At 73.7% G+C, this 54,533-nt stretch carries 53 protein-coding genes and 1 pseudogene (2 of these 54 cut by a window edge); 29 read left to right on the top strand and 25 right to left on the bottom strand.

Features of this window, described 5'->3' with window-relative positions; translation table 11 throughout:
• The 6 genes from FHS88_RS02915 to FHS88_RS02890 all read left to right on the top strand — a co-directional run.
• Nucleotides 1-1,640: the 3' portion of a DNA polymerase III subunit gamma/tau gene (locus tag FHS88_RS02915; protein ID WP_184481093.1), read on the top strand. 280 nt of this gene lie to the left of the window's left edge; only the last 1,640 of its 1,920 coding nucleotides appear in the window; its start codon lies off the left edge, out of view; the stop codon is at nucleotides 1,638-1,640.
• Nucleotides 1,641-1,657: 17 nt separating this feature from the next.
• Complete coding sequence (locus tag FHS88_RS02910; RefSeq protein ID WP_184481091.1) at nucleotides 1,658-1,981, top strand: YbaB/EbfC family nucleoid-associated protein; 324 nt, start codon at nucleotides 1,658-1,660, stop codon at nucleotides 1,979-1,981.
• Nucleotides 1,982-1,995: 14 nt separating this feature from the next.
• Nucleotides 1,996-2,592: a recombination mediator RecR gene (gene recR / locus FHS88_RS02905; RefSeq protein ID WP_184481089.1), complete on the top strand. Its 597-nt coding sequence runs from the start codon at nucleotides 1,996-1,998 to the stop codon at nucleotides 2,590-2,592.
• Between the two features lie 209 nt (nucleotides 2,593-2,801).
• Entirely contained in the window at nucleotides 2,802-3,602 is an 801-nt protein-coding gene (locus tag FHS88_RS02900) for an alpha/beta fold hydrolase (protein WP_184481088.1), read from the top strand.
• Nucleotides 3,602-5,977 (top strand): hypothetical protein, encoded by a 2,376-nt coding sequence (locus FHS88_RS02895; RefSeq protein ID WP_184481086.1) that lies wholly within the window; start codon nucleotides 3,602-3,604, stop codon nucleotides 5,975-5,977. Before FHS88_RS02900 ends, FHS88_RS02895 begins: the two co-directional genes overlap by 1 nt.
• Nucleotides 5,974-6,870, top strand: a complete 897-nt coding sequence (locus FHS88_RS02890) for a protein-L-isoaspartate O-methyltransferase family protein (RefSeq protein WP_184481084.1) — start codon at nucleotides 5,974-5,976, stop codon at nucleotides 6,868-6,870. The genes FHS88_RS02895 and FHS88_RS02890 overlap by 4 nt, the downstream gene beginning before the upstream one ends.
• 114 nt (nucleotides 6,871-6,984) lie before the next feature.
• Here FHS88_RS02890 and FHS88_RS02885 read toward each other — a convergent pair whose 3' ends face one another.
• Nucleotides 6,985-7,164: a hypothetical protein gene (locus FHS88_RS02885; protein WP_184481082.1), complete on the bottom strand. Its 180-nt coding sequence runs from the start codon at nucleotides 7,162-7,164 to the stop codon at nucleotides 6,985-6,987.
• Nucleotides 7,165-7,327: 163 nt separating this feature from the next.
• Nucleotides 7,328-8,401, bottom strand: coding sequence for a heat-inducible transcriptional repressor HrcA (hrcA, locus tag FHS88_RS02880; RefSeq protein ID WP_184481080.1), 1,074 nt, complete (start codon nucleotides 8,399-8,401; stop codon nucleotides 7,328-7,330).
• A gap of 122 nt (nucleotides 8,402-8,523) precedes the next feature.
• Here hrcA and rph point away from each other — a divergent pair, with 122 nt between their 5' ends.
• The gene (gene rph, locus FHS88_RS02875; protein WP_184481078.1) at nucleotides 8,524-9,240 is read left to right on the top strand and encodes a ribonuclease PH; all 717 of its coding nucleotides are present in this window, start codon (nucleotides 8,524-8,526) and stop codon (nucleotides 9,238-9,240) included.
• Nucleotides 9,241-9,324: 84 nt separating this feature from the next.
• Nucleotides 9,325-9,957, top strand: coding sequence for an RdgB/HAM1 family non-canonical purine NTP pyrophosphatase (gene rdgB, locus FHS88_RS02870; RefSeq protein ID WP_184481076.1), 633 nt, complete (start codon nucleotides 9,325-9,327; stop codon nucleotides 9,955-9,957).
• Nucleotides 9,958-10,065: 108 nt separating this feature from the next.
• On the opposite strand, the gene FHS88_RS02865 is transcribed toward rdgB, so the two are convergent.
• Complete coding sequence (locus tag FHS88_RS02865; protein WP_184481074.1) at nucleotides 10,066-10,962, bottom strand: LOG family protein; 897 nt, start codon at nucleotides 10,960-10,962, stop codon at nucleotides 10,066-10,068.
• A 116-nt stretch (nucleotides 10,963-11,078) separates the two neighbouring features.
• Between FHS88_RS02865 and FHS88_RS02860 the strand changes: the two genes are divergently transcribed.
• From FHS88_RS02860 to FHS88_RS02850, 3 genes are all read left to right on the top strand, one after another.
• Nucleotides 11,079-11,786: a ribonuclease activity regulator RraA gene (locus tag FHS88_RS02860; protein ID WP_184481072.1), complete on the top strand. Its 708-nt coding sequence runs from the start codon at nucleotides 11,079-11,081 to the stop codon at nucleotides 11,784-11,786.
• Between the two features lie 168 nt (nucleotides 11,787-11,954).
• Nucleotides 11,955-12,995, top strand: coding sequence for a uroporphyrinogen decarboxylase family protein (locus FHS88_RS02855; RefSeq protein ID WP_184481070.1), 1,041 nt, complete (start codon nucleotides 11,955-11,957; stop codon nucleotides 12,993-12,995).
• Between the two features lie 107 nt (nucleotides 12,996-13,102).
• Nucleotides 13,103-13,426 (top strand): antibiotic biosynthesis monooxygenase family protein, encoded by a 324-nt coding sequence (locus tag FHS88_RS02850; RefSeq protein ID WP_184481069.1) that lies wholly within the window; start codon nucleotides 13,103-13,105, stop codon nucleotides 13,424-13,426.
• 85 nt (nucleotides 13,427-13,511) lie between these two features.
• Here FHS88_RS02850 and FHS88_RS02845 read toward each other — a convergent pair whose 3' ends face one another.
• Nucleotides 13,512-14,690, bottom strand: a complete 1,179-nt coding sequence (locus tag FHS88_RS02845) for a cupin domain-containing protein (protein ID WP_184481067.1) — start codon at nucleotides 14,688-14,690, stop codon at nucleotides 13,512-13,514.
• A 25-nt stretch (nucleotides 14,691-14,715) separates the two neighbouring features.
• Nucleotides 14,716-15,315 (bottom strand): hypothetical protein, encoded by a 600-nt coding sequence (locus FHS88_RS02840; protein ID WP_184481065.1) that lies wholly within the window; start codon nucleotides 15,313-15,315, stop codon nucleotides 14,716-14,718.
• 196 nt (nucleotides 15,316-15,511) lie between these two features.
• Between FHS88_RS02840 and FHS88_RS02835 the strand changes: the two genes are divergently transcribed.
• Both FHS88_RS02835 and FHS88_RS02830 read left to right on the top strand, forming a co-directional pair.
• Nucleotides 15,512-16,405: a PhzF family phenazine biosynthesis protein gene (locus tag FHS88_RS02835; protein WP_184481064.1), complete on the top strand. Its 894-nt coding sequence runs from the start codon at nucleotides 15,512-15,514 to the stop codon at nucleotides 16,403-16,405.
• 306 nt (nucleotides 16,406-16,711) lie between these two features.
• Nucleotides 16,712-17,344, top strand: coding sequence for a flavin reductase family protein (locus FHS88_RS02830; protein ID WP_184481062.1), 633 nt, complete (start codon nucleotides 16,712-16,714; stop codon nucleotides 17,342-17,344).
• A gap of 22 nt (nucleotides 17,345-17,366) precedes the next feature.
• On the opposite strand, the gene FHS88_RS02825 is transcribed toward FHS88_RS02830, so the two are convergent.
• The 5 genes from FHS88_RS02825 to FHS88_RS02805 form a co-directional block, all read right to left on the bottom strand.
• Nucleotides 17,367-18,614, bottom strand: coding sequence for an MFS transporter (locus FHS88_RS02825; RefSeq protein ID WP_184481060.1), 1,248 nt, complete (start codon nucleotides 18,612-18,614; stop codon nucleotides 17,367-17,369).
• Between the two features lie 21 nt (nucleotides 18,615-18,635).
• On the bottom strand, nucleotides 18,636-20,297 hold the full coding sequence (locus FHS88_RS02820; protein ID WP_184481058.1) for a heparinase II/III family protein: 1,662 nt from the start codon (nucleotides 20,295-20,297) through the stop codon (nucleotides 18,636-18,638).
• Nucleotides 20,294-20,998: a ribulose-phosphate 3-epimerase gene (gene rpe, locus FHS88_RS02815; protein WP_221244294.1), complete on the bottom strand. Its 705-nt coding sequence runs from the start codon at nucleotides 20,996-20,998 to the stop codon at nucleotides 20,294-20,296. Before rpe ends, FHS88_RS02820 begins: the two co-directional genes overlap by 4 nt.
• Nucleotides 20,999-21,034: 36 nt before the next feature.
• A complete protein-coding gene (locus FHS88_RS02810) occupies nucleotides 21,035-21,622 on the bottom strand; it encodes a hypothetical protein (protein ID WP_184481056.1) in 588 nt (195 codons plus the stop codon).
• A 390-nt stretch (nucleotides 21,623-22,012) separates the two neighbouring features.
• On the bottom strand, nucleotides 22,013-22,483 hold the full coding sequence (locus FHS88_RS02805) for an Lrp/AsnC family transcriptional regulator (RefSeq protein WP_184481055.1): 471 nt from the start codon (nucleotides 22,481-22,483) through the stop codon (nucleotides 22,013-22,015).
• A 215-nt stretch (nucleotides 22,484-22,698) separates the two neighbouring features.
• Between FHS88_RS02805 and FHS88_RS02800 the strand changes: the two genes are divergently transcribed.
• The 9 genes and pseudogenes from FHS88_RS02800 to FHS88_RS02760 all read left to right on the top strand — a co-directional run.
• The gene (locus FHS88_RS02800; RefSeq protein WP_184481053.1) at nucleotides 22,699-23,328 is read left to right on the top strand and encodes a DUF2459 domain-containing protein; all 630 of its coding nucleotides are present in this window, start codon (nucleotides 22,699-22,701) and stop codon (nucleotides 23,326-23,328) included.
• A 337-nt stretch (nucleotides 23,329-23,665) separates the two neighbouring features.
• Nucleotides 23,666-23,827: a hypothetical protein gene (locus FHS88_RS02795; protein ID WP_184481052.1), complete on the top strand. Its 162-nt coding sequence runs from the start codon at nucleotides 23,666-23,668 to the stop codon at nucleotides 23,825-23,827.
• Nucleotides 23,828-24,162: 335 nt separating this feature from the next.
• Nucleotides 24,163-24,399, top strand: a complete 237-nt coding sequence (gene hemP / locus FHS88_RS21290; RefSeq protein ID WP_184481050.1) for a hemin uptake protein HemP — start codon at nucleotides 24,163-24,165, stop codon at nucleotides 24,397-24,399.
• Nucleotides 24,400-24,492: 93 nt separating this feature from the next.
• Nucleotides 24,493-26,523, top strand: coding sequence for a TonB-dependent hemoglobin/transferrin/lactoferrin family receptor (locus FHS88_RS02785; protein ID WP_184481048.1), 2,031 nt, complete (start codon nucleotides 24,493-24,495; stop codon nucleotides 26,521-26,523).
• A 3-nt stretch (nucleotides 26,524-26,526) separates the two neighbouring features.
• Nucleotides 26,527-27,531, top strand: coding sequence for a TonB family protein (locus tag FHS88_RS02780; RefSeq protein ID WP_184481046.1), 1,005 nt, complete (start codon nucleotides 26,527-26,529; stop codon nucleotides 27,529-27,531).
• An 18-nt stretch (nucleotides 27,532-27,549) separates the two neighbouring features.
• A complete protein-coding gene (locus FHS88_RS02775; protein ID WP_184481044.1) occupies nucleotides 27,550-28,587 on the top strand; it encodes a hemin-degrading factor in 1,038 nt (345 codons plus the stop codon).
• On the top strand, nucleotides 28,587-29,462 hold the full coding sequence (locus FHS88_RS02770; protein WP_184481042.1) for a heme/hemin ABC transporter substrate-binding protein: 876 nt from the start codon (nucleotides 28,587-28,589) through the stop codon (nucleotides 29,460-29,462). Before FHS88_RS02775 ends, FHS88_RS02770 begins: the two co-directional genes overlap by 1 nt.
• Nucleotides 29,459-30,529, top strand: a complete 1,071-nt coding sequence (locus tag FHS88_RS02765) for a FecCD family ABC transporter permease (protein ID WP_184481041.1) — start codon at nucleotides 29,459-29,461, stop codon at nucleotides 30,527-30,529. Before FHS88_RS02770 ends, FHS88_RS02765 begins: the two co-directional genes overlap by 4 nt.
• A 26-nt stretch (nucleotides 30,530-30,555) precedes the next feature.
• Nucleotides 30,556-31,296: pseudogene (locus FHS88_RS02760) on the top strand (heme ABC transporter ATP-binding protein); the annotation flags it as partial.
• A 200-nt stretch (nucleotides 31,297-31,496) separates the two neighbouring features.
• On the opposite strand, the gene FHS88_RS02755 reads toward FHS88_RS02760, so the two are convergent.
• The 5 genes from FHS88_RS02755 to FHS88_RS02735 all read right to left on the bottom strand — a co-directional run bounded on the left by FHS88_RS02755 (nucleotide 31,497) and on the right by FHS88_RS02735 (nucleotide 35,419).
• On the bottom strand, nucleotides 31,497-32,402 hold the full coding sequence (locus tag FHS88_RS02755; protein ID WP_184481037.1) for an EamA family transporter: 906 nt from the start codon (nucleotides 32,400-32,402) through the stop codon (nucleotides 31,497-31,499).
• Entirely contained in the window at nucleotides 32,402-33,553 is a 1,152-nt protein-coding gene (locus FHS88_RS02750) for a mandelate racemase/muconate lactonizing enzyme family protein (protein WP_184481035.1), read from the bottom strand. Before FHS88_RS02750 ends, FHS88_RS02755 begins: the two co-directional genes overlap by 1 nt.
• A gap of 138 nt (nucleotides 33,554-33,691) precedes the next feature.
• Entirely contained in the window at nucleotides 33,692-34,489 is a 798-nt protein-coding gene (locus FHS88_RS02745; protein WP_184481033.1) for a methyltransferase domain-containing protein, read from the bottom strand.
• A gap of 5 nt (nucleotides 34,490-34,494) precedes the next feature.
• Nucleotides 34,495-34,968: an L-2-amino-thiazoline-4-carboxylic acid hydrolase gene (locus tag FHS88_RS02740; protein WP_184481031.1), complete on the bottom strand. Its 474-nt coding sequence runs from the start codon at nucleotides 34,966-34,968 to the stop codon at nucleotides 34,495-34,497.
• A 64-nt stretch (nucleotides 34,969-35,032) separates the two neighbouring features.
• A complete protein-coding gene (locus tag FHS88_RS02735) occupies nucleotides 35,033-35,419 on the bottom strand; it encodes a hypothetical protein (RefSeq protein WP_184481029.1) in 387 nt (128 codons plus the stop codon).
• Nucleotides 35,420-35,585: 166 nt separating this feature from the next.
• Here FHS88_RS02735 and FHS88_RS02730 point away from each other — a divergent pair, with 166 nt between their 5' ends.
• Nucleotides 35,586-36,383 (top strand): DUF805 domain-containing protein, encoded by a 798-nt coding sequence (locus FHS88_RS02730; protein ID WP_184481027.1) that lies wholly within the window; start codon nucleotides 35,586-35,588, stop codon nucleotides 36,381-36,383.
• A gap of 198 nt (nucleotides 36,384-36,581) precedes the next feature.
• Here the strand turns inward: FHS88_RS02730 and FHS88_RS02725 are convergent, their stop codons facing one another.
• The 9 genes from FHS88_RS02725 to FHS88_RS02685 form a co-directional block, all read right to left on the bottom strand.
• Entirely contained in the window at nucleotides 36,582-37,976 is a 1,395-nt protein-coding gene (locus FHS88_RS02725) for an amidase family protein (protein WP_184481026.1), read from the bottom strand.
• A gap of 100 nt (nucleotides 37,977-38,076) precedes the next feature.
• Nucleotides 38,077-39,249, bottom strand: coding sequence for an acyl-CoA dehydrogenase family protein (locus FHS88_RS02720; protein ID WP_184481024.1), 1,173 nt, complete (start codon nucleotides 39,247-39,249; stop codon nucleotides 38,077-38,079).
• A 3-nt stretch (nucleotides 39,250-39,252) separates the two neighbouring features.
• Nucleotides 39,253-40,020, bottom strand: a complete 768-nt coding sequence (locus FHS88_RS02715; RefSeq protein ID WP_184481022.1) for an enoyl-CoA hydratase/isomerase family protein — start codon at nucleotides 40,018-40,020, stop codon at nucleotides 39,253-39,255.
• A complete protein-coding gene (locus FHS88_RS02710) occupies nucleotides 40,017-41,084 on the bottom strand; it encodes an acyl-CoA dehydrogenase family protein (RefSeq protein WP_184481020.1) in 1,068 nt (355 codons plus the stop codon). Before FHS88_RS02710 ends, FHS88_RS02715 begins: the two co-directional genes overlap by 4 nt.
• A gap of 87 nt (nucleotides 41,085-41,171) precedes the next feature.
• Nucleotides 41,172-41,813: a 3-oxoacid CoA-transferase subunit B gene (locus FHS88_RS02705; protein ID WP_184481018.1), complete on the bottom strand. Its 642-nt coding sequence runs from the start codon at nucleotides 41,811-41,813 to the stop codon at nucleotides 41,172-41,174.
• Nucleotides 41,814-41,839: 26 nt separating this feature from the next.
• Nucleotides 41,840-42,520, bottom strand: coding sequence for a 3-oxoacid CoA-transferase subunit A (locus tag FHS88_RS02700; RefSeq protein WP_184481016.1), 681 nt, complete (start codon nucleotides 42,518-42,520; stop codon nucleotides 41,840-41,842).
• Nucleotides 42,521-42,535: 15 nt separating this feature from the next.
• The gene (locus FHS88_RS02695; protein WP_184481014.1) at nucleotides 42,536-43,393 is read right to left on the bottom strand and encodes a MaoC/PaaZ C-terminal domain-containing protein; all 858 of its coding nucleotides are present in this window, start codon (nucleotides 43,391-43,393) and stop codon (nucleotides 42,536-42,538) included.
• Nucleotides 43,390-45,528: an acetate--CoA ligase family protein gene (locus tag FHS88_RS02690; protein ID WP_246419201.1), complete on the bottom strand. Its 2,139-nt coding sequence runs from the start codon at nucleotides 45,526-45,528 to the stop codon at nucleotides 43,390-43,392. The genes FHS88_RS02695 and FHS88_RS02690 overlap by 4 nt, the downstream gene beginning before the upstream one ends.
• A 211-nt stretch (nucleotides 45,529-45,739) precedes the next feature.
• A complete protein-coding gene (locus FHS88_RS02685) occupies nucleotides 45,740-47,056 on the bottom strand; it encodes a lytic transglycosylase domain-containing protein (RefSeq protein WP_184481012.1) in 1,317 nt (438 codons plus the stop codon).
• 301 nt (nucleotides 47,057-47,357) lie between these two features.
• On the opposite strand from FHS88_RS02685, the gene FHS88_RS02680 reads away from it, so the two are divergent.
• Genes FHS88_RS02680 through FHS88_RS02670 form a run of 3 tightly spaced genes read left to right on the top strand, consistent with a single transcriptional unit; the run spans nucleotide 47,358 to nucleotide 49,512 of the window.
• The gene (locus FHS88_RS02680; protein ID WP_184481010.1) at nucleotides 47,358-47,888 is read left to right on the top strand and encodes a glycine zipper 2TM domain-containing protein; all 531 of its coding nucleotides are present in this window, start codon (nucleotides 47,358-47,360) and stop codon (nucleotides 47,886-47,888) included.
• Nucleotides 47,889-47,933: 45 nt separating this feature from the next.
• Nucleotides 47,934-48,767: an ABC transporter permease gene (locus FHS88_RS02675; protein ID WP_184481008.1), complete on the top strand. Its 834-nt coding sequence runs from the start codon at nucleotides 47,934-47,936 to the stop codon at nucleotides 48,765-48,767.
• Nucleotides 48,768-48,771: 4 nt separating this feature from the next.
• On the top strand, nucleotides 48,772-49,512 hold the full coding sequence (locus tag FHS88_RS02670) for an ABC transporter ATP-binding protein (protein ID WP_184481006.1): 741 nt from the start codon (nucleotides 48,772-48,774) through the stop codon (nucleotides 49,510-49,512).
• Between the two features lie 141 nt (nucleotides 49,513-49,653).
• Here FHS88_RS02670 and FHS88_RS02665 read toward each other — a convergent pair whose 3' ends face one another.
• Nucleotides 49,654-50,163, bottom strand: a complete 510-nt coding sequence (locus FHS88_RS02665; RefSeq protein WP_184481004.1) for a septal ring lytic transglycosylase RlpA family protein — start codon at nucleotides 50,161-50,163, stop codon at nucleotides 49,654-49,656.
• A 399-nt stretch (nucleotides 50,164-50,562) separates the two neighbouring features.
• Between FHS88_RS02665 and FHS88_RS02660 the strand changes: the two genes are divergently transcribed.
• From FHS88_RS02660 to tkt, 3 genes are all read left to right on the top strand, one after another.
• Entirely contained in the window at nucleotides 50,563-51,807 is a 1,245-nt protein-coding gene (locus FHS88_RS02660; protein WP_184481002.1) for a Zn-dependent hydrolase, read from the top strand.
• A 35-nt stretch (nucleotides 51,808-51,842) separates the two neighbouring features.
• Nucleotides 51,843-52,919 (top strand): calcium:proton antiporter, encoded by a 1,077-nt coding sequence (locus FHS88_RS02655; protein ID WP_184481000.1) that lies wholly within the window; start codon nucleotides 51,843-51,845, stop codon nucleotides 52,917-52,919.
• 81 nt (nucleotides 52,920-53,000) lie between these two features.
• Nucleotides 53,001-54,533, top strand: the 5' portion of a protein-coding gene (tkt, locus tag FHS88_RS02650) for a transketolase (protein WP_184480999.1). It continues 510 nt past the right edge of the window; the window shows 1,533 of its 2,043 coding nt (coding positions 1-1,533); it begins with the start codon at nucleotides 53,001-53,003; its stop codon lies beyond the right edge, outside the window.

The raw sequence follows: 54,533 nt of genomic DNA, 5'->3' as shown, positions 1-54,533 counted from the left end.
CCTTCCTGCTGACCGGCGTGCGCGGCGTGGGCAAGACCACCACCGCGCGCATCATCGCCCGCGCGCTGAACTGCATCGGCCCCGACGGCACCGGCGGCCCCACCGCCGACCCCTGCGGCGTCTGCCCCGAATGCAAGGCGATCCTGGCCGACCGCCACCCGGACGTGGTGGAGATGGACGCCGCCTCCAACCGTGGCATCGACGATGTCCGGGAACTGAGGGAAGCCCTGCGCTTCCGCCCCGCCCAGGGACGCCAGAAGGTGTTCATCCTGGACGAGGTCCACATGCTGACCGACCAGGCCTTCAACGCGCTGCTGAAGTCGCTGGAGGAACCGCCGCCCTCGGTCACCTTCATCCTGGCGACGACGGAGCTGCGCAAGGTGCCGGTCACCATCCGCAGCCGCTGCCAGGTCTTCTCGCTGCGCCGCGTGCCGGTCGAGATGCTGCGCGCGCATTTCGCCCGCATCGCGAAGAAGGAGGCGGTCGAGGCCGAGCCCGAGGCGCTCGGCATGGTCGCGCGCGCGGCGGACGGCTCGGTGCGCGACGGGCTCTCGCTGCTGGATCAGGCGATCGGGCTCGCGGGCGGGGGCAAGGTCACGGCCGAGGGCGTGCGCGACATGCTCGGCCTCGCCGACCGCTTCATGGTCTTCGACCTGATGGAGGCGGTGATGGGCGGGGATATCGCCGCCGCGCTCGCCATCCTCGACCGCACGCACGAGGTGGGCGCGGATCCGCTGAGCGTGCTGCAGGACCTCGCGGAACTGACGCATCTGCTGACGCGCTTCCGCGCCGCGCCCGCGCTCAAGGACGACCTGTCGCTGCCGGAGGCGGAACGCACGCGCGGCGCGGCGCTGGCGATGCGGCTTTCGGTGCCGGTGCTCGGCCGCGCCTGGCAGATGCTGCTCAAGGGCATCGCCGAGGTGCAGCAGGAAGGCGTGGACCGGCGCGCGGCGGCCGAGATGGTGCTGATCCGCCTCGCGCATGTGGCCGACCTGCCGACGCCGGGCGAGATCGTGAAGCGGCTGACGCAGGACGGCGGCGGCGAGGCCGCGCCGCGCCCCGCGCCCGCCGGCGGCGGTTCCGGGCTGCGCGCCATGGCGGGCGGCGGCGCCGTCGCCTCCGCCGCGCCGGCCGCCGCCCCGGCCGCGCCGCAGCCGCGCGAATGGCGCGAGGTGGTGGCGCTCGCCTCCGGCGTGAAGCCGCTGCTGCACGCGCATCTGCTGCACGACGTCCATCCCGTGCGCGTCTCGCCCGGGCGTGTCGAGATCCGCCCGCGCCCCTCGGCCCCGCGCGACCTCGCCGCGCAACTCAGCGCGCTGCTGGCCGAACGCACCGGCGCGCGCTGGACCGTCACCGTCAGCAACGAGGAGGGCGAGCCGACGCTCGCCGAACAGGGCCGCAGCGCCGAGACCGACCGGCGCGAGGCCGCGCGCGGCCATCCGCTGGTGCAGGCCATCCTCGCCGCCTTTCCGGGCGCGACGATCGAGGCGGTGCGCGATGCCGGCGCCGACGATTACGGCCTGCCGCTCACCCCCGCCGCCGCCACCGCCGAACCCGACGACCCCGAGGCGCGCGACTTCGCCCCGCCCGAGGCGGAATCGGCGTGGGATCACGACGACGAACCCCCTTCCGACGACTGAATGAGGCTGACGACGCAATGAAGAACCTCGGCAACATGCTCAAGCAGGCGCAGCAGATGCAGGCGCGGATGCAGGAGATGCAGGCGAAGCTGGAAGCGACCGAGGTGGAGGGCGCCTCCGGCGGCGGCATGGTCAAGGTGCGCCTGACCGGCAAGGGCGACCTGCGCCGCGTGACCATCGACCCCTCCCTGATGAACGCGGACGAGCGCGAGGTGCTGGAGGACCTGCTCGTCGCCGCCCATGCGGACGCGAAGCAGAAGGTGGAGGCCACCATGGCCGAGGAGATGCAGAAGGCCACCGCCGGCATCTCCCTGCCGCCGGGGATGAAGCTGCCGTTCTGAGCCCCGCCGCGGGGATGATCGCCAACGATCCCATCGAGCACCTGATCGGGCTGCTCTCGCGCCTGCCCGGCCTCGGCCGGCGCAGCGCGCGGCGCGCCGTGCTGAAGATGCTGATGGACCCGGCAGGCCGCATGCTGCCGCTCGCCGAGGCGCTGCAGCACGCCGCGGAAGCGGTGCGGCCCTGCGAGACCTGCGGCAACCTCGACACCGCCTCGCCCTGCGGCATCTGCCGCGACGCCCATCGCGACCGGCGGCTCGTCTGCGTGGTCGAAGGCGTGGCGGATCTCTGGGCTCTGGAACGCGCCCACGCGCATCGCGGCACCTACCATGTGCTCGGCGGGCTGCTCTCGGCCCTCGGCGGCACAGGCCCGGAGGATCTCTCCATCGCGCCGCTGCTGCGCCGGATCGAGGAGGACGGCATCGAGGAAGTGATCCTCGCGCTCCCCGCCACCGTGGACGGCGCCACCACCGCCCACTACCTGACCGACCGCCTGAAACCGACCGGCACCACCGTCACCCGCCTGGCCCAGGGCGTGCCCATCGGCGGCGCGCTCGACGTGCTCGACGACGGCACGCTGGCAGCGGCGTTCAAGGCGCGGCGGCCGCTGTGACGGGGAAGGGCGTGACGCAGGGGGGCGCCGCCCCCCTGCACCCCCCGCCAGAGGCCGAAAGGCCTCTGGACACCGGGGATTGGGTTCCAAGGGCCTTTCGGCCCTTGGCGGGAGGGTGCGGGAGGGCAGAGCCCTCCCGCGTCGCGCCATCCCCCATCCCGCGCCGCCTCGCCCTGATCACCGCCGCCTGCGCCCTCGCCGCGCCCGCCTTGCGTGCCGCCGAGGTCGCGCGCTGGTTCCGGACGAGCGATGGCGTGCGGCTGCGGTATCTGGAGGCCGGGTCGGGCCGGGTGGTGGTGTTCGTGCCGGGCTGGTGCATGCCGGGGCGCATCTTCGCGCCGCAGATCGCGGCCTTGGCGCGGCGCTGGCGGGTGGTGGCGCTCGATCCGCGCGGGCAGGGGCAGAGTGAGGTGCCGCGCGACGGCTACGAGCCGACCCGGCGCGGCCAGGATGTGCGCGACCTGCTGGCCCATCTCGGTGGCGGGCGCGTGGTCCTGGCGGGGTGGTCGCTCGGCGTGCTGGATGTCCTGTCCTATGCGGACATGGCCGGGGATGGGCGGATCGCGGGGCTGGTGCTGATCGACAATTCGGTGGGCGAGGGCACGCCGCCGCCGCCGCGCCCCTCGCGCTTCTTCCAGAACCTGCGGCAGCGGCGCGATGCGACGGTGCGCGGCTTCGTCGCGGCGATGTACCGCACGCCGCAGGACGCGGCCTATCTCGACGGCATCGCGCGGGAGGCGCAGCGGATGCCGGTGGAGGCCTCGATCCGCCTGCTCTCCTATCCGCGGCCGCGGGAGTTCTGGCGGGACAGCCTCTATGCCGTGCGGCGCCCGCTCTACTACGCCGTGACGCCTCGGCTGCGCGGCCAGGCGGAGGCGGTGGCGCAGCGCCATCCGCAGCCGATGGTCGAGGTCTTCGAAGGCGCGGGCCATGCCCTGTTCGTGGACGAGGCCGCGCGCTTCAATGCGTCCGTGGAGGAGTTCCTCTCGCGCCGCGCGGCCTGGGCCTGATGCATTCGCTGGTCCCGCTGTTCCTCATCGCCGGCGCGGCGGTCGGCGTGGAGATCGCGCTGACGCGCTTCTTCGCCGTCGCCTCGTGGTCCGAGTATGGCTACTGGGTCATTTCCATCGCCATGACGGGCTTCGCCGTATCTGGCGTGGTGATGGTGATCGGGCGCGCGGTCTTCCTGCGCCATGCGCGCTGGCTGCTGCCGCTGCTGCCGGTGGTGATGCTGGCGGCGGGCGGCCTGGGCTGGATCGGCGTCACGCTGAACGGGTTCAATCCGCTGGAACTGCAGAACCCCGCCACCGCCGGGGCGCAGTTGTGGAACATCGCGCTCTACTACGCCGCGCTGTTCCCCTTCTTCTTCCTCGCCGGCCTCGCGGTGTCGCTCAACTTCGTCGTGCATGCGGGCGAGGTGGGGCGGGTCTATGGCTATGACCTGCTCGGCGCAGGCACGGGGGCGGTGCTCGCGCTCGGGCTGATGTTCGTGCTGCATCCCTTCGCGCTGGTGCCCGCACTTCTGCCGCTGCTCGCGGTGGCGGCGATGATCTCGGGCGGGACGGCCTGGCGCCTCGCCGCGCTCCTGGTGCTGGCGGCGACCGAGGCGGCGGTGCTCGCGCTCGCCGCGCCGCGGGTGAACGAGTTCAAGCCCATCTACGCGCCGCTCAACGTGCCCGAGAGCCGCGTGGTGGCCGAGGTGCTCTCCCCGCGCGGCGTCTATCTGCTGCTCGACAACTTCACCGAGCGCCTCGACACCGACGTCTCGAACAATGCCGGCACCATGGGCCTGCCGGCGCCGCCGCGCAGCTTCGGGCTCTATCGCGACGGGGCGCGCATCGCCGCCCTGCCGATGGGGCAGCCGGAGGCGGCGCATGCGCGCGCCGCGCTCGATGCCGCGCCCTATGTGCTGATCGACGCGCCGCGCGTGCTCGCGCTCGGCTCGGCGGGCGGGTTCCGGGCGGCGGAGGCGCTCGCGCTCGGCGCGGCGCGGGTCACGGTCATCGAGCCCGAGCCGGTGATCCGCCGCGCGCTCACGCACGGGCTCGGCCCCTCGCCGGCGCCGGCGCCGGATCCGCGGGTCCGCATCGCCGCGGCGCATCCGCTGACCGCGACGGGGCGCTACGACCTCGTGGACATCGCGGGGGATTTCCTCGGCGCCGACGAGCAGAACCGCACCGCCTACACGGCCGAGGCGCTGGCGGGCTTCCTCGCCCGGCTCGAGCCCGGCGGGATGGTCTCGGTGCCGATCGGCATCCGCGAACTGCCGGTCTATGCGGTGCGCGTGCTCGCCACGGCGCGCGAGGCGCTGCGCCTGGCCGGCGCGGCCGAGCCCGAGCGCCATGTCGCGGTGATCCGCAGCGCCTGGAACCTGCGCGTGCTGATCGCGCGCGAGCCCTTCGACGCGGCGCGCGTGGAGCGGCTTGCCGCCTTCGCGGATGAACGCTCCTTCGACCTCTCCTACGCGCCGGGCCTCGCGGCGGAAGGGCGCGAGGTGTGGAACGACCTGCCGCCCGTCTCGCTGGAGAGCGACACCGTGGACCAGGGCGGAGAGGCGCAGGACGCGGTGGCGCGGGAGGCGGCGCTGGTGCTGGCCGGCACGCCGCCCGCGGACGCCTTCGACCGCTCCCCGGTGACGGCGGACCGGCCCTGGCTCTCGCCGCTGGTGCGGCTGCCCTCGCTCGGCGCGGCACTCGCGCGCATCGAGATCCTGCCGCAGCAGGAGATCGGGCTGCTCGTGAATGTGGCGGTGCTGGCGCAGGCGATCCTGCTCGCGCTCGTGGTCTCGCTGCTGCCGCTGGCCGCGCGCGGCGCGCTCAGGGTGCCGGTGCCGGTGCTGGGCCGGGCGCTGGTCTATTTCCCCGCCCTCGGCCTCGGCTTCCTGCTGATCGAGATCGCCTTCATCGAGCATGCGGCGCTGCTGCTCGGCGACCGCACCTCGGGCTTCGCGCTGGTGCTGACGACGATGCTCGTCTTCTCGGGGCTGGGCGCGATGTGGGCGGGGCGGGTGCGCGCGCCGGGGCGCGCCCTGGGCCTGGCGGTGCTGGTGGCGCTGGGCTGCTCGGCGCTCGCGCTGCTCGGCGTGCGCGGGGCGGTGCTGGCGGCGCTCGACTGGCCCTGGGCGCTGCGCGCGGCGCTGCTGGTGCTGGCGCTGGCGCCGATCTCGCTCGCGCTGGGTTTCCCGTTCCCGCTCGGCCTCGACCGCTTCCAGCAGGAGGGGGCGGGGCTGCTGCCCTGGGCCTGGGCGCTGAACGGGGCCTTCTCCGTCGTCGCCACGCCGCTCGCCAATCTTCTCGGCCACGGCGCGGGATTGTCCTGGCTTCTGGCGGCGGGAATGTGTTGTTACGCTGCAGCGCTCATCGCCTGGCCGGGAAAACGACCATGATGCTCGACCGCCGCCCCCTCCTGCTCGGTGCGCTGGCCGCGCTGGCCGCGCCGCCCGCGCTGCGCGCGCAGGGCGCGGGCGCCTGGAATCGCGAGGCCTACCTTGCCGCGATGCAGGCCTCGGGCCGCGCCACGACCATCACCGAACAGGCCTTCGCCGCCATCCAGGCACGCAAGGCGACGGCGGTGCGGCGGATCGAGGCCTATCTGAACCAACGCTTCGGCCAGGCCGACCCTGCGGTGGTCCGCGGCTTCGAGGCGCTGCCGCGCGAATACTTCCACTGGAACTACGAAGGCCGGTCGAACGGCGCGGCGAACGCCTACGAAGCCGATCCGAAGCCCTGGGGCATCGGCTACGGCTCGGCGCTGTCGGACTATCTCGGGCAGGCCTACATGACCCAGGCCTGCCAGGCGAAGCCGGAGCATGTCGCACTCGAGATCGGCACCGGCTCGGGCTTCCAGGCGGCGTGGCTGTCGCGCATCGTGGCGAGGCAGTATTCGGTCGAGATCATCAACCCGCTCGGCACCGCCGTGCAGCGCATCTTCGCGCCGCTCGGGCTGAACAATGTCGAGACCCGCGTCGGCGACGGCTTCTTCGGCTGGCCCGAGGTGCAGGGCGGCTTCGACGTCATCATCGTGACCTGCGCCGCCCAATACGTGCCGCCGGCGCTGATCCAGCAGCTCAAGCCCGGCGGGCGGATGGTCATCCCCATCGGCCAGCCCTTCCGGCGCGGCCAGTTCCTCTACATCTACACCAAGGACGCGGACGGCCGGGTGCGCAGCCGCAAGGATGTCGGCGTCTATTTCATCCCGATGACGGGGGCGATGATGCAGCAGCCGCGCCCGCGCGACGCGGCCTCGCCCGAGCCCGCCCCCGCGCGCGAGGGCGGCTGAGGCGCCGCTCGCACCCCATGGGCCGCTGCCGCTTGCCCAGGCGCGCGGCTCAGGCCCGTGGTTCGAGCAGGCATCCTCACCCGACCGGGTGAGCCTGCCTGATCGGGCCCTGCCCTACGGCAGGCCGTGCAGCACCGCCGCGGCGATGATCCAGGCCGGCAGCGAGAGGCCGATGCCGGCGAGAATCCCGCCCGCGGCGTCGAGCGGCCGCCCGTCATCGGCCTGCAGGTGCCGGATGTCCCATAACGATGGTGCCTGGCCGGCCACGACCGGCCGGTCGTCCTGTCGGTTCATGCCTCGTCGCCCCCCCCGGCGCGATCCGAAACACCCCGATGCTGGATTCACGCATCCGTGTCTGCCAAGCGTCTGATGCAGGCGAGGGCATGCGGGCGCGCGATCCGCGCCGGCTTGTGGCATTTCGGAGACAGCGCGGCGCGCGGGGATGCGCGGCCCGGTCCTAGCCCAGCAGCCGCCCGATCACCCGCGCCGTGTAGTCCACGACCGGGATCACCTTGCCGTAGTTGATGCGCGTCGGGCCGATCACGCCGATGGCGCCGACGATGCGTTCCTGGCCGTTGCGGAAGGGGGCGACCACCATGGACAGGCCGGCGCTGTCGAACAGGCCGCTCTCGGCCCCGATGAAGATCTGCACCCCCTCGCCCCGCTGGGCGAGGTCGAGCAGGCGCAGCATCGTCTCCTGCTGCTCCAGCCGCTCGAACAGGCGCTTGATCTCCTGCACCCGGGCGGCCTGGTCGATGGTCTCGAGCAGCCTGGCCTGGCCGCGCACGATCAGCGAGCCGCCCTGCCCGCCGGTCCAGGTGCCGAGGCCCGCCTCGATCACCTGCTGCGTCAGCGCATCGAGTGCGGTGCGGTTGGCCGCGATCTCGGCGGCGATCACGCCGCGCGCCTCGTCGATCGTGCGCCCCGCCAGCCGGGCGTTGAGGTAGTTCGAGGCCTGCTGCAGCGCCGAGGGCGGCAGCCCGGGCGGCACCTCGATGACGCGGTTCTCCACCTGGCCGTCGTCATGGACCAGCACCACCAGCGCCCGGCCGGGGCCGAGGGCGACGAACTCGATATGGCGCAGCGCCCCGTCGGAGGTCGGGGCCACCACCAGCCCCGCCGCGCCGGCGAGGCCCGAGAGCATCTGCCCCGCCTCGCCCAGCGTCTCCTGCAACGACCGGCCGGAGGCGGCGCAGCGCGCGGCGATGGCGTCGCGCTCCTCCTCGCCCAGGGCGCCGAACTCGAGCAGCCCGTCCACGAACAGGCGCAGGCCGCGCTCGGTCGGCAGCCGCCCGGCCGAGGTGTGCGGCGCGTAGAGCAGCCCGGCGTCCTCGAGATCCGCCATGGCATTGCGGATGGTCGCGGGGGAGAGCCCGAGCGGCAGGCGGCGCGAGAGGGTGCGCGAGCCGACCGGCTCCCCCGTCTCGACATAGGTCTCCACCAGCTCGCGGAGGATCAGCGCGCTGCGGTTGTCGAGGCCCGCCAGGGTCGCCCCGGCCGGGCCGGGAGGGAGCTTGGGCGTGGGTCCCATCTCTCGGCGGATTGCGGGTTGTCCCAAAGGCTAGGTAGCCGCCCCGCGCGCGTCAACGCCGGGGCTGGACGGGGCGGCGCCGCGCGGCCATTTTCCGCGGCCTTCGCCAAGGAACAGAGCCCATGCGCCCATCCGGCCGCGCCGCCGACGCCCTTCGCCCTGTCAGCCTCGAACCCGGCTTCGCGCGCCATGCCGAGGGCTCCTGCCTGATCCGCATGGGCCAGACGGAGGTGCTCTGCACCGCCAGCGTGGAGGGCAAGGTGCCGCCCTTCCTGCGCGGCCAGGGCCAGGGCTGGGTGACCGCCGAATACGGCATGCTGCCCCGCGCCACCCACACCCGCGGCGAGCGCGAGGCCGCCCGCGGCAAGCAGTCCGGCCGCACGCAGGAGATCCAGCGCCTGATCGGCCGCTCCCTGCGCGCGGTGACCGACATGAAGGCGATGGGCGAGATGTCGGTGCTGATCGACTGCGACGTGCTCACCGCCGATGGCGGCACGCGCTGCGCCTCCATCACCGGGGCCTGGGTGGCGCTGCACCTCGCCTTCGAGCATTGCCGGCGGATGAACATCCTCTCCCGCAACCCGCTGCGCGACCAGGTGGCGGCGGTCTCCTGCGGCGTGTGGGAAGGCACGCCGGTGCTCGACCTCGACTACGCCGAGGACAGCAAGGCGGATGCGGACGCGAATTTCGTGCTGACGGGCGCGGGCGGCATCGTCGAGGTGCAGGGCACGGCGGAGGGTGCGCCCTTCACCGACGCCGAACTGCTGGCGCTTCTCGCGCTGGCGCGGAAGGGCACAGCGGAACTCTTCGCGAGGCAGCGCGAGGCGGTGGGGTTGTAGAATGGGGAGAGAAGGGAACTTCTCCCCCCATGCCCCCCTCAACCTTCTTTGGCACCGGGGAATCGTAGCGATGGGCAGGAAGCGATGAACGAGAGGGCCGGCGGGCATCGCCGCCTTGCGCGCGGCGAGCGCATCGTCATCGCCACCCACAATGCGGGCAAGCTGCGGGAGGTCGCGGCCCTGCTCGCCCCGCACGGCATCACCACCGTCAGCGCCGGCGAGCTCGGCCTTCCCGAACCCGAGGAGACGGAGGAGAGCTTCCTCGGCAATGCGCGCATCAAGGCGGTGGCCGCGGCGCGCGCCTCCGGCCTGCCGGCGCTGGCCGATGATTCCGGCTTCTCGGTCGCGGCGCTCGGCGGCGCGCCGGGCGTGCGCACCGCCGACTGGGCGATGCAGCCCGACGGCACGCGGGACTACCGCGACGCCATGCGCAAGGTGATGGACGCCGCGAAGGATTTCGAGGACCGCACCGCCTGGTTCACCTGCGCCCTGGTGCTCGCCTGGCCCGACGGGCATGTGGAAGCCTTCAAGGGCCGCGCCCTCGGCCACTGGGTCTGGCCGCCGCGCGGGGACCGCGGCTTCGGCTACGACCCGATGTTCGTCCCCGATGGCGGCACGGAAACCTTCGGCGAGATGGATCCGGCGCGGAAGCACCGCATCAGCCACCGCGCGCGCGCCTTCGCGCTGCTGGCGGCGGCCTGCCTGCCCGAGGGCTGAACGCGGATCCGGGACCGCGAGCATCCGCGGGGCATCCTTCTCCGCCCGCACTCCCGGACGGCGCGCCAAGGACCGCCGCGCGAAGGGATCGCCCCCGCCCGGCCGCCCTCAGGACTTGCCCGGCGGCTTCATCTGCTCGTCCCGGGGGCGGCGGCGCGCGCGCAGCGGCACCCGCGGCTGCTCGGGCACCGGCGGCGCCGGCGCGGCCTCGAGGCCCCGCCGCACGAGGCTCGCCCAGGCTTCCTCCGGGCTGTCCACGATCTCGAACAGGCCGAGATCGGCCTCGTCGATCATCCCCTCCTCCACCAGCAGGCGGAAATCCACCGCCTTCTCCCAGAAGCGCCGGCCGAACAGCACGATCGGCCGCGGCGTCGCCTTCTGCGTCTGCACGAGCGTCAGCAGCTCGAACAGCTCGTCGAAGGTGCCGAAGCCGCCGGGAAAGACCGCGAGCGCATTGGCGCGCATGGCGAGGTGCATCTTGCGCATCGCGAAGTAGTGGAAGCGGAAGGTCAGCGCCGGCGTGGACCAGGCATTGGGGTTCTGCTCGTGCGGGAGGGTGATGTTGAAGCCGATGGAGGGCGCGCCGGCCTCGGCCGCGCCGCGGTTCGCCGCTTCCATGATGCCCGGGCCGCCGCCGGTGGCGATGACGTTGTCGCGCGGCGCGCCGGTGACGGCGAGCGCGCCGCCGCGCAGCGAGACGATGCGCGCGAAGGCGCGCGCATCCTCGTAGAGGCGCGATCGCTCGGCCGCGATGCGCGCGGCCTCCTTCTCGGCCGGGGTCCGCGCCGCGGCGGCCAGCGCCTCGGCCTGCTCGGGGCTCGGGATGCGGGCGGAGCCGAACACCACCACGGTGGAGCGCACGCCCCAGTCGCGCAGCGCCAGCTCGGCCTTGGCGTATTCCATGCCGAAGCGGAAGGGGCGCATCTCGTCGCGCAGCAGGAACTGCTGGTCCTCGACGGCGAGGAGGTAGGAGCGGGAGTTCTTCTGCGCGCCGTTGTCGGGCATCCGTGCTTTTCCGTGTCCTGGCGTTGTCGTTCCGGTTTCCGGCTTGTCGCCGCATCCGCCGGGCGCGATCCTAGCGCAGGGCACACGGCCTGCCGAACGCAGCGGATGAGGACACGATGAAGGACGCCACGCGGGCGAAGCTCGCCCAGGTTTCGACCGCGACCCTGACCACGGTGCTGTTCAAGCGGGGCTTCCGCAACGTCTTCCTGGCGCTCCGGCCGCTCGATCCCGGCGCGCCGACGATGGTCGGGCCGGCCTACACGCTGCGCACCATCCCGGCGCGCGAGGATCTCGACGTGCTGGACGTGTTCAAGGATCCGTCGCATCCGCAGCGCCGGGGCGTGGAGGAATGCCCGCCCGGCGCCGTCTTCGTCATCGACAGCCGCGGCGATGCGCGCGCGGCGAGCGCGGGGGGCATCCTGATCTCGCGGCTGAAGGCGCGCGGCGTGGCGGGCGCGGTCACCGATGGCGGCTTCCGCGACAGCCCGGAGATCGCGCGCATGGGCTGGCCGGCCTATCACGCGCGGCCCTCGGCGCCGACCAACCTCATCCACCATCATTGCGTGGACCTCGACGTGCCCATCGCCTGCGCGGGCGTGGGCGTGCATCCGGGCGACATCATGGTGGGCGACGGCGAGGGCGTGGTCTGCATCCCCGCCCACATCGCCGACGAGGTGGCCGAGGAAGCCTTCGAGCAGACCGTGTTCGAGGATTTCGTGCAGGAGCGCGTCGCCGCCGGGCACACGATCCGCGGCCTCTATCCCATGACCGACCCGTCCAACCGCCCGCTCTTCGAGGCGTGGCGGAAGGAGCGCGGGCGCTAGAGCGGATCCCGATCATGCCAGGGGGCGAGAAGTCAGACCCTTCGCGCGCTGGCATGACGCCTCCGCCGGGCAGCGCCATGCCCCCGGCTTGGCCGTCAAGGCCGCTGGCATGTCCCGTTGCCACGCCGCCGCTTCAATCCGCGGGATCTGACGCCTAGGCTCTCCCCCATGACGCAGCCCCTGCCCATCCTTCCCACCACCGTCGTCGGCAGCTATCCGCAGCCCGCCTGGCTCGTGGACCACGATGCGCTGCGCGGCCGCTCCGTGCCGCGCGTGCGCGCGCCGGAGATCTGGCGCGTGGCCGAGCCGCACCTGCAGCAGGCGCAGGACGACGCGACGCTGCTCGCCATGCGCGACATGGAGCGCGCCGGCATCGACATCATCACCGATGGCGAGATCCGCCGCGAGAGCTACTCCAACCACTTCGCCAATGCGCTCGAGGGCATCGACCGCGACCGCCCGGCGGAGGTCGTCGGCCGCACCGGCAAGCCCACCATCGTGCCGCGCGTCACCGGCCGCATCCGCCGCACGCGGCCGGTGGAGCTGCGCGACCTCGCCTTCGCGCGCGCCAATACCGACCGGCCGCTGAAGATCACGCTGCCTGGCCCCTTCACCATGACGCGGCAGGCGAAGAACGAGGCCTATGGCGACGATGCCGAGCTCGCGATGGATTTCGCCGCGGCGCTGAACGCCGAGATCCGCGACCTCAAGGCCGCCGGCGCCGACGTGATCCAGCTCGACGAGCCCTGGATGCAGGCCTTCCCCGAGGAGGCGCGCCGCTACGCCATCCCCGCCATCAACCGCGCGCTCGAGGGCATCGCGGGCACCACGGTGGTGCATCTCTGCTTCGGCTATGCGGCGATGGTGGACGAGAAGCCGAGCGGCTACTCCTTCCTGCCCGAACTCGCCGCCACCGCCGCGACGCAGATCTCGATCGAGGCGGCGCAGCCGCGGCTCGACCTCGCCATCCTGCGCGAGCTGCCGGGCAAGACCGTGATGCTCGGCGTGCTCGACCTCGCCTCGCCCGAGGTCGAGACGCCGCAGGATGTCGCCGCGCGCATCCGCGCCGGCCTCGAGGTGCTGCCGCCCGCGCGCATCGTGCCCGCGCCCGATTGCGGCATGAAATACCTGCCGCGGGATCGCGCCTTCGCGAAGCTGCGCGCGCTCGCCGAGGGCGCGGCGATCGTGCGGCGCGAACTCGGCGGCTGACCGCCAGATTCCCTGCGGACACAGGATCGACCTTCGTCCGCAGGGCATCTGGATCTGGTTCCGCGCGCGGCCGCCCCACCAGCCCCGCGCGCCTGAAGGAGAGGCCGATGTTCGTCGCCACCAACCGCTTCCGCGTCATCCCCGCCGAGGCCGAACGCTTCGAGCAGGCCTGGCTGACCCGCGAGAGCCACCTGCACGAGGTGGAAGGCTTCCTCGCCTTCCATCTGCTCAAGGGGCCGCAGGCGGAGGACCACATCCTCTATGCCTCGACCAGCTTCTGGGCCTCGCGCGAGGCCTTCGAGGCCTGGACGCGCTCCGAGCAGTTCCGCCGCGCCCATGCCGGCGCGGGCGCGGTGTCGAAGCCCACCACGCTCGGCCCGCCGCAGTTCGAAGGCTTCGCGGTGCTGCAGACCATCACCGCGCCCGCCTGAGCGCGGCGCGCGAGGGGGCCGGGCACCAGATCGGGTTTCGCGCCCGGCGCGCCCCACGCACGCGATCGGTGGGCGGAAGGCGCGCTCAGGCGCGCTCGAGCAGCCCCGCGGCGGCGAGGCGGCGGCAGAATGCCAGCGCGCCCTCGCCGAGTTCGGCCGCCGTCGCGCCCTCCTCCAGCGCCACCAGCCAGGCGAGCTCGGCCTCCGTCACCTTCTCGACGCCGCCATACCAGCGCAGCGACGCGCCGCCGCCGGGAAGGGGCACGAGGCTGTGGTGCATCGTCTCCGACAGCCGCAGCCTGTCCTCGGGGCCGGGCGGGGGCGTGTGCAGCGAGCGGGCGGGCAGCGCCATGCGATCGCGCGCCAGGCGGTCCAGCGCGGCCACCGCCATCCGGTCCGCGAGGCCCGGCCTGCCGAGCGCGGCGAGCGCGGCGGAAAGGCGCGCCTGCACCGCCTCCATTCCCCGCGGCTCGGCGAGGCGCCAGGTCGGCATGGCGGCGCGCAGCGCCGGCTCCTCGGCCTCCAGCTCGGCGATGGCGTTGCGCAGCATCTCGCCGAGCCCGGGTTCGAGGAAGCCCACGGTGATGTGCAGCGAGGGCTCCTCGCCCGCCTGCACCATCGCCTCGTGCAGCACGCCGCGCGGGAGGTAGAGCGCATCGCCCGGCGCCATCACCAGCTCATGCGGCTCGCCCTCCGGCGCGAAGGCATTGGACCAGGGCGTGTGCCGCGTCGGCGCGGGATAGGGGATGGCGTCCCAGACGCGCCAGGACTTGCGGCCCGAGACCTGCAGCACCAGCACGTCGTGGGTGTCGAAATGCACGCGGAAGCCCTGCGCGCCCGGCGGCGTGAGGTAGATGTTGGCCTGCACCGCGTGCAGGAAGGCCTTCTCCAGCCCGCGGCAGAAGCGCGCGAGCGGCGGATGCAGCTCGTGGAACTGCGAGATGACGAGGCTCGCGCCCGCATCGTGGCAGGCGAACAGCGCGGGCAGGTCCACCCTGTCGCCGCCTTCCTCGATGTAGTCCTCGACCGGCACGGCGGCACTGCCCTTGCGCCCGCCATCGGCCATGGAGACGCGCGGCGTGCGCGCGGCATCGCTGCGCAGGAAGGCGTCGATGTCGGCGACCGAGAGCAGCCCGGCATAGCGGCCGGGGTCGTTGCCCGGCATCAGCCGCCACGCGCTGCCCTCGCGCATCGCGAGGCCGTCCTCCAGCGGGAGCGTCCCGAAGGCGAGCGCCCAGGCTTCTTCCACGAGTGTCGTGCTCATCCGCTCCTGTCCGCCTAGGGGGCGCTCAGCGCCAGCCGCGGCCGCGCCCCGGCGCGTCGTAGGGGTCGCTGTCGGTCACGTTGCGCGGGCGGTATCCGCCGCGGCCGCGCCCGGCGCCATCGGTCGGGTCGGAATCGCTGATGCCGGTATAGGGCGCGCCGCGCTGCCGCCACCCCGTGCCGTAGCCGGAGGGGTCATGCGGATCGCCATCGTTGATCCCGGTATAGGGCCGTCCCTGCCGGACCGGTGGGCGATAGCCGCCACGGCCCTGGTTGGCGCCGTCCGACGGATCGGAATCGGTGATGCCGGTATAGGGTCGCCCGCGATAGCCGCCGCGGCCGTAGCCCGGCCCGTCGCTCGGGTCCGCATCGGTGATGCCGGTGCGCGGCCGGCCGCGATAGCCGCCGCGGCCATAGCCCGGCCCGTCGCTCGGGTCGGCGTCAGTGATGCCGGTCCGGTACTGAACGGGCGTCGGCTCGATGGCCTGCGCCGCGGGCGCGGCCGTGGCCACCGCCGCCGCGCCCGCCGAGAGGCGCAGCATCACGAGGCGCCGGCCCAGCCTCGGCCCGGCCGCGGCATCCGCATCGCCAGCGCAACCCTTGCGGTCGGCCGTCTCCTCCGTCATGGGTCGCGCCCTCCTTCGGTTCGCCCGGCGGCACGATTGTCACGCCGCGAGCCGCCGCGCCGCAAGGGGGACGATGCGCGCGGCATGAGATGCTTCACACCCGCCCCGCCCCCTTCACGCGCGGCGGGGCGGGGGGCAGGATCGCGCCGGCGCCGTCGGGCGGGCCTCGCCCGCCGCGGCGGCCGGGGGCCCTGCCATGCGCGCATTCCGCTTCGTCACCGTGGACGTGTTCACCGACCGCCGCTTCGGCGGCAACCAGCTCGCCGTCTTTCCCGATGCGCGCGGGCTGAGCGTGGCCGAGATGCAGGCGCTGGCCGCCGAGTTCAACCTCAGCGAGACCACCTTCGTCCTGCCGCCCGAAAGCCCGCACCACAGCGCGCGCGTGCGCATCTTCAACCGCGTCGCCGAGATGGCCTTCGCCGGGCACCCGAATGTCGGCACCGCCTTTGTGCTGGCCCGCGAGGACGAGGCGCGCCCGCGCGCCTACCTGTTCGAGGAACCCGCCGGCATCGTCGAGGTCGCGCTGCTGCGCGACGCCGAGGACCGCGTGACCGGCGCCGAGGTCGCCGCCCCGCAGCCGCTTGCCATCGGCGCGACGCTGCCGCCCGAGGTCGCCGCCGCCTGCGCCGGCATCCCGGCCACGGAGGTGCTGACCGCGCGCCATCTTCCGACGCTCGCCGCCGACGGCGGCAACCACCGCCTGCTGACGGAGGTGAGCGCGGCGGGCCTCGCCGCCGCCGCACCCGACCTCGCCGCCTTCCGCCGCGCCGTCGCGGCCCATCCGCAGGAGACCTGCGGCAGCCTCTCGCTCTACCTCTATTGCCGCGACGGCACGGGCCTGCGCGCGCGGATGTTCTCGCCGCTGAGCGGCACCTGGGAGGATGCGGCGACGGGCTCCGCCGCGACGCCGCTCGCCGGCTTCCTGCTGCATCTCGATGGCGGCAGCGAGGGCGCCTGGCGGATCGCCCAGGGCGTGGAGATGGGCCGGCCGAGCCTGCTGCACGCCACCGCACGGCGCACGCCCGAGGGCATCCGCGCCCGCGTGGGCGGCGCCTGCGTGCCGGTGCTGCGCGGCGAGGCGCTGCTGTGACGGCCGGCGAGGCGGCCTGATGACGCGCGGGCGAAGGATGTGACCTCGCGCCCGATGGCATCGCGCGCGCGGCTGGCGGCGCGGCGGGCCACCGGGAAACTGCCGGTCAGGACCGGCATCGCGCGCGGGGCTGGCGGGGGCCGCGCGCGAGATCGCAGGCGCGTGCCCGGCGGACAGCACATCGCACGCCGGCCGCCAGGCATCGGCCCGCGGCCGCCCGGCGAGGCGCACGCCCTCGGCACCCGCCCTTGGCCCGCGCCGCCGCCGGTGGCCTGATGGCGCGCACGTACCGGAGAGGTCCCGAGGATGTTCTACGAACCGCGCAACGGCCACGGCCTGCCGCACGACCCCTTCAAGGCGATCGTCGCGCCGCGGCCGATCGGCTGGATCTCGACGGTGGATGCGCAGGGGCGGCCGAACCTCGCGCCCTATTCCTTCTTCAACGCCGCGCTCTCGCGCCCGCCGATGCTGATGTTCACGACCGAGACGATGAAGCACAGCGCGGCGAACGCCATCGCGACCGGCGAGTTCGTCTTCAACCTCTGTTCGCGCGACCTGTTCGAGGCGATGAACCTCACCTCCGGCCTGCTGCCCGAAGGCGTGAACGAGTTCGAGGTGGCGGGGCTCGAGATGGCGCCCTGCCGGATGGTGAAGGCGCCGCGCGTCGCCGCCTCCCCCGCCTCGCTGGAATGCCGCCTCGTGCATTCCCTGCGCTTCGAGGACATCGAGGGACGGGCGCTCGAAGGCTGGCTCGTCGTGGGCCAGGTGGTCGGCGTGCACATCAACGATGCCTTCCTCAAGGATGGCCGCTTCGACACGGTGGCCGCGGCCCCGGTCGCGCGCTGCGGCTACCGCGACTACACCGCCGTCACCGCGTTGTTCGAGGCGCTGCGCCCCTCCGATGGCGGCGAGTGGGCGCTCGGCCAGCGGGACCGCTGAATGCGGCCGGGCAGGCGGGCCTCTAGCCCCGCACTGGCCTCACCGTCGCCAGGATTGCGGCACCCAGGGCGAGGAACACCAGCACCGTCGCCATCCCCGCGCGCTGGCTTCCGGTCGCCGTCGTCACCGCCGCCAGCACCGCCGGGCCCATGAAGCCGGTGATGCGCCCCGACAGGGCGAAGAGCCCGAAATGCGCCGCGCCCTGCCCCTCCGGCGCCATGCGCGCCATCAGCGTGCGCGAGGCCGCCTGCGCCGGCCCCATGAAGATGCCGAGCGTCATCGCCAGGCCCCAGAACACCGCCTTGCTGTCGGTCGTGAGCAGCGCCGCGCCGACCAGGATCATCGCCACCAGCGCGACCATCGCCGTCCGCTTCGAGCCCATGCGGTCCTCGACCATCCCGAAGGCCGCCGCGCCGATGCCCGCGGTGACGTTCAGCGCGATGCCGAACAGCAGGATCTCCTCGAAGCCCATGCCGTGCACGCCCGCGGCATAGATGGCGCCGAAGGCGAAGAGGGTGTTCAGCCCGTCCGTGTAGAACAGCCGTGCGATCAGGAAGCGCATCATGTCCCGCCGCCGCGGCAGGCCGCGCAGCAGGGAGAGCGTCTCGGCGATGCAGGTGGTGACGGCGAGGCCGAGCGGCAGCCGCTCGCCCGGCCTGTCGGGGACGAAGACCAGCACCGGCCAGCCGAACAGCAGCGTCCAGAACGCGACGAGAAGGGCCACCGCGCGCACATGCTCGCTCGCCGCGCGGTCGAGGCCGAAGGGGGAGGGATCCGGCTGCACCAGCAGCACCAGCGCGATGGCGAGGCAGACGAGCCCGCCCGCATAACCGAGCCCCCAGGCGAGACCCGAGACGCGCCCCATGTGCTCCTGCGTCGTCACCTCGGGCAGCATGGCGTTGTAGAACACCGTGCCCAGTTCGAAGGCCACGGTCGCGAGGCCGACGCAGACCAGCAGCCACAGCGTCCAGGACGGGTCGGGCTCGGCATACCAGCCGAGGCCGGTGAAGAGCGCGGTGGCGAGGATGCAGAGCAGCAGCAGCAGGCGCCGCTGCCCGCCATGGTCCGCCACCGCGCCGAGCAGCGGCGAGAGCACGGCGATCGCCAGCGCCGCGACGGTCTGCATCCAGCCCCATTGCGCCTGGCCGGTCGCCGGATCGGGCGCGACGCCCTGGCTGAAATAGGCGGCGATGACGAAGGTGGAGACGACCGTGGGAAAGGCGCTGTTCGCCCAGTCGAAACTGGCCCAGGCGATCGCCTTGCGGTTCATGCGCGCGGGCGCGGGCGCCCGCTACTCCCCGCTCGCCGCGCCACCGGGCGCGGGCATGGAGACGCGGGTGACGGCCCACAGCACCGCGGTCGCGCCCTCCTCGGCCTGCAGCACCACCTGGGTCGAGCGCCGCGGCTCCGCGCCGACATAGACGCTCTCCTCGAGGCTGAGCCGCGCGCCCTTGGCGCGGATCCGCCAGCCGATGCCCGAGGGCAGGCGCAGCAGCGCCGCGCTCTCGTCCTGCACCAGCGAGGCGGAGACCGAAGGGTGCAGATGGAAGCGCACCGCGAAGGCCGGCACCGGCGCATCGGCCGGCAGTTCGACCGCATCCTCCCCGCGCAGGTCGTCGCCCGATTCCGCGAGGTAGAGCCGGCGGCGATGCACCGCGCCGAAGCCGCGGCGCCAGCCGTCGTGGCTCGCCTCGACCCATTGCGCGCCGCCGGCTTCGTGGCGCGCCACCTCCACCTGCTCCGGCCGCCGCCCGAGCCCTTCCTGGCGCAGCTCGGCCGAGTTGGTGTCCGAGAGCACCAGCGTCGAATGCGCCGCGGTGGCGCGCAGCGCGTCGCGCCACGCCTCCTCGGCGGCCGGGGCGGCGCCGCAGTTCACGATCATGCGGTCGCGCCCGACCGACATCTCGAAGGCCAGCGTCCCGGCATGGGCGAAGCGGTCCGCCCCCGCCGGCAGCCCGCCCTCCCCGCCGGCGCCGGGGCGCGCGGCGGGCGGGGCGCCGGTATCGGCGATGATCAGCGTCCGCCCGGCCTGCATGCGCTGGAAGCCGGTCTCGGGCAGGTCGAGCGGCGCCCGCCCGCGCGCCTGGCCCTGGGTCAGCACCAGGTCGATCAGCGCGGAGGCCTCCTCCCGCGTGCCGTTGAACAGCGCGAGGCCGCCATCGCCGTGGCGGAACAGCCTGAGCGCCGGGGCGGCGCGGTCGAGCACGGCGGCCAGATGCGGCGGCGGCTCCACGCCCGCGCCGTGCAGCAGGTTGCGGATCTCGATCAGGTCCTGCAGCGCCAGAAGCTGCATGGCGGGGGAGCGTTCCACATGCCCGCCATCGGGGTGGAACTGGCGCTCGATCTCGGCGGGCAGGAAACGGGCGGCGCGCTGGAGATAGGCGTCCTCCTCCAGCGCGATCGCCGCCGCCATGGCGCCCTTGAGCGCGGCCAGCGCGCCGCGGTGCTCGGCCTCGGCCGGCAGGGCGGCGGAGAGGTCGCGCGCATCCTGGGCCATGCGCGTCATCACCGCGCGGCGGAAGGAATCCTCGGCGGTGGCGGCGAAGAAATCCCAGTGGCCGAGCCAGGCGGAGAGCCGAGCGCCCATCACCTCCGGCGCGTCCGCCGTCGCCTCCTCGGCGCCGCGGGCGAGCCAGTCGTCGGTCAGCGCGCGGGCGTGCAGCCGCGCGGCATCGGTGCCGAGGGCGCGCAGGTCGCGCATCCAGGCGAAGCCGTGCGCCGCGGCGCGCCAAGCGGGGCTGCCCGAGGCGCGGTCCCAGCCTTCCGCCCCCGGCAGGCCGGGGCGCAGCGGGCGGGCGGTGCCGAGCGTCTCGAACTCCCCGCGCAGCAGGCGCGCGCCGCGCGCGGCATCGCCCGGCCAGAGGTCGCGGAAGGCGCGGGAGGGCGCCTCCGGCACGCGCACCGGCTTGAGCCGCGCGAGCCTCTGCCGGGCGCCGCGCAGGATGCCGATCATGCCGCCGCCCTGCGCGGGCCGCGCAGCGCGGCGATGGCTGCGGCATAGTCCTTGCGGCCGAACACCGCGGTGCCGGCGACCAGCACATCGGCCCCGGCCTCGATGCAGCGCGGCGCGGTCGCCTCCGTCACGCCGCCATCCACCTGCAGGTGGATCGGCCGGCCGGCGGCCTCGATCATCCGCCGCAGCGTCGCGATCTTCGGCAGCTGGCTCTCGATGAAGGACTGCCCGCCGAAGCCGGGGTTCACCGACATCACCAGGATCAGGTCCACGAGGTCGAGGACATGCGCCACGGCCTCGACCGGCGTCGCGGGGTTCAGCACCACGCCCGCCTTCTTGCCCAGCGCGCGGATGGTCTGGAGCGAACGGTGCAGATGCGGCCCCGCCTCGGGGTGCAGCGAGATGAGGTCCGCCCCGGCCTCGGCGAAGGCCGCGAGGTAGGGGTCGGCCGGGGCGATCATCAGGTGCACGTCGAAGGGGATGCGCGCGCGGCCGCGCAGCGCCTTCACCAGCCCCGGGCCGAAGGAGATGTTGGGCACGAAGTGCCCGTCCATGATGTCGAGATGCAGCCAGTCGGCGCCGGCCGCGGCGATGGCTTCGACCTCCTCGCCGAGGCGGGCGAAGTCGGCGGCGAGCAGCGAGGGGGCGATCAGCGGCGCGGGCACGAAGCCCTTGTAGCCCTTCGCCTTCCGGGCCGACAACAGGGCGGGCGCGGGCGCCGGGCCGGCCGGGGCGCCTCAGGCCGCGCGGCGGACGAGCCGCCGCGCCGCGCCGAGCCCGATCAGGCCCATGCCGAACAGCGCGAGGGCGGCGGGGGTCGGCACCGGCAGGACGCGGGATTCGATCAGCAGGCAGTCGTTGCAGGACAGCGTGACCATGCCCTGCCCGACCCCGCCCGCCATCTGCGCCAGCGAGAGGGTGGCGCCGATCCGCGACCCGGCCTCGCCGCCGAGGATGAGGAACCCGTCCGCCCCGCCGAGGCCGATGAAGAGGTCGCGCACCGACCCGTCACCCGCGAACTCGACCGAGAAGAAGAGCAGCCCCGAAGCGAGCGACCAGGTCTTGCCCCCGGTGACCATCGAGAAGGCAAGCAGCGCGTCCTCGCCGCTCCGCGCGTTGTCGAGCAGCGCGGTGCCGGTCAGCACCGGGTTGGGATCGGTGCCGAAGGGCGGGGTGGGCGGCGGCACGGTGCCGGGCTCCAGCTCCCACAGCCCGGAGGCGTTGAAGGTGACCTCGACGAGGGCCGCATCCGCCGCCCGCGGCGCGGCGAGCGCCAGCCCCAGGGCCAGAAGCGCCGCGCCCGCGGCGCGCATCCACTTGACCATCCCGTTCGTCTCCGGCGCGAAGTGCCCTGCGCGTGCGTTCCCGCGGGCAAGGCCGCGCACTGGAACCACTTGCGGCGTTGTCGAGCAAACTCCGTTCCATCGCATCGGGCGCAGGGATTTCCTCGCCTTCGGTCCGCGCATTCGGACCGTGTTCGGAATAGTGTAAGATTTCCTGACATCCGCCGCGCGGGGAGGGTGGTCGCGCGCCTGCGCGGCGGCGGCCCGGCAGAGTTGGACCCTTCGCGCGGATACCCGCCCCATGGCCGGGCACCGGCCGGCGCCGGAGGCCACGCCGGCGGGGCGATGCTGCCACCCGTCGCCCGCCGGCATGGGGCGCGGGAAGGGGGCCATTGGTCGGCGGGCGCAACGCGATCCCGCGCCCGGCGGCGGTCAGATCGGCAAGGCCGTGGTGCTCTTGACCCGTTCCATGGCGAAGCGGGAGGTCACCTTGCGCAGGCTCGGCACTTCCGCCGTCAGGCGACGATAGAAGGCGTCGAAGGCCGCCATGTCCGGCACCACCACCCGCAGCAGGTAGTCCACGTCGCCGCCCAGGCGCCAGCACTCCACGATCTGCGGCATCCTCGCCACCGTCCCGGCGAAGGCCTCGATCCAGGCGGCGGAATGGTCGCCCGTCTCGATCGCCACGAAGACCGAGACGCCGAGCCCCACACGCTCCGGGTCCAGGAGCGCCACGCGGCCGATGATCACCCCCTCCTGCTCCATGCGCCGGATGCGCTTCCAGCAGGGGGTGGGGGTGAGGCCGACCTCCTTCGCGATCTCGGCGAGCGACACCGAGGCATCGCGCTGGATCATGCGCAGGATCGCGCGGTCGGTGGCGTCAGGCTCGTAGTCACGGCTCATGGGCGATGTCCTGGCTGGATTCGGCCTGCCGATAGCAAGATAATCTTTCACTTGCAATATTTCGGCCCCTCGAGAGAACCATGTTCTCCGAGATGGATTCATCGCCATGCCGCAATGCCCCATTCGCCTTCCCTTCCCGGCGCCGCCGCCCGCAGCGCGCCATGCCCCCCCTGCGAGACTGGACAGCAGGCCGGGCCGCGTGATGGCCTGCCACCATGCCGCCGCGCCGCGCCGCCCTCGCCCTTCCGATCGCGGCCTGCGGTGGCGCCGCCCCGCCGGCCGGGCCGTCGCCGGCCCTCTCGGCCGAATCCGCGATCATCGCCGCCGAGGCGTGGCACACGGATCTCTGCCTGCCCGCCGCCGCGCTGCGCGAGGGGCCGCTTTCCCCCGCCCTGGCCGAGGCGCCGGGTGCGGCGGGCCTCGCCCTCGGCTTCGGCCTCGAGGCCTGGATGCGGGCCGACCGCCCCGGCTCGGCCGAGGCGCTCGGCGCGCTTGCCGGCGGGCCGGCGGTGGTCTCCTTCCGCATCCTGTGGGCCGCCACGCCCCCCGGCGCGGAGGAGAGTGTGGCGCTGCGCCTGCCTGCCGGGGGCACCGCCGCGATCCTCGGCTTCGTCGCGGGCCAGATCGCCGGCCCGCCGCCTGCGGCATCGCCCTCCGGCCGCTGGCTGCTGGTGCCCTCCCGCCTGCCCTACACGCTGGGCTTCACCTGCAACACCTGGGTGATGCGCGCGCTGGGCGAGGCGGGGCTGCCGGTGCCGGTCTCCGGCATCCGCTTCCGCGGCGAGGCCATGGCCGCCATCCGGGCCGAGGCGGCGCGGCAGGGCACGGCCCAGGCCGCGGGCTGACGCCCGGCGGGGCATGGCCGTTGCGGGGCCCGGCCCGCACCGGCGCCAGCGCCCCGCGCGCGATGTCGGCAGGCGCGGGGCTGCAGCCTTCGCCCGGCGCGAGCAGGCGCCGCCCGGCACGCGCCGCGACCCGCGCCAGCCGGTCGGCAGCCATGCCCGGAAACCGCCTCCGCGTCGCGGGGCGCGCGCCCATATCGTCGGCCCCGCGCCGCCGCGCGCCGCGCGGCGCGGGCCATGCTCGTCGTGTCACCGAGATTTCGCCGTGAAGCCCTTCATTTGCCACGACTTCCGGGTTCAACACCCTGCCTGCCGCGACTCGCCTTCGGAACCCGCCGAGATGTCCATCCGCCGAGACCTGCTCCTGCGCACCACGCTCCTGCGCCTGCCCGATCTCGCCGCGCTGAAGGCCGCAGCCGCCGCGAAGCCGGCCGACCGCCCCGCCCCCCGCCGCCCGGCCGCGCGCAAGCGGCGCCTGCGGCCCGTGGCGGCGAAGGCCTGACGGGCGGGGCGGAGGCCGGTCGTCGTCCGCGGCCCCGGCGCCACACGCGGCCGGTCGGCCCGTTTCTCGCCAGCATCGGCCGGCGCCGGACGGCGCGGTTCGGGACGGCCGCGCCGCGGACAGCACGGCGCGATTCCGCACCCCCAATGGGTCGCCGCGGTCCGGAGGGCGCCGCGCGGGTTGCCGGCCGGCCGCGGCGCGGCAGCGTTCTGCACCCTATTGCGAATGCCTCTCAATTGCGTTATGCCCCGCGCATCCGGCGGGCGGTCCCCGCATCGCCCCCGGCTTCCGGGCCGCCGATCGCGGCCCCGAACGGCAGAAGGAGAGACGCGCCCGTGCAGCAGCGCAGCGGCGGACCATCGGACGGCATCGTGCAGACCGGCGCCGGCGGCCAGGCCCGGCCGTCGGACGGCATGATCGCGCCGGGCAGGCCCGGCGACCCGCCGCGGCCCGACGCCGTGCTGCGCAGCGAGGAGCTGTTCCGCACCACGCGGGAGGTCACGATCCTTCACGCCGGGGCCGCCTATCGCCTTCGCCTGACCGCCAACGACAAGCTCATCCTCACCAAATAGCCCCACCGACGCGCCGCCGCGCCAGCCAGCCACGGATCGCCCGATCCGCATGCGAGCCAGCCACAGGCCCCGTCCCAAAGGACCGGACAGCCCATGGACTCGCGACATCTCCTCGCCACCGCGCTCGCCCTCATCGCCGCCGCGCCGGCCGCCGCGCAGCAGGCCGCAACCCCCTCCCCATCCGCGGCGACGCCGCTCGATGCCGTCACCGCTACCGGGACCCGCACGCCGATGGTCGCGGGCGAGGGCGCGGCCCCTGTTTCCGTCATCCGGCGCGAGGAGATCCGCGAACGCGATGCGCGCTCGGTCGCGGAGATGATGCGCGACGTTCCGGGCGTGGAGATCTCGGGCGCGCCGCGCACCACGGCCGTCGAGCCGCTGATCCGCGGCCTGGGCGGGGAGCGCGTGGTGTTCCGCCTCGACGGCGCGCGCAACAACTTCAACGCCGGGCATCGCGGGCGCGTCTTCGTGGACCCCGAATTGCTGCGCCAAGTGGATGTGCTGCGCGGCCCGGGCTCGACGCTCTACGGCTCGGGCGCGATCGGCGGCGTGATCGCGCTGCGCACCCTCGAACCCGACGACCTGATCCGCCCCCGCCCCGAAGGCGCCGAGCTGCCCTTCGAGTTCGGCGGCTTCCTGCGCGGCGGCTACCAGACGCAGGGCGGGATGTGGCGCGGCGCGGGCGCCGTCGCGGCGCGGGCGGGCGATGTCGCCGTGCTCGGCGCGCTCGGCGGCTTCTCCAACCGCAATCTCACGGACGGGGCGGGCAATACCATCCCCTTCACCGCGGACAACATCCTCAGCGGCCTCGCGCGGATGCAGTGGCGGCCGGGATTCCACCTGCTCGACCTCTCGGCGATCGTCTTCCGCGACAGCCACGTCATCCCGATCGCGGCCAATACCGCCACCACCACCTCGATCACCGACCGCGACACCGAGCAGGAGGTCTACACCCTCCGCTGGTCCTATTCGGACCCCTCGATGCCGCTGCTCAATCCGCAGGTGGTGCTCTACCGCAACCACATCCGCCTCGATGAGCGGCGCCAGACCGGCACGCGCGCGCGCGACACCACCGAGCTGACCACCACCGGCATCGACGTGCAGAACACCAGCCGCTTCGCGCTGTTCGGCTGGGACCGCCACACCCTGACCATCGGCGGCGAGTTCTACCGCGACGAGCAGGAAGGCACGCAGAACGGCCGCCCGCGCGGGCAGTTCCCGAACGCCCACCAGGAGGTCGCGGCCTTGTTCATCCAGGACCAGATCGCCTTCGCCGGATTCACGCTGACCGGCGCGCTGCGCCATGACAGCTTCCGCCAGTCCGCCGACGGCAACACCAACGAGCGCAACGCCGACCGGCTCTCGCCGCGCGTCAGCCTCGCCTACCAGGTGCTGCCCTGGCTCGAACCCTACATCGCCTATTCCGAGGCCTTCCGCTCGCCCTCGCTGACCGAGCTCTACGTCTCCGGCCAGCACTTCCCTGGCAACAGCTTCGTGCCCAACCCCAACCTCCGGCCCGAGACCTCGCGCAACCTCGAGGCGGGGCTGAACATCCGCTTCGGCGACGTGCTCCGCACCGGTGACCGCCTGCGCGCGCGCATCACCGCCTTCGAGAACCGCATCGACGACTTCATCGAGCAGCTCGTCTTCGCCCGCACCACCGAATCGCGGAACGTGCGCGACGCGCGCATCCGCGGCGTCGAGGCCGAGATCCAGTACGACGCCGGCACCTGGTTCGCCGGTCTCTCGGCCACCGCCCTTCGCGGGGACAACCTGACCGACAACCAGCCGCTCGCCTCGGTGCCCGCGCATCGCATGACGCTCTCGGGCGGCTACCGGTTCCTCGATGACGGGGTGACGGTGGGCGCGCGCTGGCAGCTCGTGGCCGCGCAGGACCGCAACCCGACCAACATCCCCGGCCTGGCGCGGGAGACCTCGGGCTACGGCATCCTCGACCTCTACGCCTCCTGGCGGCCGGCCTTCGCGCAGAATCTGCGCTTCGACATCGGCGTGGACAACGTGTTCGACCACGCCTATCGCCGCTCGACCTGGAACGCGAACCCGGCCCCGCCCTTCTACGAGACGGGGCGCAACGTGCGCGGCTCGGTCACCCTCACCTTCTGAGCGATGCCCGCGGCCGCCCCCTGCCTGCGTGAGCCGATGGCGCCCGCCCCGCGCGCGGCCGGCGCCCGGCGCGCGGCCGTGGCGGCCTCGGCGATGCTGCATGCGGCGGTGGCCGGGGCGCTGGTCCTCGACCGGAGCGCGGGCGCCCCGGCCCCGGCCGGGACGGAGGCGGTGGCGGTCACGCTCGCCTTCGCGCCCGCGCCCGGTGCCGCGCCGGAGGAGGCGAGGGCCGAATCCGCCCCGGCCCCGCAAGCGCCCGGGGAGGATTCTGCGCCGGAGACGGCCGCCCCCGACCCCACCCCTGTCGCGGATGAGCGTGCGCAAGCACCCACCGCTTCCCTGCCCGAACCGCCGGTTGCGCCCGCCACGCCCGCGCCGGGGGGCGACGCAGCGGAGAACGCCGAAGCCGACGCCGCGCGCGCATCCGAGTCCGCCGAAGCGGCCACGGCAGCGGCGGAACCCGCCCTGGCGGCGGCGCCGGACGCGCGCGCGGACGCCGCCCTGCCGCTGCCGCCCGCGCCAGCCGCCGAACCGCCACCCCCCGCGCCGCGCGAGGCCGCCGCGAGCCCGCCCGCACCGCAGCACCGCCCCGATCCCGCGCCCCGCCAGACCGCGCGCAGCGCCGCCTCGGCCGCGCCCTCCCGGCCGGCCGCCCCGGCCCTGCAGCCCGCTTCCGCCGGCGCGCCTGGCGCGCCCGCCGTGCTCGCGGCGGCGGCGCAGGAGGCGCCGATCCTCGTCACCGCGCCGCGCTACCGCCGCCCGCCGCGCCCGCCCGAATACCCGCCCCGCGCCCTCGATCTCGGCCTGACCGGGACGGTGCTGGTGCGCGCGCTCGTCTCGCCGGAGGGCGAGACGCAGGAGACGCGCATCTGGCGCTCCTCCGGCCATGCGCTGCTCGACGCGGCGGCGGTCGCCGCCGTGCGCCGCTGGGCCTTCGAACCCGCCCGCACCGGCGGGCGCCCCGTGCCCGCCTGGGTCGAGGTGCCCGTCCATTTCCGCCTCGACTGACCAGGGGAGCCATCACCCATGCCATCCATCGCCGACCGCTATGCCGCGCTGACCAGCGAGGCCGGCAAGCCGCTGCGCGCGCGCGACGCCGCCGAACGCCTGGGCGTGACCGAGGCCGCGCTCGTCGCCTCCGGCGCCACCGGCCCGGCCACGCCGCTGCGCCCGGACTGGGCGCGGCTGATCGCGGCCATGCCGGCGGCCGGCCGCATTATGGCGCTGACCCGCAACGAGCATGCGGTCCATGAGCGCAAGGGGCGCTTCGAAGATGTCTCCTCCGGCCCCGGCCACATCCTGGTGCTCGGCCCGGACATCGACCTTCGCCTGTTCCCCGGCCGCTGGGCGCATGCCTACGCGCTGGGCGGCGAGCGCCCCTCGATCCAGGTCTTCGACAGCGAGGGCATCGCCGCCCTCAAGGTCTTCGCGACCGAGGGCACCGATGCCGATGGCTGGGCGCGCATCATCGCCGACTTCACCGCCGAGGCCGCCGCGCCGCCGCCCGAGGCGCCGCCCGCCCCGGGCCCGGCCGCGGCCGAGAAGGCGGTGGATGCCGCCGCCCTGCGCAGCGACTGGCTGGCGCTGCGCGACACCCACGACTTCTTCCCCATGCTGCGCCGGCACGAGGCCTCGCGCCGCCAGGCCTTCCGTCTCGCGGGGGAGGATCTCGCGCTCGAACTCGCGCCCGAGGCCGGGGCGGATGCGCTGCGCCTCGCCGCGCAGGCGGAGATGCCGGTGATGATCTTCGTCGGCAACCGCTCGGCCATCCAGATCCATACCGGGCCGGTCAAGCGGCTGGTGGACATCCCCGGCTGGTTCAACGTGCTCGATCCCGACTTCAACCTGCATCTGCGCCAGGCCGGCGTCGCCTCCGCCTGGCGGATCGTGAAGCCCACCGAGGACGGCGCCGTCACCTCGATCGAGCTGCTGGACGCGGCGGGCGAGGTGGTCGCGCTGATCTTCGGCGCGCGCAAGCCCGGCAAGCCCGAGCGCGCGGACTGGCGCGCCATCGCCGCCCGCATCGCCGAAAGCCACGCGCGGACGCGCGAGGCGGCGGCATGATGCTGCCCCGCCGCGCGCTCGCCGCGCTCGCCGCCACGCTGCCGCTGCGCCCCGCGCGCTCGGATATGGCGGGGCCCGCGCGCATCGTCTCGGTCGGCGGGGCGGTGACGGAGACGGTCTTCGCCCTCGGCGCCGGCGCGCGGGTGGTCGCGACGGACAGCACGAGCCTCTTTCCTGCCGCCGCGCGCGCGCTGCCCAAGGTGGGCTATTTCCGCGCCCTCGCGCCGGAGGGCCTGCTCTCGCTCGGGGCCGACCTGATCCTGCTCTCGTCGGATGCCGGGCCGCCGCAGGCGATCGAGGTGCTGCGGGCCGCGGGCGCGCCGCTGCATGTCGTGCCCGAGGCGCAGGACGGGCCCGGGATCGCGCGGCGCGTGCGCGATGTCGCCGCGGCGCTGGGGCTCGACGGCGCGCCGCTCGCCGGGGCGGTGCTGGACGACTGGCGCGCCCTCGATGCGCCGGTCGCGGCGCTGCCGCCGGTGCGCGCGATCTTCGTGCTCTCGGCCGCGCGCGGCGCGCCGCTGGTCGCGGGCGGGCGCACCCACGCCGATGCCATGCTGCGCACGGCCGGCGCGGTGAACGTGGTGCGCGGCTTCGACGGCTATCGCCCCCTCTCGGCCGAGGCGGCGGCCGCGCTCGCGCCCGAGGCGGCGGTGATGATGGCCCATGTGATCGAGGAGGCGGGCGGGCCCGACGCCTTGCTGCGGCTGCCCGCCTTCGCGGTCACGCCGCTGGCGCGCAGCCGGCGCGTGGTCGGCATGGACGGATCCTACCTCCTCGGCTTCGGGCCGCGCGCGGCGCATGCGCGGCGAGATCTCGCGCGCCTGCTGCATCCGGGCGCGACGCTGCCCGACCTGCCCGCGCGGGCCTGGACATGAGCGCGAGCCTCGCCGCTCCGCTCCCGCGCGAGAGGCGCGCGCTCGCCCTGCTGCCGCTCGGGCTGCTGGTGCTCGCGGGCGCGATGCTGGCGGGCGTGCTGCTGGGGCCCGCGCGCATCTCGGCCGCTGGGCTGTTCGCGACGCTGGCCGACGCGCTGGGCCTCGCGCCGCTGCCGGCGGAACATGCGCGCGATGCGGCGGTGCTCGGCGTGGTGCGGGCGCCGCGCGTGCTGATGGCCGCGCTGATCGGCGCGGGGCTCGGCGCCGCGGGGGCGGCCATGCAGGGACTGTTCCGCAACCCCCTCGCCGATCCCGGGCTGATCGGTGTCTCGGCCGGGGCGGCGCTGGCGGCGGTGGCGGCCATCGTGCTCGGCGGCAGCCTCTTCGGCGCGGCGGCCGGACTCGTCGGGCTGTGGCTGCTGCCGCTCGCGGCCTTCGCGGGCGGGCTGCTGGCGACGCTGCTGATGGCTCGGCTCGGCACGGTCGGCGGCGTGGCTTCGGTGGCGACACTGCTGCTCGCGGGTGTCGCGGTCAACGCGCTCGCGGGCGCGCTGACCGGGGTGCTGGTGTTCATGGCCGATGACCGGCAGGTGCGCGACATCACCTTCTGGACGCTGGGCAGCCTCGCCGGCGCGCGCTGGGCGCAGCTGCCGGTGGTGCTGGCGCTGGTGGGCGTGCCATTGCTGCTGCTCTGCGCGCTGGCGCGGCCGCTGAACGCGCTGCTGCTGGGCGAGGCGGAGGCCTTCCATCTCGGCGTGCGGGTGGAGGCGGTCAAACGCCTCGCCGTGGTGCTGGCGGCCGTCGCGGTGGCGGCGGGGGTGGCCTTCACCGGGCTGATCGGGTTCGTGGGGCTGGTGGTGCCGCATCTGGTGCGGCTCGGCTTCGGGGCGGATCACCGGCTTGTGCTGCCGGGAGCGGCGCTGCTGGGCGGCGCGCTGCTGGTCCTTGCGGATCTTGCGGCGCGCAGCCTCGCCGCGCCGGCGGAACTGCCGGTGGGCGTGGTCACGGCGCTGCTCGGCGCACCCTTCTTCCTGTGGCTGCTGCGGCGGCGGGGGGCGGGCGCGTGATCGCAGCCGAGGGCGCGACCTTCCGCGCCGGCCGGCGCGCGCTGCTCGCCGATGTCTCGCTCGCCCTCGCGCCGGGGGAGGTGGTGGCGGTGGTCGGGCCGAATGGGGCGGGCAAGTCCACGCTGCTGCGGCTGATGGCCGGCGAGGCGGCACCCGCGGCCGGGCGCGTGGCCTGCGAGGGGCGCGCGCTCGCGGCCTGGCATCCCCTGGCGCTCGCGCGGCGGCGCGCGGTGGTCAGCCAACATGTCGCGCTCGCCTTCCCGATGCGCGCGGCCGATGTGGCGGGGCTCGGGCGGCTGCCCTGGCATGGCACGCCGGAGGCCGCGCGCGATGCCGCGGCGGTGGAGCGCGCGCTGGCCGCGGCGGGCGTGGCGCATCTCGCCGGCCGGGCCTATGCCACGCTGTCGGGTGGCGAGCGGCAGCGCGTGCAGATCGCGCGCGCGCTCGCGCAGCTCGACGGCGCGCCGCGCCCGGCGGCGCTGCTGCTGGACGAGCCGACGGCGAGCCTCGATGCGCGGCACGCGGCGGCGCTGCTTGCCCTGGTGCGTCGCCTCGCCGCCGGCGGCCTCGCGGTGATGGTGGTGCTGCACGACCTGAACGAGGCCGCCTTCGTCGCCGACCGCATCGCCGTGCTGGCGGAGGGCCGGCTCGTCGCCTGCGATGCGCCGGGGCGCGTTCTCACCGCGCCGGTGCTGGAAGGTGTCTATGGGATCGGCTTCCGGGTCGAGCAGGGCGGGATCCTGCCGCGCTATGCGGAGTGCTGTTGATGCACGCGCTCAGCCGCTGCGGCCGGAGGGCGCGCGGAAACGGCAGGGCCTCCGCGAGCCTCCATGCCACTAGGCGACAGTCCGACGCCTCGTGCCGCCGCAAGCGCGGCGTCGGCTTGGTGGCGGCCCGCGATGCCGGCGGGCGATGCCCGGCGGCCGTGAAGGACGCCGTATCCGGCCATGCCCGCGCGCCGCGGGCCTCACCGCCCCAGCAGCACCAGCACCACGCCCGACACCACCACCAGCGCACCGGCCACGTCCGAGCGCTTCATCCGTTCCTTCAGGAAGAAGCGGCTGAACAGCAGCGTGAACAGGATCTCCACCTGCCCCACCGCGCGTACCAGCGCGACCGGCGCATGGGCGAAGCCCGTGAACCAGCAGGCCGAGCCGAGCGCGGAGAGCGCACCCACCTGCGCCGAGGACCGCCAGCTGCGGAACAGCATCGGCACCGAGGCCGGCTCGCGCGCCGCCAGCCACGACCCCTGCATCAGCGTCTGCATGGCGTTGATGACAACCAGCGTCTCGAGCGCGCGCAGCGTCGCGTCCGGGCCGTCGAGTTCCGCCGTCGCGGCGCGGATGGCGATGGCGCAGAGCGCGAAGGCAAGCCCGGCGCCAAGGCCGTAGAGCGCCGAGGGCTGGCGCGTCGCCGCCGCCGCCTCCCGCAGCGAGGAGACGCGCCCGGCCAGCGAGAGATAGAGCGTGCCCCCGACCGAGACTGCGATGCCGAGCCAGGCGAGCGCGCCGAAGCCCTCGCCGAGGAAGACCAGGGCGATCAGCGCGGCCTGCACCGCCTCGGTCTTGGAATAGGCGGTGCCGACCGCGAATCCGCGCTGCGCGAAGGACATGATCAGCAGGTTGGTGCCGATGATCTGCCCCAGCCCGCCCAGCGCGCAGTAGAGCAGATACATCCCCGTGGGTGCCGAGAGGCTGCCGCCGACCAGCGCGAGATAGAGCGCGACCAGCAGTACGCCGACCGGCACGCCGTAGAGGTAGCGCACCACCGCCGCCGCATTGACCGACATCTGCCCGCGCAGCCGCTGCTGGAGCGCGGTGCGCCAGGTCTGGAACAGCCCGGCGAGCAGCGTCGCGGCGACCCAGACCGGCATCAGCCCAGCCGCGGATCCAGCCAGGGGACCGGCATCTCCTGCCAGGGCGCGAGGCGCGCGGCGGCCTCGTCGAGCGCGACGCCGAGGCCGGGTGCTGCCGGCAGCCGCGCCGCGCCCTGGACGAAGCGCAGATCCTCCCCGCTGACGAGGGTGAAGAAGCGCCCGGTCTCGCCGAACTGCACCTCGAGCGGCAGCAGGTTCGGCAGCGTCGCGCAGAGATGCACCGAATGGGCGTGGCAGACCGGCCCGGTCGGGTTGTGCGGCGCGATCTCGATGCCCGCGGTCTGCGCCAGCGCGGCGATGCGGCGGATCTCGTCGTGCCCGCCGGCGTATTTGATGTCGGGCATCAGCACGTCGTAGCAGCCGGCCTCGATCACGGCGCGATAGGCGCCGAGGCCGGCGAGCGTCTCGGCACCCGCGAGCCGCATCCCGCGCTCATTCGCCAGGGACCGGATGCGGCGGAGCGCGGCGTGGTTCGCCTCGGCCACCGGGCATTCCAGCCAGAACAGGCCGAAGGGCGTGACATCGCGCACGAGCCGCGCCGCCCCGCCGGCGGAGAAGCGCCAATGCGCGTCCACCATCACATCCACCGCGGGCCCGACCGCCTCGCGCACCGCGGCGATGCGCGCGAGGCCCCGCTCATAGGCCGCGCGCTGGGCGGGATCGGCGGCGTCCTCCCAGACCAGCGGCTCGAAGGGGGCGAGCTTGACGGCGGCGAAGCCCTCGGCCACGGCACGCCGCGCCGCGGCGGCGAAGCCTTCCGGCGTGCGCGGGTTCGCGCCGCGATTGATGTTCGCGTAGAGCGGCACCGCATCGCGCAGCGCGCCGCCGAGCAGCGCATGGACGGGCCGCCCCGCCTCCTGCCCCGCGAGATCCCACAGCGCCTGCTCGAAGGCCGAGAGCACGGCATGGGCGACGAGCCCGCCCGGCGCGTGCGGCAGCAAGCGCGCGAGGCGGTTGCGCTCGCGCGCATCCCGCCCCGCCACCGCCGCGCCGAGCCGCGCCGCCTCGGCGCCGAGCAGCGCTTCCTGGTCGGCCAGCGTGCATTCGCCGAGACCGGTGCGCCCGCATTCGGTGCGGACCAGCAGGAAGCACCAGTTGGTCCTGGGCGTGACATTGACGCCGAGGAAGTCGAGTGCGGCTATCCGCATGCGTGGCGCGCGGCCTGTGCGGTGCGCCGCGCCGCCGCGCCCCGGGCAGGGGGCGCCGGTGCGGCGGCGGGGCTGTGGCGTCGGGTCATGCGGGGCTCCCTCGGGCGGTGGCGAGCGTGGCGCGAACCGCGCCGCGCATCAATGCCGCGGCACGCGGCCGGTCGCGAGGCGCGCCACCGCGACGAAGGAACGCGGGCCGTCGGGCGCGCCGGCGAGATAGGCGCGGCGGGTCAGCGCCTCGACGCGCGCGCGGCGGGCCTCGTCGAGCGCGGCGATGTAGGCGCCGGCGATGCCCTGTCCGGTCAGCCAGGGCTGCCAGAGGTCGTCGAAATCCGCGAAATCCTGGCGGATGGCGAGGTCGCGTTCCGCCACCCCTTCGAGGCCCGCGCCTTCCAGCAGGGCCGAAAGGCGCCCCGGCGAGCCGACGGAATCGCCGAGATAGCGCGCGCGGAACGCCTCGCCGTCGGGCTCGGTCGCGGCGATGCCGTCGGCGAAGGCGCGCAGGAAGGGAAAGCCGCCGACGAAATCCCACATCGCCGCCGCGACGAGCCCGCCCGGGCGCGTGACGCGCGCCATCTCGGCCACGGCGGCCGTGCGGTCGGCGACGAATTGCAGCACGAGCAGTGAGATCGCCGCGTCATGGGCCGCATCGGGTTCGGCGAGCCGCACAAGGTCGCCTTGACGGAAGGTCGCACCCGGCACGCGGGCGCGCGCGGCGGCGAGGAAGGGCTCGCTGACATCCACCCCGGTGATGCGCGCGGCGGGGTCGCGCGCCGCGACCGCTTCCGCGAGCGCGCCGGTGCCGCAGCCGGCATCGAGCACTGCCGCGCCGCGCGGCAGGTCCAGCACGTCGAGCAGCCGCGCCGCGAGCAGCCGGCTCCAGCGGCCCATGCTGCGCTCATAGGCCTCGGGCAGCGTCGCGACGTAGCCGGACACGCGGGCTACTCCTCCATCGTGTAGCGGAAGTCGCAATGCGTGGCGCCGCCCATGATGGTCTGGCTGCGCTCGAGCTTCAGCTTCGGGTGGTAGCCCTCGCAGAAGGCGCCGTCGCGGTTGCAGGAGAGCACGGCGCCGAGATCGGCGAGGCCCATCTCGCGATACATCTCGGCATAGCGGCAGCGCGTGACGTTGAAGTCGTAGTGCCGCGCGTCCTTGCGCAGCGTCTCGATGCTGAGGGCATCGCCCTTGGTCCAGAGCGGCTGCAGGGCGATGAAGTGCTCGAGCGTGCCCTCGCCGCCCGGTGCCTCCTTCGCCATCTCCGCCGCCGTCTGCTTCGCCAGCTTGACGACGGCGCGGGAGAGGATGGCCTTGGCCCGCGCCTCGCCGAGCTCGGCCTTCATCTCCTCGTAGATGCCCTTGGCGAAGGCGGCCTCGATGCGCCGCTGCTCCAGGATGCCCAGGCGTTCCTCCGGCATGAAAAAGCCTCCCCGACGGTCAGGCCGGGGAGGCTATCGCGGCGCGGCGCCGGCCGCGAGCGGATCAGCGCGCGAACATGCCGGAGTTCGTGACCACGATCTGGCTGGCGCGGCAGATGTCCACGCGGCGCAGCTCCGCCGCACCGCCGCCGAGCCAGGTGATGCGGAAATCGTAGAGGCCGGTGTTCGCCGCGCGCGCGTTCCACACCTGGCCGGGCCGCAGCACGTTCTGGCCGAGCTGGTCCACGCCCCAGTTCGCGAGGCTCGCATGGCTGTACTGCAGCGTCAGCACCGTGCGGGAGGAGTTGTTCACCACCTGGAAGCGCGTGTCGCAGACCGGTGCGGGTGCCACTGCGACGGGCTGCGGCACATAGACGGTCTGCGGCGCGCAGGCCGAGACGGCCGCCGCGCCGGATACGGCGAGCGCGGCAAGTAGCTTGCGACGGAGCATGCGATGCGGTCCCCCTGGACGTCAGGCGCGCCGCCGGGGGCGTGCCCGTGTTTCGACGCCGCGACGTTATGCAACGAAACTCGGCCGGACAAGCGGCCGCGGGCTTGCAAGCCCGCCCCGTCGCATGGTGCTGTGAAGCACTTCCGGGGGCCAGGAGATCGAGGCGATGACGTTCGGGCAATGGCTCAGCTTCCGCGGCCGCATCGGACGCAAGACCTTCTGGCTCGGCTACATCCTGCCGCTCTTCGCGGCGGCGATCGTGGCGAACATCCTCGATTCCGCGCTCGGGCTCGCGCCGCCGCTCGGCGCCGATGCGGTGCCCGCGGACGTGAACGCGCAGGTGGGGCCGATCGGCACCATCGTCTCGGTGCTGTCCATCTGGCCGAGCCTGGCGGGCTCCATCAAGCGCCTGCACGACCGCGACCGTACCGGCTGGTGGATCGGCGCCTTCTACCTGACCAGCATCGGCGCCGCCTTCCTGATGGGGCTCTCGGCCGTGGTCGGCATCTCGGGCGGCGCGGCGGGGGCGGGCGCCTCCGTCATCTTCATCGTCGTCCTCGGCATCGCGCTGCTGGGCTTCGCCATCTGGCTGATCGTCGAGACCGGCTTCCTGCGCGGCACGCCGGGGCCGAACCGCTTCGGCCCCGACCCTCTGGGCGGGATGGGCGGACCGCAATGGCAGCAGCAGGGCGTGCCGCAGCAGGGCTGGCAGCAGCAGCCGCAATGGCAGCAGCCCGGCGCCTGGCCGCCGCAGCAGCCGCCGCAATGGCAACCGCCGCCTGCCCAGGGCTGGCAGCAGCCACCGCCGCCCCAGGGCTGGCAGGGGCCGCCGCCGGGCGGGTATCCGCCGGGCCATGGCCAGCCGCCGCCCGGCTATGGACAGCCTCCGCCAGGGACCGGTGGGCCACCGCTCGGCTATGGCCAGGCGCCGCGCGGCAGCGTGCCGCCGATCCGCCGGGAGTGATGCGGCCAGCCGACGGGCGCGCCCTTCGCCGGTGGGCAGCGGGCGCGGCCGTGCCGCAGGCGAAGGCCGATGCACGATGCCGCGGTCACCGCCCCTGATCGGGTGTTGGCCGCGGGATCCGTCCTGATCGGCTGGCGGGTTCCCCTGGCGCAGGTCGCGGCCGCGCCCCCCTCGGGCCGCGTTCGAACCCGCCCCCCGTCAGGCAGGATCCACCGGCGCGGGCGGCACGCCCGCCGCCTCGATCGCCTCGCCCGCGGCGAGCAGCAGATCCTCCCGGTAGCGGCCGGCGACGAGCTGCACGCCGACCGGCACGGTGCCCACCATCCCGGTCGCCACCGCAAGCCCCGGCAGGCCCATCAGCGGCAGCCCCACCTGCGTGAGCTGCGCCGCCATGATGCGACGGAAGGCCTCGGGGCTCTCGACATCCTCCTGGTCGCGGAAGGGCAGCTCGCCGGAGACGGGCGTGATCGCGACGGGAAAGCGCTCGAAGAACTCCATCCACTGGCGCAGGAAGGTCGCGCGCTTCTGCAGCCCGTCCATGAAGGCGTTGAGGTCCGGCTGCGGACAGAGCGCCTCCATCTCTGCGAACACGAAGGAGGCATCGGGGTCGGCCTCCTTGTGCAGCGCCGCGTTCAGCCCGCGCCGCGATTCCGCGAGCCACAGCATCGCCTGCAGCGCGGCAGGCTCGCGCAGCGGGGGCGCCTCGGCTTCCTCCACCGTCCAGCCGGCGGCTTCGAGGCGCTTCGCGGTGTCGCGCAGCGCCGCCTCGACCGCGGGCTGCAGCGCCATGCCCTCGGGGGCGATGCACAGCGCGGCGCGCTTCGGGGCGGGCGGCCCCTCGAGCGGCACGCCCGCCCACCAGGGGTCGCGGATGTCGCGCGCGGCCATGGCGGCAAGGCCCAGGCGCAGATCGGCGATGGTCCGCGCGATGGGGCCGGAGACGGCCATGATCTGCCCGCCGATGTGACGCTCGGGCCCCGAGGCGTTCCAGGCGGGAATGCGGCCGAGGGTGGGGCGCAGCCCGTGCACGCCGCAGGCATAGGCGGGGTAGCGGATCGAGCCGCCGATATCCGTGCCGTGGCCGATGGCGCCGATGCCCGCCGCCACCGCCGCCGCCGCGCCGCCGGAGGAGCCGCCAGGCGTGATGGACGGATCACGGGGGTTCTTCGTGTGCCCGTGCAGCCCGTTGCGGGTGAACCAGCGCAGCGAGAAGGCAGGCGTGTTGGTGCGGCCGAGGATCACCGCGCCGGCCTTGCGCAGGTTGGCCACGACCGGGCTGTCCTGCTGCGCGATCAGGTCCTTCTGCAGCCGAAGGCCGTTGGTCGTGGCGTAGCCCTGCTGGTCGGCATTCACCTTGATGGTGACCGGAACGCCGGCGAGCGGGCCGGGATCCTCCCCCCGCGCGATGGCGGCATCCACCGCCGCCGCCTGCGCGAGCACATCCTCCGGCCGGTGGTCCACCACGGCGTTGATGCGCGGATTGGCGGCATCGAGGCGCGCCAGCGCGTCGCGCGCCGCCTCGGTGGCGGAGACCTTCTTCGCGCGGATGCGGCGGGCGAGGTCGGTGGCGGGCAGGCGCCAGAGGTCGGTCATGCGGGGAACCCATCGCGGTGAGGAAGGCGCGCGATGGTTCCCCGGCGCGCCCGCGGGGTCAACGCACGGCGCCGCGGAACCGCGCGGCGCCGCCGCCTGTTCATCCCGGCAGCCCGAGCACGTTCTTGGCGAGGATGTTGCGCTGGATCTCGTTCGACCCGCCATAGATCGTCGCCGGCCGCGCCTGGATGTAGAGCCCCGTCGGGTTGAGGTTGCGGTTGCCTTCCATCGGCTCCAGCAGCCCGGCGTTCTCGCCCGCGATCTCCAGCATGGTGTCGGTGATGCGCTGGAAGAGTTCGGTCTGGAACACCTTGAGCATGGAGACGTCCGGCCCCAGCGTCTCGCCGCGGCGCAGCTTGTCCACGAAGGCGCCATAGAGCGACTTCAGGTCCTCGAGGTCGAGCCGCAGCCGCCCGTAGGTCTCCTGGAAGGCCGCATCCTCCCACACGCCCATGCGTTCGGCGAGCTGGCGCAGCCGCGTGAAGGCATAGGCGGACAGGCGCGGGGAGCCGAGGTAGATGCGCTCGAAGGACAGCAGCGCCTTCGCCATGTCCCAGCCTCGGTTCGGCGTGCCCACCAGGTTCTTCGCCGGCACGCGGACGTTGTCGAAGAACACTTCGCAGAACTCGTCGTGGTATTCGAGGTTGATGATTGGCTTCACCGTGATGCCCGGCGTCGCCATGTCCACCAGCAGGAAGGAGATGCCCTCCTGCTTCTTCGCGTTCTTGTCGGTGCGCACCAGCAGGAAGCACCAATTGGCGTCCATCGCCAGCGTGGTCCAGATCTTCTGGCCGTTGACGATGTAGTGGTCGCCGTCGAGCACCGCTTCCGTGCGCAGCGCCGCGAGGTCCGAGCCCGCATTGGGTTCCGAATAGCCCTGGCACCAGATGTGCTCGCCGGAGAGGATCTTGGGCAGGAAGTATTCCTGCTGCTCCGGCGTGCCGTGGTTGATGAGCAGCGGGCCGACCATGACGATGCCGTGGTCGTTGGTGCGCGCGCAGCCGTGGCGCTCGATCTCCTCGGTGAAGATGATCTGCTTCGCGGGGCTGAGGCCGAGGCCGCCGAACTGGCGCGGCCAGCCCGGGCAGAGCCAGCCCTTCTCGGCCAGCTTGAAGTACCAGACCTTGTTCTCCTCCCAATGCAGGCGCTTGGGCGGGTTGCGGAGTTCCGGCGGATAGTTGGCCTCGATCCAGGCGCGGACATGCAGGCGGAACGCCTCGTCCTCCATCTGGTTGAGGTCGGTCGTCTCCCGCGGCGGGATGCTCACGGCCATGGATCAGCCTCCGAATCTGGGCTTGCGCTTCTCGAGGAAGGCGGCGCGGCCTTCCTGGAAGTCGGCGGTGGTGAACAGCAGACCCTGGAAGGTCGCCTCGTCGGCAAGCGCATCGTCCAGCCCCTCCGACAGGATCTTCTTCGTCAGCTCGATCGGCCCCGCAGCCTCGGCGGCGAGGAAGCGCGCCTTCTCCATCGCCACCTCCAGCGCCTTGCCCGGCGGGGCGAGGAAATCCACAAGGCCGATCCTCTCGCCTTCCGGCGCGCCCACGACCTCATGGTAGAACAGGATGCGCCGCGCGCGGCCCACGCCCACGCGGCGGGGCAGGAAATAGGGCAGGCCCATGTCGGACATCAGCCCGATCTTGTGGAAGCCCGCGACGAAGCGCGCATCCTCGGCCGCGACGATGCTGTCGCAGGCGCAGGCCACCGCCATGCCGGCCCCCGCCGCCCAGCCTTCCACGGCCGCGACCAGCGGCTTCGCGCCGCGCGCCATCAGCCGCACCAGCCGGTGCGTGCGGCGCATCCGCTCGCGCCCGTCCAGCGCCGTGCCGACATTCATGTTCGAGATGTCGCCGCCCGCGCAGAAGGTGCCGCCCGCGCCGGTCACGACGATGGCGCGGACCGCGCGGTCCTCGTGCGCGCGCTCGATCGCCTCCTCCAGCGCCTGGCGCACGCCGGGGCCGATTGCGTTCTTGCGCGAGGGATAGTCGATGGTGAGGACGAGGACGTTGCCGTCCATCGCCTCGTGGACGCGCGCGGTCTCGCTCATTCCACATCCTCCGGCTCGAGGGCCATGAAGCGGCGCCGGTGCAGCGTCGCCGAGCCGAACTGGTTCATCAGCACCATGCCGCGCCGCAGATAGAGCCCGACATCGTATTCGTCCGTGTAGCCGATGCCGCCATGGAGCTGGATGGATTGGCGCAGCACGAACATTCCCGATTCCACCGCGCGGTGCTTGGCCTTGGAGACCGCCGCCTGGCGCGCCGCGCCCGCCGCGCCGGAATCGAGCGCCGCCGCGGCGCTCTCCACCGCCGCGCGCGTCAGCGCGATGTGGATCTTCAGATCCGCCGCGCGATGCTGCAGCGCCTGGAAGGTGCCGATGACGCGGCCGAACTGCTGGCGCGTCCTGAGATAGCCGAGCGTGAGGTCGAAGGCGCGCTCCATCAGCCCGAGCATCGCGCCCGCGGTCAGCAGCGCCGCCTCGTCCAGCGCCTGCTCCAGCACCGCGCCGATGTCGTCGCCGATGCGCGTCATGCGCGCGGCGTTCGGGCGCAGCGTGCCGACATGCCCGCCATCCATCGTCTTCTCGAGCACGAGGTCCGCGCCCTCGGCCGGATGCAGGTGCAGCGCGATGCGGTTGCCCTCGCGCACCGGCACGAGGAAGCCCTCCGCACCGCCGGCCATGGGCAGGAAGGAGCGCGGCCCGTCCGGCGTCGCGGGCACGGCGAGGCTGTCCGCCTTCTCCTGCCAGGCGGTCAGGAGCAGCGAGGTTCCCGCCAGCACCGCGCCGAGTTGCGGCGCCTCGGCGGCCGCGAGCAGCCGCGCGGAGAGCATCGCCGGGATCAGCGGCTCGGGCGCGAGGCCGCCCGCAACCTCCTCGGCCAGCGCCACCGCCTCGCTCATGCCGAGGCCGGCGCCGCCGGCCGCCTCCGGCACGGCGAGGCCGATCCAGCCGAGCTCGCCCATCTGGGCCAGCACCGCCTTGTCGTAGCCGGGGTTCTGGAAACGCAGCGCGCGCACGCGCTTGGTGTCGCCGCCGCGCGGGGCAACGGCGCCCGCGCTGTCGCGGATCATGCGGATGGATTCGGATCGGTCGTCGAGTGCCTGGCTCATCTCATCGAGGAACCGGGGGAGGAGAACCTCCCCCGCGCCCCCTCCCTTCTCTGTCTGGGCGCCCCGCCGCCGGCGAGGCGCAGCGGTTCACTGGGTGTGCAGCGGCGCGCCGGTGACGGCCTGGGCCTGCTCGAGCGTGACGCCGGGGGCGAGGTCCACGACCACGAACCCCTTGCCGGGGACGATCTCGAAGACGCCGAGATTGGTGTAGACGCGCTTGACCGCGCCCGGCGTCGTCAGCGGATAGGCGCACTTCTCGACCAGCTTCGGGCGGCCGTCCTTGGTGGTGTGCTCCATGATGACCCAGAGCCGCTTCGCCCCCGCGCCGAGGTCCATCGCCCCGCCGACGGCCGGTGCGCTGTCGTTCTCGCTGGTCGCCCAATTGGCGATGTCGCCGTTCTGCGCGACCTCGAAGGCGCCGAGGACGCAGAGGTCGATGTGCCCGCCGCGGATCATCGCGAAGGAATCCGCATGGTGGCAGTAGGACCCGCCCGGGCGCAGCGTCACCGGCTGCTTGCCCGCGTTCACCAGCCACGGGTCCACCTTGTCCGGCGCCGGGGCGGGGCCCATGCCGAGGATGCCGTTCTCGGAATGGAAGATCACCTCGCGGTCAAGCGGCACGTAGTCGCCGACCATGGTCGGGATGCCGATGCCGAGGTTCACCACCCAGCCTTCCGGGATGTCCTGCGCCAGGCGCGCGGCCATGCCCTTGCGGTCGAAGCCCTGCATTGCTCTCTCCTCTCGCGCCCTAAGGGTTACGCCCAGGCCGGGCCGCGATCCACATGGATCACGCGGTTCACGAAGATGCCCGGCGTGTGCACGTTCTCGGGCACGAGCTCGCCCAGTTCGCGCACATGCATCACCTGCGCGATGGTCAGGTCCGCCGCCATCGCCATCACCGGATTGAAGTTCCGCCCCGACGCCCGGTAGGTCAGGTTGCCCCAGCGGTCGCCCTCCCACGCCTCGATGAGCGCGACATCGCCCTTGAGCGCGTGCTCCATCACATAGGTGCGCCCCTGGAACTCGCGGTGCTCCTTGCCGTGCGCGAGGATGGTGCCGACCGAGGTGGCGGTGAAGAAGGCCGGCACGCCCGCGCCCGCGGCGCGCATGCGCTCGGCCATGGTGCCCTGCGGCACGATCTCCAGCTCGATCTTCCCGGCGCGGTAGAGTTCCTCGAACACGACGGAGCCGGCGCTGCGCGGGAAGGAGCAGATGATCTTCCGCACGCGGCCGAGCTCCATCAGCCGCGCCAGGCCCTGCCGCCCCGTGCCCGCATTGTTGGCCACACAGGTGAGGTCCTTCGCCCCCTGCTCGATCAGCGCCTCGATGAGCTGGTCCGGCTGGCCGACCGCGCCGAAGCCGCCGATCAGCACGGTGGAGCCGTCCTTGATGCCCGCCATGGCATCGGCCATGGACTGCACGATCTTGTTGATCACGTTGCTCTCTCGTCCTTACGGGTGACGGAACAGGCCGTTGCTGACTACGACCTTGTCGCGCTCCACGACGCGGGCGCGGAAGGCCGCGCCCCCTTCCTCGTGCCATATCTCGGTGCGGATGGTCTCGCCCGGATAGACGGGGGAGGAGAAGCGCAGGTCCATCCGCCCGAAGCGCGCCGGATCATAGCCGCACAGCGCCTTCATCAGCGCGTGGCAGACCACGCCGAAGGTGCAGAGGCCGTGCAGGATCGGCTGCCGGAAGCCGGCCTTGGCCGCCACCTCCGGGTCGATGTGCAGCGGGTTGTGGTCGCCGTTGAGGCGATAGACGATCGCCTGCTCCGGCCGCGTCGCGAGGTCGAGCGTGATGTCCGGCGCGCGCTCGGGCTCGGGGTGCGGCTTCTTCACCGGGCCGGAGGGGCCGCCGAAGCCGCCGTCGCCGCGCGCGAAGGTGGTGCCTTCCAGCGTCGCGAGCCTCTCGCCCGTCTTCGCATCCAGCACGACGCGCTCGTTGTAGAGCAGCGCGCCCTTGCCGGGCCCGCGGTCCACGATGGCGCTGATGCGCGAGCGGCCGATGATCTCGCCTTCCGCCGGCAGCGGCCTGTGCAGGATGACGGACTGCTCGCCATGGAGCACCTGCGTCCAGTCCACGCCCGTGTCCGGGTTGCGCAGCCAGAAGCCCGGATAGCCGAGCACCACCGCCATGGAGGGCATGGCCTTCAGCCGCGGCTCGTAGAGAAAATCGAGCTGCTTCTGGTCCATCGGGTCCTGCCCGAGGCCGATCGAGAAATTGTAGAGCGCGGTGTCCTGCCAGCGGATGGTCTGGCGGATCTCCGGGATCGGGTAGTTGAGCAGGTGCTCGTAGTTGATGGTCACGTCGTTTCCTCCACCTCGATCACGGCATCCGCGGCGAAGGCGCCCTGGCCTTCGGGCAGAACCAGCAGCGGGTTCACGTCCACCGACAACAGGCGGTCCCCCGCGCCGGCGGCGAAGCGCGACAGCGCGGCGAGCGCGCCGGCCAGCGCCTTCACATCCGCCTTGGGCCGCCCGCGCGCGCCGTCGAGCAGCGGGAAGCCCTTGAGCGAGCGGATCATCCGCTCCGCCTCGGCCTCGCCGAAGGGGCAGCGGCGGAAGGACACGTCCTTCAGGATCTCGATGAACACGCCGCCGAGGCCGACCATCGCCACCGGGCCGAAGACCGGGTCGCGCGCGATGCCGAGCGCCATCTCCACCGCGCCCTTGATTTGCTTCGCGATCAGCACGCCCTCGATGCGCGCGCCCGGCGCGCGTTCGGCGGCGCGCTGCAGCAGCGTGGCGTGCGCCTCCCGCACGGCAGCCGCATCGGCGAGGTCGAGGATGACGCCGCCGATCTCGCTCTTGTGCAGGATGTCAGGCGAGAGGATTTTTGCCACCACCGGGTAGCCGAAGGCTTCCGCCGCGGCGACCGCCTCCTCGGCGGAGGCGCACGCCTTCTCCGGCACCGCGGGCACGCCGGCCGCGGCGAGGATGCGCTTGCCCTCGGCCTCGCTCGGCGTGGTCGCGGGCAGGCGCACCGGCGGGACCACGATCTCCTCGGACGGCGGCGCGGCGAAGGCGGCGCCGAAGCGGCCCATGGCCTCGATGGCCGCGACCGCGCGCGTCGGGTCCTCGAAGACCAGGAAGCCGTCCTCCTCATAGGCCTTCACCTTGTCGGGCGGGGCGATGGCCGAGAGCACCCAGAGCCGGTCGGGGAACCTCTCCCGCGCCTGCTTGAGGTAAGGCCGCAGCTTCGGCGCCATGGTGGTCGAGCCGCCGGTCTGCGTCAGGAACACCAGCATCGAGCCGTAGCCGCCGGCCTCGGCCGTGGTTTCCAGGAATTGCGGGAACAGCTCCGTCTGGTTCACCGCCTGCGCGGTGCAGTCCACCGGATTGCGCGGCGCGCAGAAGGAGATCAGGGATTTCAGATGCGCCTGCGCCGCCTCCGGCATCGGCGGCATGGGCACGCCCATCGCCTCCGCCGCGTCCGAGATCAGCACGCCCGCGCCGCCCGAGACGGTGATGACGCCCATGCTGTTGCGCACCGGGTAGATGCGCTTCGTCGCGGCATAGGCGATGTCGAGCATCTGCTCGGTGGTGTTCGCGCGCACCACGCCGAATTCGTCCAGCACCGCCTGGGTGACGGCGTCGTCGCCGGCGATGGAGGCGGTGTGGGACTTCGCCGCATGGCCGCCGAGCTCCGAGCGGCCGACCTTCATCATCACCACCGGCTTGCGGTTGCGCCGCGCGAGGTCGAGGGCGGCGGTGAAGCGCGCGCTCTCGCGGATCCCTTCCGCATAGGCGCAGATCACCTCGACCTCTGACGCCTGCGCCATCCAGCCGATCACCTCTCCGAGGGAGACATCGCTCTCATTGCCGGTGGTCACGCAGACCGGCGTGCCGATCCCCCGCGCGCGGGAGACGGCGAAGACATGCGTGCCATAAGCCCCCGATTGCGAGGCGATGCCGATATTGCCCGGCAGCGGCCAGCCCTGTTCGAAGGACAGGGAGAACATCGGGTAGAAATTCACCGCCGCGTTGAACAGGCCGAGGCAGTTCGGCCCCAGGACGCGCATCCCGTGCCGGCGCGCGGCGGCCACCATGCGGTCCTGCGCGGCCTGGCCGGCCTCGTCCACCTCGGCGAAGCCGGCGGTGAAGACGATGGCCGCGCGGCAGCCCTTCGCACCCAGATCGTCCACCGCCTGCACCGCGGCCTCCCCCGGCACCGCCACGATGGCCACGTCCGGCACCTGCGGCAGCGCGGCGACGGAGGCATGGGCCGGGAGGCCCTGGACCGTCGGCCGGTTCGGGTTCACGGGCAGGATGGCGCCCTGGAATCCCTGGCGCAGCATGTAGGCGATCGGCCGCCCGCCGATGCGCGTGGCGTCGTCCGAGGCGCCGATGACGGCGACGGAGCGGGGCCTGACCATGGCGTCGAGGGCGGCGAAGCCCGTCGCGGGGGGCATGCTGGGTGCGTGGCCGCCTTCGGCGGGCATGATGGACGTTCCTCCGGCAAAGAGGGCGGCAGGGTGGCCTCCGGGGAACGGCACGGCAAGGGGGCGAGCCCCGCGCCGGGAGGGAGGCGGCTGCGCATCCCTCCCGCGGGACCGGCGCGGCGCGCCCCGAAACGCGAGGACGCGCGGCACGGCGCCGCGCGTCCCCTGGCATGCTCCGGCGGGGCCGCGCTGCCGGCGGCCCGCGTCTGTCTCAGGCGCCCGGCGCGACCACCGTGCAGGCGCCGCGGGCGCGCAGCCGGTTGCAGGCCTGCTCGGCGGCGCTGCGGGTCAGGCCGGTCACGCGCGCCCGGTAGAGCGTCGTGTTGCCCTGGCGCACCGGCGTCACGCTGGTGCGCGAGCCGAGCGTGGCCACCACCTCCCGCGCCTGGTTGGCCGAGGTGCGGGCCAGGTTCTCGGAGGAGAAGGCGCCCACCTGCACCGCCCATTGCGCGCCGCCCGCGGGGGCGGCGGCGGCGGGCGCGGGCGGCGGGGCGCCGCGCGGCGCGGGTGGCGGCACCGGCGCCGCCGGCAGCGTGCTGGCGCGCGCCGAGCCCACCAGGCCGAAGCGGCCGAGCGGCGCGGCGGCCGGGGCGCGGCGCTCCGGCGGGTCGAGTGCCGCGACGGCGACGCGCTGGGCGGCGGTCTCGGCCTGCTGCTGCTCGGCGCGCTCGATCTCGGACTGCCGGGCGGCCTCGGCCAGCGCGGCGCGGGCCGAGGCGGTCAGCGTCGGGTTCTCCACGCCGGTCATGTGGACCGGGGCGGCGGGCGGCGCGGGCAGCGGGACCGGGGTGAGGCTCGCCACCTGCGTCCGCGGCGCCACGGGCGGCGGCGGCGGGGCGGCGGCGACCTGCACCGGCGGCGGGGCGGCGCGCTGCGCGGCGAGCGCGACCGCGGTGCCGCCCGTCATCGGGCGCGGTCCGGGCGGGATGTAGTGCCCGATATCGGCGGCGGCATAGACTTCCGGCGGGGCGCGGCGGTTCGGCGCGGCCCCGGCGATGCGCGGGGCGATGCGCGCGACGTAGTTGCGCGTCTCGTTCGGCAGGCCGCGCCCGCCCCAAAGGTAGTCCTCGAGCCGCCGCGGGCCGGCATTGTAGGCGGCGAGGAAGGCCGGGCTGCCGTAGAGCTCGTACATCTCGCGCAGATAGGCGGTGCCGGCCTGGATGCTGTCATAGGGATGATACGGATCGGGGCCGAGGCCGTAGCGCTCCCGCAGCTCGCGATAGGTGCCGGGCATGACCTGCATCAGCCCCATCGCGCCGGCATGGGAGGTGGCGTTGGGCCGGCCGCCGCTCTCCTGGCGCATCACCTCGCGGATCCAGAGTTCGGGGATGTCGAAGCGGCGCGAGGCGTCGCGGATCCAGGGGCCCCAGGGGTCGTGGGGAGGGCCGGGCGGGGCGGTGCTGTCGGGCCGGTTGTAGAAGGGCGAGTTGGCCGCGCTGCGCTGGCCGCTGTCGGCGCAGGCGGCGAGCATCGCCAGCAGCGCCACGGCCATGAGTGCGCGCGCGCCGCGGCTCGGAGTTCCGGTCATTCCCCCTGCTCTCCATTCCGGTCCCGTCGCACGGGCCGCCCCACAGTCGGGATCGCCGGAAATCCCCCTCCGGCCGTCCCGGGCAGGCCCGCACGCGGGCGTGAACGCCACTGGTCTGAAAGGTTGCGTAGGCCAGGCTCCGGCGCCGGGTCAAGCATTGCGGCGCTCACGCATCATGTGGTGGGTCCGCATCCGCCGCCGGTGCCAGATGACGCAGCAGCGCACCATATTGTGGCCGGAGCGCGGCGAACCGAAGATGCCGCCCCTCCGACCGCCGCCTCCGATCAGGGAGTTTCCGACGATGTTCCAAGCCCGCCGCCTCGCACCGCTCGCCGCCGTCATCGCCCTGGGCGGCGGGCTCGTGGCCTGCGCGCCCGCGACCAACACCACGGTGGACCGCTACGCCCTCGGCACCTCGGGCTATGTTTCCTACGGCACCATCGTGGGCATGCGCCCGGTCGCGGTCAGCGGCACGCGCAGCGGCATCGGCGCGGGCACGGGCGCGGTGGCGGGCGGCCTCGTCGGCTCGACCATCGGCGGCGACTGGCGCGCGCGCACCGTGGGCGGCGTGGTCGGCGCGCTCGCGGGCGGCATCGCCGGCGCGGCGATCGAGGAAGGGGTGACGCGCGGCAACGCCGTCGAGTTCATCATCCGCGACGACACCGGCCAGACCCGCGCCGTGGTGCAGACGAACGAACTCGGCCTGACGGTGGGCGAGCGCGTGGTCATCACCCAGACCGACCGCATCCGCCTCTCCCGCGCGGGCGGCGCGGCGCCGGTCGGCGTCGGCGGCGGCTACGGCGGGCCGATCGACGCGCGCGGCGGGAAGTAGCCCGCCCTTCCTGCGCGCGCGGGCAGCGTGTAGAAGCCCGCGCCGATGCGCGACGCCACCGCCCATGTCCATGACTTCGACGCCGCCACGCCGCGGCGGCGCGAACGCGCGATCGAGGATCTCGCCGGCGGCCTCGCGCGCTGGCGCCTCGCCTGGGCGCTGGCGCGCAGCGACATCACGCACCGCTACCGGGGCTCGGTGCTCGGTCCCTTCTGGCTGACGCTCTCCACCGCGGTCATGCTCGGGGCGCTCGGCTTCCTCTATGCCAAGCTGTTCCGCATCGACCCCACCGACTACCTGCCCTGGCTCTCGGTCAGCCTGATCGTGTGGAACGTGCTCTCGGCCATGGTGACCGACGCGACGACCAGCCTGACCTCGGCCGAGGGCGTGATCCGGCAGATGCCGCTGCCCTATTCGGTCCATGCCATGCGCGTGGTCATCCGCAACGCGCTGATGGCCGCCCACAACCTGCCGCTGATCCTGGTGGTGTTCTTCATCTTCGGCACGCCGCTGAGCTGGACGGCGCTGCTCGCCATACCGGGCTTCCTGCTGCTGGCGGTCGGCGGCTTCGCGGCGGCGATCCTGCTCGGCATGGTCTGCGCCCGCTTCCGCGACATCCCGCCCATCGTCGGCTCGCTGATGCAGGTGGCCTTCTTCGTCTCGGCGGTGATCTGGAAGCCCGACATGGTCGGGCACTGGGAGCCGTTCCTGCCGCTCAACCCGTTCTTCGCGGTCATGGAGGCGGTGCGCGCCCCGATCATGGGCAAGACCGGCGGGCTCGCCGTCTGGCTCGCCGCCCTCGCCTGGACCGGGCTTCTGGTGGCCGCGGCCTGGGCCTTCTTCGTCCGCTTCCGCGGGCGCATCGCCTTCTGGGTCTAGGGCGATGGCGCTGATCGAGGCGGCGGGACTCGCCATCGAGTTCCCGCTCTACCACCACAATGCGCGCTCGCTGAAGCAGCGCATCCTCGCCTCCTCGGGGCTGCGGCTGAAGACCGACACCGACAACCGCGTCGTCGTCGCGGCGCTGCGCGAGCTCACCTTCTCCATCCGCGACGGGGAGCGCGTCGCGCTGGTCGGGCCGAACGGGGCGGGAAAGACGACCCTGCTGCGCACCGTCGCCGGGGTCTATGAGCCCGTGGCCGGGCGGCTGCGCGTGGAGGGGGAGATCGGCTCCCTGATCGACCCCGCGGCCGGGATGGACCCGCTGCTGACGGGGCGCGAGAATGTGGTGCTGCGCGCCCTCTATCGCGGCATGACCGAGGCCGAGGGCCGCGCGCTGGCCGAGGAGGTGGCGGGCTTCGCGGGGCTCGGGGATTTCCTCGACGTGCCGATCCGCGGCTATTCGGCGGGGATGAACGTGCGGCTGTCCTTCGCCATGGCGACGGCGATGACGCCCGAGATCCTGCTGATGGACGAATGGTTCCTCGCCGGGGACGCCGAGTTCATGGCACGCGCCTCGGAACGCCTGGCGCAGCTCGTGACCGGGGCGCAGATCCTGCTGATCGCGACGCACGACATGGCCGTGGTGCGCAAATGGTGCACGCGGGCGATCCGGCTCGAGGGCGGGCGCATCACCGCCGACGGCCCGGTCGCCGAGGTGCTCGGGCCCGAGGACAGGGAGTAGGGCGCCGGCCGCGCGGCGGGGCGTCATCCCGGCGCGCCGCGGCTTCGCCCGGGGCCTCGCCGAACGGGGCCGCCGGCCTCGCGGGGCGAGGGGCGCGGAACCGAAGCCCGATCCTCGCCAGGAGCGGACGGCTGCCGCCCGTCAGTCGGCCGCCTCGGCCACCTCGACCAGCGGCACCACCTCCACCCGAGCGATGCCGCTGCGGACCATGTCGAGGTCGCGCGCGATGCGCGGGCTGACATCCACGATGCGGCCGCGGATCCAGGGCCCGCGGTCGAGCACCCGGGCGGTCGCGCTGCGGCCGTTCTCGAGGTTGGTCACCCGCACCACCGTCCCGAAGGGCAGGTTGCGATGGGCGATGGTGTCCGAATGCGGGTCGAAGGGTTGGCCATTGGCCATGCGCCGGCCGGTGAAGCGCGGCCCGTAGAAGGAGGCGATGCCGGTCTGCACGCCGCCGGCGGGCCGCAGGGCCGAGGCGGCGGGCGCGGCGGCGGGCGGCGCGGCGGCGGCCTCCTCGGCCGGCTGGGCGCAGGCGGTGGCGAGCAGGCAGACGGCGATCAGCGCGCCGCCCGCGGCGGCACGGGGCGCGCGCCGGGCCGGGCGCGGCGCGGGCGCCTCGGAACGGCGGCAGGCGTGGCGGGGGAACCCCATGGGGACACTCCTGGGCGGTTCGGTCTGCACGAGGTGGACGGAAAGGATGCGCCGATGGCGCGATCCGCCCGGCCAATGCTGGGCAAGTGATTGTGGCAGCACGGAGGCTGCCGGCGGCTGCTCCATGCAGCAGAATGGGGCGGGATGCAACTCCACCCCGGCACAGCCTCGGCACGGAGCACGGCACGACTGGGGCGTGACTGGCGCGCCGGGCCTTTATTCGGCAAGTATGGGGGCACGATTTCTATTATGACTTGTCCCATGCATGATTGAATTCGGCGCCATGACAACTGTATTCGCGGACCGCCCGAAGCCGGCGGGCGGGCGGGCCGGGGCGTGGACAGGCGGGGCGGGGCGGCCTACTCCGGACCCCTGCCAGCAAGAGGGACCCGACGCGCCATGAGCGGCACCAACCAGCGGATCGACGGCAAGCGGCTTTGGGACAGCCTGATGGCCATGGCCGAGATCGGCGCCACGCCCAAGGGCGGCGTGAAGCGCCTGACCCTCTCGGACGTGGACAAGAAGGGCCGCGACACCTTCAAGGGCTGGTGCGAGGCCCTCGGCCTGACGGTGCGGGTGGACGCCATCGGCAACATGTTCGCCCGCCGCGAGGGCCGCGACCCCAAGCGCCTGCCGGTGCTGATGGGCAGCCACCTCGACAGCCAGCCGACAGGCGGCAAGTTCGACGGCGCGCTCGGCGTCATCGCGGGCCTCGAGGTGATGCGCACCCTCAACGACCTCAACATCGTCACCGAGGCGCCGATCGAGTTGGTCAACTGGACGGACGAGGAAGGCTCGCGCTTCGGCCATTCGCTGATGGGCTCGGGCGTCTGGGCCGGGGTCTATACGCTGGAGAAGGCCTACGGCCTGAAGGACGTGGACGGGGTCTCGGTCTCCGAGGCGCTCGAGAGCATCGGCTACAAGGGCGAGCATCCGGCGAGGCCCTTCCCGGCCGACGCCTATTTCGAGCTGCACATCGAGCAGGGCCCGATCCTCGAGCGCGAGGGCAGGCAGGTCGGCATCGTCACCGGCGCGCAGGCGCAGGTCTGGTACGATGCCGTCATCACCGGCCGCGAGAGCCATGCCGGCACCACCCCGCCCTCGATGCGCCGCGATGCGCTGGTCGCCGCCGCGCGGGTCGTCACGCTGGTGGACGAGCTGATGCGCGCGCGCGGGGAGGATGGCCGCGGCACGGTGGGCTTCCTGCAGATCCCGCAGCCGAGCCGCAATGTGGTGCCCGGCGAGGTCCGCTTCAGCGTCGAGTTCCGCCACCCCGAGGATGCCGAGATCCGGACCCTCGCCGCGACCTTCCCCGAGCAGGCGCGCAAGCTGGTCGAGGCCACCGGCTGCAGGCTGGACCTGACGGAACTCTTCGTCATCCCCGCCCAGCCCTTCGACCCCGCCTGCGTCGACCTCGTCCGCCAGGCGGCGCAGCGGCTCGGCTTCTCGGCGCGGGAGATCATCTCCGGCGCGGGGCATGACGCGGTCTATGTCGCGCGCTCGGTGCCGACCGCGATGATCTTCACCCCCTGCAAGGACGGGCTTTCCCACAACGAGGCCGAGAGCATCCTGCCCGAGGAGGCCGAGGCCGGCTGCCAGGTGCTGTTCGAGGCGGTGGTCGCGCGCGCCAACCGGCCGGCCTAGCGCCGGCCGCGCAGGCGAGCCGCGGCCCGGACGCCATGGCGCGCGCCCCGACCAGCCGGATCCCCCTCCACACCGCCCTGCTGCCGCCGGCCGGCGTGGCGGCCTGGCTGGCTTTCGGCCAGGCCGGGCTCGAGCCGCTGGCGCTGCTCCTCGCGGCCATCCTGCTCGGCAACGTGCTCGCCGCCGTGCATCACGCGGAGGTGGTCGCGCGCCGCGTGGGCGAGCCCTACGGCACCATCATCCTCGCCCTCGCGGTGACGGTGATGGAGGTCGGCATGATCGTCGCGCTGATGCTGACCGGGGATCCCAACCCGTCGCTGATGCGCGATTCGGTGCATGCGGCGGTGATGCTGGTGGTGCACGGGCTCGCTGGCCTCTGCATCGTGGTCGCGGCGATCCGCCACCGCCAGGCCGAGTTCCGGGTGGAGGGTGCCAATGCCTTCCTCGCCGTGCTGATCCCGCTCGCCACCCTGGTGCTGGTGGTGCCGAACTTCGTGGTCTCGGTGCCGGGGCCGTTCTACTCGCCGCTCCAGCTGGGCTTCGTCTCGCTGGCCTGCCTCGCGCTCTACGGCGCCTTCATTTTCATCCAGACCGGCTGGCACCGGGACTTCTTCCTGCCCGCCGGCGGCGACAGCGCGCCGATCGCCCCGCCCAGCGGCCGCATCGCGCTGGCCTCGCTCGGGCTGATGACGCTCGCGCTGCTCTCCGTCGTCACGCTTGCCAAGGCGCTCTCCCCGGCGGTGCTCGAGGGGGTGCGCGCGGCCGGCGCGCCGGTGGCGCTGGTCGGCGTCATCGTCGCGGCCATCGTGCTGATGCCGGAAAGCGGCGCGGCGCTCCGCGCGGCGGCGGCCAACCGGATGCAGTCCGCCATCAACCTCGCGCTCGGCTCGGCGGTGGCCTGCATCGGGCTGACGGTGCCGACTGTGGCCGCCGTCTCCTGGTGGCTCGACCAGCCGCTGGAACTCGGCATCGCCCCGGGCGGCACGGTGCTGATGCTGCTCGGCTTCCTGGTCGCGATCATCACCTACGGCACGGGGCGGACGAACCTCCTCTCGGGCATCGTCCACCTCGTGCTGCTCGCGGCCTACGTCTTCTACATCTTCGCGCCCTGAGGGGGGCGCGGTTGCCCCCGGCGGGGCCGCGCCGTATAGCCCCCGCGTCCGTCAGGCCGACCCCCCGGAGCAGAACGAAACGTGGCCAGCATCGCCCCCGCCGCCGATCCCGCGCAGAACCCCGCGCTCGCCACGCAGGCCGAGATCCTCGCCCGGCCGGCGAGCGAGGCGCGGCGCCTCGCCGATGCCATCCGCGCGCTGGCGATCGACGGCGTCGAGGCCGCGAAATCCGGCCATCCCGGCATGCCGATGGGCATGGCCGATGTCGCGACCGTGCTGTTCACGCGGTTCCTGAAGTTCGACGCCGCCGACCCGCGCTGGGCCGACCGCGACCGTTTCGTGCTCAGCGCGGGCCACGGCTCAATGCTGCTCTATGCCCTGCTGCACCTGACGGGGCATGCGGGGATGGGCATCGAGGAGCTGAAGCGCTTCCGCCAGCTCCATTCCCCCGCCGCCGGGCATCCCGAGTTCGGCGAGCATCCGGGCATCGAGACCACCACCGGCCCGCTCGGCCAGGGCATCGCCACCGCGGTCGGCATGGCGCTGGCCGAGCGCATGCTGGCCGCGCGCTTCGGCGCCTCCCTCGTGGATCACCGCACCTGGGTCATCGCCTCGGACGGCGACCTGCAGGAGGGCGTCTCCCACGAGGCCGCCTCGCTCGCGGGGCATCTCGGCCTGTCGAAGCTCTGCGTGCTGTGGGACGACAACCACATCTCGATCGACGGCGACACCGCGCTGTCCTTCACCGAGGACGTGCTGAAGCGCTTCCAGGCCTATGGCTGGGCGGTGCGCCGGGTGGACGGCCATGACCATGAGGCGCTGGCCGCCGCGATGGCCTGGGCCACGCGGAACCGCAAGCCGACGCTGATCGCCTGCCGCACCATCATCGGCCTCGGCGCGCCGACCAAGGCGGGCACGGCGGGCTCGCACGGCTCCCCACTCGGCGCGGCGGAGGCGGCGGCGGCGAAGGAGCTGCTCGGCTGGACCGCGCCGCCCTTCACCGTGCCCGAGGACATCAAGGCCGCCTGGGAGGCCGCCGGCCGCCGCGGCGCGGGCACCCGCCGCTCCTGGCTCAAGCGCCTCGCGAAGCATCCGCAGCAGGCCGAGTTCGACCGCGCCATGGCCGGCCGCCTGCCCGAGACCTGGCGCGACGCGCTCGCCGCGCTGCGCGCGCGCCACGCGGAGGAGAAGCCGAAGATCGCCACGCGCGTCGCCTCCCAGCGCGCTCTGGAGGCGCTGGTCCCCTCGGTGCCGGAGATGGTCGGCGGCTCGGCCGACCTCACCGGGTCGAACAACACCAATGTGAAGGGCATCCCGGCGATCGCGCCGGGCAGCTTCGGCGGCCGCTTCGTCCATTGGGGCGTGCGCGAGCACGGCATGGCCGCGGCGATGAACGGCATGGCGCTGCATGGCGGCATCATCCCCTATTCGGGCACCTTCCTGGTGTTCAGCGACTACATGCGGCCCTCGATCCGCCTTGCCGCGCTGATGCGCCAGCGCGTCATCCACGTGCTGACGCATGATTCCATCGGCCTGGGCGAGGACGGGCCCACGCATCAGCCGGTCGAGCACCTCGCCTCCTTCCGCGCCATGCCCAATGTCTTCGTCTTCCGC

It is taken from the genome of Neoroseomonas alkaliterrae, assembly GCF_014199195.1.
GTDB classification, from domain to species: Bacteria; Pseudomonadota; Alphaproteobacteria; order Acetobacterales; family Acetobacteraceae; genus Neoroseomonas; species Neoroseomonas alkaliterrae.
Note: the sequence above shows the minus strand (reverse complement) of the source record. Positions and strands in the feature narration are given on the sequence as shown.

Coding starts and splice junctions, on each gene's coding strand:
- FHS88_RS02710 (WP_184481020.1), bottom strand. CDS start 41,084: ATGAGCCAGGCACTCGACGACCGATCCGAATCCATCCGCATGATCCGC.
- FHS88_RS02865 (WP_184481074.1), bottom strand. CDS start 10,962: ATGCCCGACAACGGCGCGCAGAAGAACTCCCGCTCCTACCTCCTCGCC.
- FHS88_RS02885 (WP_184481082.1), bottom strand. CDS start 7,164: ATGAACCGACAGGACGACCGGCCGGTCGTGGCCGGCCAGGCACCATCG.
- FHS88_RS02655 (WP_184481000.1), top strand. CDS start 51,843: ATGGCGCGCGCCCCGACCAGCCGGATCCCCCTCCACACCGCCCTGCTG.
- FHS88_RS02705 (WP_184481018.1), bottom strand. CDS start 41,813: ATGCAGGGCTTCGACCGCAAGGGCATGGCCGCGCGCCTGGCGCAGGAC.
- FHS88_RS02660 (WP_184481002.1), top strand. CDS start 50,563: ATGAGCGGCACCAACCAGCGGATCGACGGCAAGCGGCTTTGGGACAGC.
- FHS88_RS02780 (WP_184481046.1), top strand. CDS start 26,527: ATGCCCGCGGCCGCCCCCTGCCTGCGTGAGCCGATGGCGCCCGCCCCG.
- FHS88_RS02785 (WP_184481048.1), top strand. CDS start 24,493: ATGGACTCGCGACATCTCCTCGCCACCGCGCTCGCCCTCATCGCCGCC.
- FHS88_RS02820 (WP_184481058.1), bottom strand. CDS start 20,297: ATGATCGGCATCCTGCGCGGCGCCCGGCAGAGGCTCGCGCGGCTCAAG.
- FHS88_RS02720 (WP_184481024.1), bottom strand. CDS start 39,249: ATGGCCGTGAGCATCCCGCCGCGGGAGACGACCGACCTCAACCAGATG.
- FHS88_RS02690 (WP_246419201.1), bottom strand. CDS start 45,528: ATGCCCGCCGAAGGCGGCCACGCACCCAGCATGCCCCCCGCGACGGGC.
- FHS88_RS02805 (WP_184481055.1), bottom strand. CDS start 22,483: ATGAGCCGTGACTACGAGCCTGACGCCACCGACCGCGCGATCCTGCGC.
- FHS88_RS02750 (WP_184481035.1), bottom strand. CDS start 33,553: ATGCGGATAGCCGCACTCGACTTCCTCGGCGTCAATGTCACGCCCAGG.
- FHS88_RS02670 (WP_184481006.1), top strand. CDS start 48,772: ATGGCGCTGATCGAGGCGGCGGGACTCGCCATCGAGTTCCCGCTCTAC.
- FHS88_RS02850 (WP_184481069.1), top strand. CDS start 13,103: ATGTTCGTCGCCACCAACCGCTTCCGCGTCATCCCCGCCGAGGCCGAA.
- FHS88_RS02665 (WP_184481004.1), bottom strand. CDS start 50,163: ATGGGGTTCCCCCGCCACGCCTGCCGCCGTTCCGAGGCGCCCGCGCCG.
- FHS88_RS02810 (WP_184481056.1), bottom strand. CDS start 21,622: ATGGTCAAGTGGATGCGCGCCGCGGGCGCGGCGCTTCTGGCCCTGGGG.
- FHS88_RS02715 (WP_184481022.1), bottom strand. CDS start 40,020: ATGAGCGAGACCGCGCGCGTCCACGAGGCGATGGACGGCAACGTCCTC.
- recR (WP_184481089.1), top strand. CDS start 1,996: ATGATCGCCAACGATCCCATCGAGCACCTGATCGGGCTGCTCTCGCGC.
- FHS88_RS02775 (WP_184481044.1), top strand. CDS start 27,550: ATGCCATCCATCGCCGACCGCTATGCCGCGCTGACCAGCGAGGCCGGC.
- rdgB (WP_184481076.1), top strand. CDS start 9,325: ATGAACGAGAGGGCCGGCGGGCATCGCCGCCTTGCGCGCGGCGAGCGC.
- FHS88_RS02735 (WP_184481029.1), bottom strand. CDS start 35,419: ATGCTCCGTCGCAAGCTACTTGCCGCGCTCGCCGTATCCGGCGCGGCG.
- FHS88_RS02835 (WP_184481064.1), top strand. CDS start 15,512: ATGCGCGCATTCCGCTTCGTCACCGTGGACGTGTTCACCGACCGCCGC.
- FHS88_RS02765 (WP_184481041.1), top strand. CDS start 29,459: ATGAGCGCGAGCCTCGCCGCTCCGCTCCCGCGCGAGAGGCGCGCGCTC.
- FHS88_RS02855 (WP_184481070.1), top strand. CDS start 11,955: ATGACGCAGCCCCTGCCCATCCTTCCCACCACCGTCGTCGGCAGCTAT.
- FHS88_RS02770 (WP_184481042.1), top strand. CDS start 28,587: ATGCTGCCCCGCCGCGCGCTCGCCGCGCTCGCCGCCACGCTGCCGCTG.
- FHS88_RS02840 (WP_184481065.1), bottom strand. CDS start 15,315: ATGACGGAGGAGACGGCCGACCGCAAGGGTTGCGCTGGCGATGCGGAT.
- FHS88_RS02830 (WP_184481062.1), top strand. CDS start 16,712: ATGTTCTACGAACCGCGCAACGGCCACGGCCTGCCGCACGACCCCTTC.
- FHS88_RS02895 (WP_184481086.1), top strand. CDS start 3,602: ATGCATTCGCTGGTCCCGCTGTTCCTCATCGCCGGCGCGGCGGTCGGC.
- FHS88_RS02890 (WP_184481084.1), top strand. CDS start 5,974: ATGATGCTCGACCGCCGCCCCCTCCTGCTCGGTGCGCTGGCCGCGCTG.
- FHS88_RS02685 (WP_184481012.1), bottom strand. CDS start 47,056: ATGACCGGAACTCCGAGCCGCGGCGCGCGCGCACTCATGGCCGTGGCG.
- rph (WP_184481078.1), top strand. CDS start 8,524: ATGCGCCCATCCGGCCGCGCCGCCGACGCCCTTCGCCCTGTCAGCCTC.
- FHS88_RS02910 (WP_184481091.1), top strand. CDS start 1,658: ATGAAGAACCTCGGCAACATGCTCAAGCAGGCGCAGCAGATGCAGGCG.
- FHS88_RS02800 (WP_184481053.1), top strand. CDS start 22,699: ATGCCGCCGCGCCGCGCCGCCCTCGCCCTTCCGATCGCGGCCTGCGGT.
- FHS88_RS02725 (WP_184481026.1), bottom strand. CDS start 37,976: ATGACCGACCTCTGGCGCCTGCCCGCCACCGACCTCGCCCGCCGCATC.
- FHS88_RS02825 (WP_184481060.1), bottom strand. CDS start 18,614: ATGAACCGCAAGGCGATCGCCTGGGCCAGTTTCGACTGGGCGAACAGC.
- FHS88_RS02755 (WP_184481037.1), bottom strand. CDS start 32,402: ATGCCGGTCTGGGTCGCCGCGACGCTGCTCGCCGGGCTGTTCCAGACC.
- FHS88_RS02675 (WP_184481008.1), top strand. CDS start 47,934: ATGCGCGACGCCACCGCCCATGTCCATGACTTCGACGCCGCCACGCCG.
- FHS88_RS02680 (WP_184481010.1), top strand. CDS start 47,358: ATGTTCCAAGCCCGCCGCCTCGCACCGCTCGCCGCCGTCATCGCCCTG.
- FHS88_RS02860 (WP_184481072.1), top strand. CDS start 11,079: ATGAAGGACGCCACGCGGGCGAAGCTCGCCCAGGTTTCGACCGCGACC.
- FHS88_RS02730 (WP_184481027.1), top strand. CDS start 35,586: ATGACGTTCGGGCAATGGCTCAGCTTCCGCGGCCGCATCGGACGCAAG.
- hrcA (WP_184481080.1), bottom strand. CDS start 8,401: ATGGGACCCACGCCCAAGCTCCCTCCCGGCCCGGCCGGGGCGACCCTG.
- FHS88_RS02795 (WP_184481052.1), top strand. CDS start 23,666: ATGTCCATCCGCCGAGACCTGCTCCTGCGCACCACGCTCCTGCGCCTG.
- FHS88_RS02740 (WP_184481031.1), bottom strand. CDS start 34,968: ATGCCGGAGGAACGCCTGGGCATCCTGGAGCAGCGGCGCATCGAGGCC.
- FHS88_RS02845 (WP_184481067.1), bottom strand. CDS start 14,690: ATGAGCACGACACTCGTGGAAGAAGCCTGGGCGCTCGCCTTCGGGACG.